At 71.6% G+C, this 41,842-nt stretch carries 42 protein-coding genes and 1 pseudogene; 35 read left to right on the top strand and 8 right to left on the bottom strand.

What is annotated here, in order from left to right; translation table 11 throughout:
- Window positions 1–221: 221 nt before the first annotated feature.
- Complete coding sequence (locus VF746_14815) at window positions 222–857, top strand: malonic semialdehyde reductase (protein ID HEX8693692.1); 636 nt, start codon at window positions 222–224, stop codon at window positions 855–857.
- 178 nt (window positions 858–1,035) lie between these two features.
- Here the strand turns inward: VF746_14815 and VF746_14820 are convergent, their stop codons facing one another.
- Genes VF746_14820 through VF746_14830 form a run of 3 tightly spaced genes read right to left on the bottom strand, consistent with a single transcriptional unit; the run spans window position 1,036 to window position 2,367 of the window.
- Window positions 1,036–1,533, bottom strand: coding sequence for a MaoC family dehydratase (locus tag VF746_14820; GenBank protein HEX8693693.1), 498 nt, complete (start codon window positions 1,531–1,533; stop codon window positions 1,036–1,038).
- Window positions 1,530–2,051 carry a YbaK/EbsC family protein gene (locus VF746_14825; GenBank protein HEX8693694.1) on the bottom strand — a complete coding sequence of 174 codons (522 nt, stop codon included), beginning with the start codon at window positions 2,049–2,051 and terminating at the stop codon, window positions 1,530–1,532. Before VF746_14825 ends, VF746_14820 begins: the two co-directional genes overlap by 4 nt.
- 13 nt (window positions 2,052–2,064) lie before the next feature.
- The gene (locus VF746_14830; protein ID HEX8693695.1) at window positions 2,065–2,367 is read right to left on the bottom strand and encodes a metalloregulator ArsR/SmtB family transcription factor; all 303 of its coding nucleotides are present in this window, start codon (window positions 2,365–2,367) and stop codon (window positions 2,065–2,067) included.
- A gap of 96 nt (window positions 2,368–2,463) precedes the next feature.
- Between VF746_14830 and VF746_14835 the strand changes: the two genes are divergently transcribed.
- On the top strand, window positions 2,464–2,961 hold the full coding sequence (locus tag VF746_14835) for a RidA family protein (protein HEX8693696.1): 498 nt from the start codon (window positions 2,464–2,466) through the stop codon (window positions 2,959–2,961).
- Entirely contained in the window at window positions 2,958–3,926 is a 969-nt protein-coding gene (locus tag VF746_14840; GenBank protein ID HEX8693697.1) for a quinone oxidoreductase, read from the top strand. Before VF746_14835 ends, VF746_14840 begins: the two co-directional genes overlap by 4 nt.
- 175 nt (window positions 3,927–4,101) lie before the next feature.
- On the opposite strand, the gene VF746_14845 is transcribed toward VF746_14840, so the two are convergent.
- Window positions 4,102–4,578: a DinB family protein gene (locus tag VF746_14845; GenBank protein ID HEX8693698.1), complete on the bottom strand. Its 477-nt coding sequence runs from the start codon at window positions 4,576–4,578 to the stop codon at window positions 4,102–4,104.
- Window positions 4,579–4,709: 131 nt separating this feature from the next.
- Window positions 4,710–5,321, bottom strand: coding sequence for a M23 family metallopeptidase (locus tag VF746_14850; GenBank protein HEX8693699.1), 612 nt, complete (start codon window positions 5,319–5,321; stop codon window positions 4,710–4,712).
- A 186-nt stretch (window positions 5,322–5,507) separates the two neighbouring features.
- On the opposite strand from VF746_14850, the gene VF746_14855 reads away from it, so the two are divergent.
- From VF746_14855 to VF746_14965, 23 genes are all read left to right on the top strand, one after another.
- Window positions 5,508–5,750 carry an Arc family DNA-binding protein gene (locus VF746_14855; protein ID HEX8693700.1) on the top strand — a complete coding sequence of 81 codons (243 nt, stop codon included), beginning with the start codon at window positions 5,508–5,510 and terminating at the stop codon, window positions 5,748–5,750.
- Window positions 5,747–6,148, top strand: coding sequence for a type II toxin-antitoxin system VapC family toxin (locus tag VF746_14860; protein HEX8693701.1), 402 nt, complete (start codon window positions 5,747–5,749; stop codon window positions 6,146–6,148). Before VF746_14855 ends, VF746_14860 begins: the two co-directional genes overlap by 4 nt.
- A 166-nt stretch (window positions 6,149–6,314) precedes the next feature.
- Window positions 6,315–6,809, top strand: a complete 495-nt coding sequence (locus VF746_14865) for a (2Fe-2S)-binding protein (protein ID HEX8693702.1) — start codon at window positions 6,315–6,317, stop codon at window positions 6,807–6,809.
- A 36-nt stretch (window positions 6,810–6,845) separates the two neighbouring features.
- Entirely contained in the window at window positions 6,846–9,248 is a 2,403-nt protein-coding gene (locus VF746_14870) for a xanthine dehydrogenase family protein molybdopterin-binding subunit (protein HEX8693703.1), read from the top strand.
- Window positions 9,249–9,414: 166 nt separating this feature from the next.
- Entirely contained in the window at window positions 9,415–10,296 is an 882-nt protein-coding gene (locus VF746_14875; GenBank protein ID HEX8693704.1) for a xanthine dehydrogenase family protein subunit M, read from the top strand.
- A gap of 309 nt (window positions 10,297–10,605) precedes the next feature.
- The gene (locus tag VF746_14880; protein HEX8693705.1) at window positions 10,606–12,108 is read left to right on the top strand and encodes an NCS1 family nucleobase:cation symporter-1; all 1,503 of its coding nucleotides are present in this window, start codon (window positions 10,606–10,608) and stop codon (window positions 12,106–12,108) included.
- Window positions 12,109–12,280: 172 nt separating this feature from the next.
- Window positions 12,281–13,132, top strand: coding sequence for a hypothetical protein (locus VF746_14885; GenBank protein ID HEX8693706.1), 852 nt, complete (start codon window positions 12,281–12,283; stop codon window positions 13,130–13,132).
- 13 nt (window positions 13,133–13,145) lie between these two features.
- Entirely contained in the window at window positions 13,146–13,844 is a 699-nt protein-coding gene (locus VF746_14890) for a methyltransferase domain-containing protein (GenBank protein HEX8693707.1), read from the top strand.
- 52 nt (window positions 13,845–13,896) lie between these two features.
- Entirely contained in the window at window positions 13,897–14,700 is an 804-nt protein-coding gene (locus tag VF746_14895; protein HEX8693708.1) for a cyclase family protein, read from the top strand.
- Window positions 14,701–14,787: 87 nt separating this feature from the next.
- On the top strand, window positions 14,788–16,440 hold the full coding sequence (locus VF746_14900) for a hypothetical protein (protein HEX8693709.1): 1,653 nt from the start codon (window positions 14,788–14,790) through the stop codon (window positions 16,438–16,440).
- 157 nt (window positions 16,441–16,597) lie between these two features.
- Window positions 16,598–17,482, top strand: coding sequence for a hypothetical protein (locus VF746_14905; protein HEX8693710.1), 885 nt, complete (start codon window positions 16,598–16,600; stop codon window positions 17,480–17,482).
- A 41-nt stretch (window positions 17,483–17,523) separates the two neighbouring features.
- The gene (locus VF746_14910; protein ID HEX8693711.1) at window positions 17,524–18,066 is read left to right on the top strand and encodes a GNAT family N-acetyltransferase; all 543 of its coding nucleotides are present in this window, start codon (window positions 17,524–17,526) and stop codon (window positions 18,064–18,066) included.
- 70 nt (window positions 18,067–18,136) lie between these two features.
- Window positions 18,137–18,526, top strand: coding sequence for a hypothetical protein (locus VF746_14915; GenBank protein ID HEX8693712.1), 390 nt, complete (start codon window positions 18,137–18,139; stop codon window positions 18,524–18,526).
- A 70-nt stretch (window positions 18,527–18,596) separates the two neighbouring features.
- Window positions 18,597–19,295, top strand: coding sequence for an alpha/beta fold hydrolase (locus VF746_14920; GenBank protein HEX8693713.1), 699 nt, complete (start codon window positions 18,597–18,599; stop codon window positions 19,293–19,295).
- A 50-nt stretch (window positions 19,296–19,345) separates the two neighbouring features.
- Window positions 19,346–20,086 carry a hypothetical protein gene (locus VF746_14925; protein HEX8693714.1) on the top strand — a complete coding sequence of 247 codons (741 nt, stop codon included), beginning with the start codon at window positions 19,346–19,348 and terminating at the stop codon, window positions 20,084–20,086.
- Between the two features lie 34 nt (window positions 20,087–20,120).
- Window positions 20,121–20,681 (top strand): DinB family protein, encoded by a 561-nt coding sequence (locus tag VF746_14930; GenBank protein HEX8693715.1) that lies wholly within the window; start codon window positions 20,121–20,123, stop codon window positions 20,679–20,681.
- Between the two features lie 29 nt (window positions 20,682–20,710).
- Window positions 20,711–21,340: a hypothetical protein gene (locus VF746_14935; GenBank protein HEX8693716.1), complete on the top strand. Its 630-nt coding sequence runs from the start codon at window positions 20,711–20,713 to the stop codon at window positions 21,338–21,340.
- A gap of 159 nt (window positions 21,341–21,499) precedes the next feature.
- On the top strand, window positions 21,500–21,961 hold the full coding sequence (locus tag VF746_14940; protein ID HEX8693717.1) for a DUF1499 domain-containing protein: 462 nt from the start codon (window positions 21,500–21,502) through the stop codon (window positions 21,959–21,961).
- Window position 21,962: 1 nt separating this feature from the next.
- Window positions 21,963–22,445, top strand: a complete 483-nt coding sequence (locus VF746_14945; GenBank protein HEX8693718.1) for a GNAT family N-acetyltransferase — start codon at window positions 21,963–21,965, stop codon at window positions 22,443–22,445.
- Window positions 22,446–22,767: 322 nt separating this feature from the next.
- The gene (locus VF746_14950) at window positions 22,768–23,358 is read left to right on the top strand and encodes a GNAT family N-acetyltransferase (GenBank protein HEX8693719.1); all 591 of its coding nucleotides are present in this window, start codon (window positions 22,768–22,770) and stop codon (window positions 23,356–23,358) included.
- Between the two features lie 124 nt (window positions 23,359–23,482).
- Window positions 23,483–24,043: a hypothetical protein gene (locus VF746_14955; GenBank protein ID HEX8693720.1), complete on the top strand. Its 561-nt coding sequence runs from the start codon at window positions 23,483–23,485 to the stop codon at window positions 24,041–24,043.
- Window positions 24,044–24,140: 97 nt separating this feature from the next.
- On the top strand, window positions 24,141–24,623 hold the full coding sequence (locus VF746_14960; protein ID HEX8693721.1) for a nuclear transport factor 2 family protein: 483 nt from the start codon (window positions 24,141–24,143) through the stop codon (window positions 24,621–24,623).
- Window positions 24,624–24,740: 117 nt separating this feature from the next.
- Window positions 24,741–26,924 (top strand): molybdopterin oxidoreductase family protein, encoded by a 2,184-nt coding sequence (locus VF746_14965; protein ID HEX8693722.1) that lies wholly within the window; start codon window positions 24,741–24,743, stop codon window positions 26,922–26,924.
- A 226-nt stretch (window positions 26,925–27,150) separates the two neighbouring features.
- Here VF746_14965 and VF746_14970 read toward each other — a convergent pair whose 3' ends face one another.
- Window positions 27,151–29,289, bottom strand: coding sequence for a carbamoyltransferase C-terminal domain-containing protein (locus VF746_14970; protein ID HEX8693723.1), 2,139 nt, complete (start codon window positions 29,287–29,289; stop codon window positions 27,151–27,153).
- A 311-nt stretch (window positions 29,290–29,600) separates the two neighbouring features.
- Complete coding sequence (locus VF746_14975) at window positions 29,601–30,560, bottom strand: c-type cytochrome (protein HEX8693724.1); 960 nt, start codon at window positions 30,558–30,560, stop codon at window positions 29,601–29,603.
- 141 nt (window positions 30,561–30,701) lie between these two features.
- Between VF746_14975 and mtgA the strand changes: the two genes are divergently transcribed.
- The 7 genes from mtgA (at window position 30,702) to VF746_15010 (ending at window position 38,532) form a co-directional block, all read left to right on the top strand.
- Window positions 30,702–31,478: a monofunctional biosynthetic peptidoglycan transglycosylase gene (gene mtgA, locus VF746_14980; GenBank protein ID HEX8693725.1), complete on the top strand. Its 777-nt coding sequence runs from the start codon at window positions 30,702–30,704 to the stop codon at window positions 31,476–31,478.
- Between the two features lie 331 nt (window positions 31,479–31,809).
- A complete protein-coding gene (locus tag VF746_14985) occupies window positions 31,810–32,481 on the top strand; it encodes a cupin domain-containing protein (GenBank protein ID HEX8693726.1) in 672 nt (223 codons plus the stop codon).
- A 150-nt stretch (window positions 32,482–32,631) separates the two neighbouring features.
- Window positions 32,632–34,014: a pitrilysin family protein gene (locus tag VF746_14990; protein ID HEX8693727.1), complete on the top strand. Its 1,383-nt coding sequence runs from the start codon at window positions 32,632–32,634 to the stop codon at window positions 34,012–34,014.
- 15 nt (window positions 34,015–34,029) lie between these two features.
- Window positions 34,030–35,415: a pitrilysin family protein gene (locus VF746_14995; protein ID HEX8693728.1), complete on the top strand. Its 1,386-nt coding sequence runs from the start codon at window positions 34,030–34,032 to the stop codon at window positions 35,413–35,415.
- Window positions 35,416–35,615: 200 nt separating this feature from the next.
- Window positions 35,616–36,059, top strand: a complete 444-nt coding sequence (locus tag VF746_15000) for an META domain-containing protein (GenBank protein ID HEX8693729.1) — start codon at window positions 35,616–35,618, stop codon at window positions 36,057–36,059.
- Window positions 36,060–36,390: 331 nt separating this feature from the next.
- Window positions 36,391–37,941, top strand: a complete 1,551-nt coding sequence (locus VF746_15005) for a hypothetical protein (protein HEX8693730.1) — start codon at window positions 36,391–36,393, stop codon at window positions 37,939–37,941.
- Window positions 37,942–37,989: 48 nt separating this feature from the next.
- The gene (locus VF746_15010; GenBank protein HEX8693731.1) at window positions 37,990–38,532 is read left to right on the top strand and encodes a hypothetical protein; all 543 of its coding nucleotides are present in this window, start codon (window positions 37,990–37,992) and stop codon (window positions 38,530–38,532) included.
- A gap of 104 nt (window positions 38,533–38,636) precedes the next feature.
- Here VF746_15010 and VF746_15015 read toward each other — a convergent pair.
- A pseudogene (locus tag VF746_15015) lies at window positions 38,637–38,780 on the bottom strand (tetratricopeptide repeat protein).
- A 653-nt stretch (window positions 38,781–39,433) separates the two neighbouring features.
- Here VF746_15015 and VF746_15020 point away from each other — a divergent pair.
- Together VF746_15020 and VF746_15025 are read left to right on the top strand one after the other, a co-directional pair.
- Window positions 39,434–40,123, top strand: coding sequence for a hypothetical protein (locus tag VF746_15020; protein HEX8693732.1), 690 nt, complete (start codon window positions 39,434–39,436; stop codon window positions 40,121–40,123).
- Window positions 40,124–40,272: 149 nt separating this feature from the next.
- A partial coding sequence (locus VF746_15025) for a hypothetical protein (protein HEX8693733.1) occupies window positions 40,273–41,842 on the top strand: 1,570 nt, incomplete at its 3' end.

The following is a 41,842-nucleotide window of genomic DNA, read 5'->3' on the forward strand; positions in this document are numbered from 1 at the left end:
CACAGGACCGGCATTCGCACGGATGACCGCAGGGCCGAAGAATCTTCTCACCCTGCCAGGTAGGTTGGGCGCGGTAGCGGCACGGATGCCTGCTCGCTTCATCCCCCGATAGCCAAGCTGTTTATCCGGATCTAGTATCACGCCTGGATCTTGCGCGCACGGACGCACTCCCGACGGCCGCTGCGAGAGGCCGTGGGGGGCGACGTGGATGCGGAGGGAAGATGAACACGCCTCTGGACGACCAGGCGCTCGACCAGCTGTTCCGCGAGGCGCGCACCTTCAGCGCGTGGCTGGACCGGCCGGTGGACGACGACACGCTCCGCCGGCTCTACGAGGTGGTGAAGTGGGGGCCGACCAGCGCCAACGCCGGCCCGGCGCGCTTCGTCTTCCTGCGCACGCGCGAGGCGAAGGAGAGGCTGCGCCCGGCGCTGTCGTCGGGGAACGTGGAGAAGACGATGACCGCGCCGGTCACGGTGATCGTCGCCTACGACCTGCTGTTCTACGAGAAGCTGCCGCGGCTCTTCCCGCACAACCCCGCCATGCGGAACCTGTACGCGGCCGCTCCGGAGCTGGTGGAGGTGACGGCGCGGCGCAACTCGTCGCTGCAGGGCGCCTACCTGGTCCTGGCCGCGCGCGCCCTGGGGCTCGACTGCGGGCCGATGTCGGGCTTCGACAACGCCAGGGTCGACGAGGAGTTCTTCGGCGCCGGGAGGGAGTGCGAGGGGTGCGACCAGGAGTTCTTCCCCGAGGGCCACGTCAAGTCGAACTTCCTCTGCAACCTGGGCTACGGCGACCGCGCGAAGCTCTTCCCCCGCCTCCCCCGTCTCTGGTTCGAGGAGGCGTGCACGCTGCTGTGAGGGGGATCGAATGAACGGCGTGGCCCTGGAGGGATGGAGCGGAGCCGGCATCCATGCCGCTACCGCGCCCAACCCACCTGCCAGGGTGAGAAGATTCTTCGGCCCTGCGACGATCCGTGCGGATGCCGGTCCCGTGCGGTCGGGCCTCAGAATGACGGCTAACGGCTAAACTCGCTGATCAACCGGATTCGGTATCGGCGGTGGAGGCGCCTTCATCGCGGCAGAGGAAGAAGTTCAGCGCCTCCGCGGTCATCACCGTCTCCCGGCGCTGGTTGAGCACCTCGACCCGCGAGCGCACGATGCCGCGGTCCGGCCGGGAGCGGGAGCGGCGGGCGGAGAGCACCCGCACCCGGATCCACAGCTGGTCGCCGGGGCGCACCGGGAGCGTCCAGCGCAGCTCGTCCACGCCGGGGGAGACCAGCGTGGCCACGCGCGAGAGGTAGTGGTCGGAGTACAGGCGCATCATCAGCGCGGCCGTGTGCCAGCCGCTGGCGATCAGCCCGCCGTACTCGCTGCGCGCGGCCGCCTCGGGGTCGGTGTGGAAGACCTGCGGGTCGAAGCGCCGCCCGAAGGCCAGCACCTCCGCCTCCTCCACCGCGATCGGGCCGAACTCGTGCTCGGCGCCCGGCCGGTAGTCCTCGAAGTACCGCTCCCCGGGCGGCACGGAGAAGCTCATCGGCCCCCCGCCTCCCTCGCGGCCGGCGGCGCCTCGCCGATGCGGGCCAGGCGGGGCGCCGCCAGCGCCCGGTAGTCGCGGGTGTCCAGGGCCAGCGAGCGGTCCAGCCGCGCGGCGTTGAAGTAGATCTCCCCCAGGTCGAAGAGCGCCGGGTCGGCGACGAGCTCCAGCTCCGGGTGGAAGGAGAAGGGGAGGATGGTGCCGCTGGCGCTCCCCGCCAGCCGCTCGGCGGTCTCGGCCCGGGCGAAGGAGGCGTAGGTGCCGCCGAGGAGCGCCCGGACGGCCTGCAGGTCCACCCGCGCGTCGCCGGGCACCACCGCCAGCACGTAGCGGGTCTCCTTCTTCCCCAGCTTCACCATCACCACCATGCACTTGGCGGCCTGCGACGGCGGGTGGCCGCGCAGCGCGCTGACGAGCTCGGTCCTTCCCTCGGGGGCGTGGTCGAGCGTCCGGTAGCGGGCCCCGTGCCGGTCCAGGAGCGCGATCAGCCGCGCGTAGGCGTCGTTCCCCGCTTCCATCCGCCCCCCTCCCTCAGATGCTCTCGACGATGGCGCGCTTCGCGTCGCGGATGCGGTCCTCGTCGCGCCGGTAGAAGGTCCACTGCTTGATGCGCTTCGGGCGGAGGAGCCCGGCCTGCACCAGGATGCGCAGGTGCTCGCTGGCGGTGGGCTGGCTCACGCCCAGCTTGTCGGCGATGAACACGCCGCAGACGCCGTCCTCCACCAGGTCGCCGTCGACCTGCGGGGGGAAGTGGGCCGTGGGGTCCTTGAGCCATTCCAGGATCTGCAGGCGTCGCTCGTTGTCGAGGGCCCGCAGCACGTCCATGATCGTCATATTGCCAATATGCTAATCGCCTATATATTCCGTCAAGCTCGCCGGGGGGCGGCTCTCGCCCCGGTCCGGGATCAACCCGAGGGAGGAGGTGGGGCCATGCCGGGGAGCGTGGAGGCGCGCCTGCGGGAGATGGGGATCGAACTGCCGGCCGCCGCGGCGCCGGTGGCCAACTTCGTGCCCTGCGTGCGGACGGGGAGCACCCTCTTCGTCTCCGGGCAGATCCCGTCGTGGAACGGGGAGATCCGGTACGTGGGCCGGGTGGGCGACGAGGTCGGGGTCGAGGAGGCGCGCCGGGCCGCCCGCCTCTGCGCGCTGAACGTGCTGGCGCAGGCGCAGGCGTTCCTGGGCGGGCTGGACGGCGTGACGAGGGTGTGCATGGTGCAGGGCTTCGTCAACGCCGTCCCCGGGTTCACCGACCACCCGGCGGTGGTCAACGGGGCGAGCGACCTCTTCGTGGAGGTGTTCGGCGAGGCCGGCCGGCACGCCCGCTTCGCGGTGGGCGCGGGGTCGCTCCCCTTCAACGTGGCCGTGGAGGTCGCCGCCGTGCTCGAGGTGGCCGGCGGGCCGATGGCGGAGGAAAGGCAGGGCTCATGAAGGCGATCCGGGTGCACGAGACCGGCGACGCCGGCGTGCTGCGGCTGGAGGAGGTGCCGGACCCCCGGCCCGGACCCGGCCAGGCGCTGGTCCGGGTGGAGGCGGCCGGCCTCAACTTCATCGAGGTCTACCAGCGCCGGGGCCTCTATCCGATGCCGCTGCCGTACACGCCGGGGAGCGAGGGGGCGGGGACGGTGGCCGCAGTGGGCGACGGGGTCACCGCGGTGCGCGTGGGCGAGCGCGTGGCGTCGGCGGGGCTGGAGGGCTCGTACGCGGAGCTCGCGCTGGCGCCGGCGGACCGCCTGGTGGCCCTCCCCGACGAGGTCGACACGCGCACCGGCGCCGCGGTGATGCTGCAGGGCCTCACCGCGCACTACCTGGCCGTGTCGACGTACCCCCTGGCGCCGGGCGACTGGTGCCTGGTGCACGCGGCCGCGGGGGGCGTGGGGCTCCTCCTCTGCCAGATCGCCGCCGCCCGGGGCGCGCGGGTGATCGCCACGGTGTCGACGCAGGAGAAGGCGGCGCTGGCCCGCGAGGCGGGGGCCCGGGAGGTGATCCTCTACACGGAGCAGGACTTCGTGGCCGAGGTGCGGCGGATCACCGCGGGGCGCGGCGTGCCGGTGGTGTACGACTCGGTGGGGAAGACGACGTTCGAGGGGAGCCTGGACTGCCTGGCGCCGCGCGGGATGCTGGTGCTCTTCGGCCAGTCGAGCGGCCCGGTGCCGCCGCTGGACCCGCAGGTGCTGGCCCGCAGGGGCTCGCTCTTCCTCACCCGGCCCGTGCTGGGCCACTACACCGCCAGCCGCGAGGAGCTGCTCTCCCGGGCCTCCGACCTGCTGGGCCGGGTCGGCGAAGGCGCCCTCCGGGTCCGCGTGGACCGCTCCTACCCCCTGGCCGAAGCGGCGGCCGCGCACCGCGCGCTCGAGGGCCGCGAGACGACGGGCAAGGTGCTCCTGATCCCGTGAGGGTCCGAGCCTCGCCGGGAGTTGGAATGCCCGCGTTCCAGGAGGAACGTCATTCTGAAGGCGCCGCTGCACCGAAACCGCGTCCGCGCCTGAAGAATCTACTTTGCCTTGCTGGTGGCCGGCTCTTTTTCCGGGATGCGGCCTCTCCCTCGCCGTGCAGAAGCGTAGCCGGGTTTCAGTCGCGGCGGGTGGCGGCGGGCGCGCCGCGCACGAAGGCGATGTAGTCGGTCGCCAGCGGCTCGGCGCCGGCGCGGCGGAGCAGGAGCGCCACCTGGCCGCGGTGGTAGGCGCCGTGCATGGCCGCGTGCAGCAGGATGTCGTCGATGCGCGAGCGGAACTCGTCGCCCGCGCTGTTGCGGTACGCCACCTCGCGCGCCAGGCCGCCCATGCCCGCCTCCTCCAGCAGCGCGTCGAAGCCGTCCGCGTTCTCGCGGGCGAGCGCCGCGCACTCGTCCAGGGTGAGCGTGGGCCAGATCGCCACCGTCGCGGGCCGCTCGCGGAGGCGAGACAGCCAGGTGTGCTCGGCGCCCAGCACGTGCGCGTAGATCCGCAGCGCGTCGTCCGGCGGCCCGGGCGCGCCGCGCAGCGCCTCCAGCACGCGCCTGTCCGCCCAGCGCAGGTGCGCGTAGAGGCGGCGCATCTCCTCGATCATCCCGGTCCTCCAGGGTCACGTCACGGGCGGCTGAAGCCGCGGCAACCACCGCGGGAAGCCTCGCAAACCGCGCGAGGCCGTGGGGTCGGCTCACGGCGTGGTGGGATGATGAGGCTCGGGATGCCGGTCCGTCAACGCCGCCGGTCGGGCGGTGGCGCGTCGCCGGCGCCGCGGAGGAGGGGGTAGGGGTTGAGGTCGCGGCCGCGCCACCAGCGGTTGGGGTCGTCGACGGTGAAGACGGCGAAGTGCAGGTGCGGGCTCCCCGACACGTTCCCCGTCTGGCCGACGTAGCCGATCACGTCGCCCTGGCGCACCAGGTCGCCCTCCCTGAGCCCCGCCCGGTAGCCGTTCAGGTGCGCGTAGTAGTAGATGGTGCGCCCGTCCAGGTCGCGCTCGTAGACGGCGATCCCGCCCGCCCCACCGGAGTCGCGCTTCACGACGATGCCCGCGGCGGCCGCGAGCACGGGCGTGCCGCGCGCCGCGAAGATGTCGACGCCCTTGTGCGCGCGCCCGCCGGAGCGCGCGGCGCCGTAGCTGTCCCGCAGCTCCGCCGCGCGCACCCCCGCCACCGGGATCACCAGCCGCGGCGACGGCTCCACGCGCCCCACGCTCTCCCGCGGCGGAAAGGCGATCACCAGCGCCCTCCCCGTCACGGCGAGGTACACGGCGAGCCCCAGCAGCAGGGCCGCCTCCCCCAGCGCGACCGAGATCGCCACCTGACGAAGCGACGGACGTCGAAGCAAGCCGTTCTCCCGATCGAAGGCGAATTCGACCATCGAACGCGCAGAAAGCGGACCGGTACGGGAGGAATCCCTTGGCCCGGAATTCACGGGCAGCTGGATCGACGGCGACCGCGCACACTGGTTGCGGAGCTTTTACCCCCAGCATAGATTCCATTCCGGTTCCACTATGCAACCAGGAGGTACGGAATGCCGAGCCTGACTATCAAGAGCATCCCTGAAGATCTGCTGAACCGGCTGAGGCAGAGCGCGGCGGCACACCGGCGCAGTCTCAACAGCGAAGTGCTGGTGCGCCTCGAAAGCTCCGTGGGCAGTACGCGGCTCGATCCCGACGCTTTTCTCGCCCGCATCGATGCCCTTCGGGAAAGCGTCAACATGAAGCCGATCTCCGACGAGTTCTTGGAGCAGGCGAAGCGCGAGGGCCGCCCGTGATCGTCGCCGACACGAACCTGATCGCGTACCTGCTGCTGCCCGGACCGCAAACTCTCCGTGCGCGCGCAGTCTTCCAGAAGGATCCGCTCTGGGCGGCTCCCCTCCTCTGGCGAAGCGAGTTCCGCAACGTGCTGGCGCTGGCGATGCGACTGCAGGGAATGGTGCTCTCGGATGCGCTCAGGTTCATGCAGGAAGCCGAAAAGCTTTTGGACAAACAGGAATTTACGGTGGCGTCCGCGCCCGTATTGAACCTGGCGCAACGGTCGGGCTGCGCGGCGTACGATTGCGAGTTCGTTCACCTCGCCCAGGAGCTTGGCGTGCCGCTGGTCACTGCCGATCAGAAGGTACTGCGGGCGTTTCCCGGTACGGCCGTGTCTCTCGAAGACTTCGTGAAGTAAGAGATCGCCCCTGCATCCGATCGCCCGCCGTCCCCTTGCCCCGCCGCGGGCCGTCACCTATCTGTTTGTAGCGATTTTCCAGCCCCCGCATCCATCGGCGGTCGCAAGCCTCCTCGCGACGGCTCCGGCGGGAGTTCTTCCGTTCCCCATCCCCGTGGAGCCGTCCTTGTCCGGACCCGTGGAGATCAGCGTCACCGTCAACGGCGCATCGTATCGGCGGGCCGTCGAGCCGCGCCTGCTGCTGAGCGACTTCCTGCGCCAGGACCTCGGCCTCACCGGCACGCACGTCGGCTGCGAGCACGGCGTCTGCGGCGCGTGCACGGTGCTGATGGACGGCGAGTCGGTGCGCTCGTGCCTGGTCCTGGCCGTGCAGGCCGACGGGCATGACCTCACCACCGTCGAGGGGCTGGCGCCCGACGGCGAGCGGATGCACCCGCTCCAGGAGGCGTTCCGCGACACGCACGCGCTGCAGTGCGGCTTCTGCACGCCGGGGTTCCTGATGAGCCTGGTCCCCTTCCTCCGCGACCACCCGCACCCCACGGAAGTCGAGATCCGCGAGGCGCTCTCCGGCAACCTCTGCCGCTGCACCGGCTACCAGAACATCGTCCGCGCGGTGCAGCTGGCCGCCGAGCGCGCCTCCGCCTCCGCCCCCGCCGCCTGAGCGATGTCCCATTCCCCAGAAGCCGATCCGCACGGCGTGAGCAGGGCCTACGTCGGCCAGGGCGTCCTGCGCAACGAGGACCGGCGCCTCCTCACCGGGCACGCGCTCTTCGTGGACGACGTGCAGCTGGAGGGGATGCTGCACGTGGCGTTCGTGCGCAGCGTGCACGCCCACGCCCGCCTGCGCGGGATCGACGTCTCGGCCGCGCTCGCCCGCCCGGGCGTGGCCGCCGTCTATACGGCCGCGGACCTGGGCGACTACTGGAAGCCGGGCCCGCTCCTGGTCCCCCCGCCGCCGGTGGAGGGCCTCGTCTTCAACCAGGCCTCGCAGGTGCCGCTGGCGAAGGAGAAGGTGCGCCACGCCGGCGAGCCCGTGGCGATGGTGGTCGCCGAGAGCCGCTACCTGGCCGAGGACGCGGCGGCCGAGATCTTCGTCGACTACGAGCCGCTGGACGTGGTGAGCGACCTGGAGGCCGCGCTGGCGCCGGGGGCGCCGCTCATCCACGAGCAGTTCGGGAGCAACCTGTCGGCGTTCGTACCCCAGACGCACGGCGACTACGAGGCGGCGAAGGCGAACGCCGACCTGGTGATCAGCCGCCGCTTCCACTACGACCGCGGCGCGGCGTGCGCGCTGGAGAACCGCGTGGTGGCGGCGCGCTGGGACCCGCGCGCCGAGGAGCTCACCGTCTGGGACACCACGCAGGCGCCGATCCCGATCCGCAACGGGCTGGCGCGGATGCTGGGCCTCGGCGAGAGCCAGGTGCGCGTGGTGGCGCCGTTCGTGGGCGGCGGCTTCGGGCCCAAGATCATGATGTTCTACCCCGAGGAGGTGCTGGTCCCCTGGGCGGCGATGCGGCTGGGCCGCCCGGTGAAGTGGACCGAGGACCGCCAGGAGAACTTCTACGCCACCACGCAGGAACGGGGGCAGGTGCACGACGCGGAGATGGCGCTCACGCGCGACGGGCGGATCGTGGGCGTGCGCGACCGCTTCCTGCACGACACCGGCGCGTACGACCCGTACGGGCTCACGGTGCCGATCAACTCGCAGTGCACGCTGCTGGGCCCGTACGACGTGCCCAACTACGACAGCGAGTTCCGCGCGGTGTTCACCAACCGCACCACGGTGACGCCGGTGCGCGGGGCGGGGCGCCAGCACGGCGTGTTCGTGATGGAGCGCCTGCTCGACATCGCCGCGCGCGAGCTGGGGATCGACCCCGCCGAGATCCGGCGGCGCAACTACATCCGCCACGACGACTTCCCCCACCAGTGGCGGATCCTCTTCCAGGACTTCGCCCCGCTCTACTACGACAGCGGCAACTACCTCCCCGCGCTGGAGACGGCGCTGGAGATGGTCGACTACGCGGCTTTTCGCGAGGAGCAGCGGCGCGCGCGCGAGGCCGGGCGGCGGCTGGGGCTGGGCGTGGTGAGCTACGTGGAGGGGACGGGGATCGGGCCGTACGAGGGCGCGCGGGTGACCATCGAGCCCAGCGGCCGGGTGCGCGTGGCCACGGGGCTGGGGACGCAGGGGCAGGGGCACTACACGGCGTTCGCGCAGATCGTGGCCGAGGTGCTGGACGTGGACGTGGCGCACGTGGGCGTGGTGACGGGCGACACGCGCGAGTTCGGCTGGGGGACGGGGACGTTCGCCAGCCGCGGGGCCGTGGTCGCCGGGAGCGCCTGCCACGCGGCGGCCACGGCGGTGCGCGCCAAGGTGGTGGGGGTGGCCAGCCGCGTCTTCCGGGTGGACGAGGAGGAGGTCGAGGTGGCGGGCGGGCGGGTGCGGCCGCGCGGCGACCCGGGGCGGGAGATGACGCTCGGCGAGCTGTCGGCGTACGCCAACCCGCTGCGCGGCGCGGTGGCGCCGGGGACGGAGCCGGGGCTGGAGGCCACGGCCTACTTCGGGCCCGACCACGGGAGCACGGCGAGCGGGGTGCACGCGATCGTGGTCGAGGTGGACCCCGAGACGGCGCTGGTGAAGGTGGTGCGCTACGTGGTGGTGCACGACTGCGGGCGGCTGATCAACCCGGTGATCGTGGAGGGGCAGGTGCAGGGGGGCGTGGCGCACGGGATCGGCAACGCCTTCTACGAAAAGCTGCACTACGACGAGAACGGGCAGCTGCTGAACGCCTCGTTCATGGACTACCTGCTGCCGACGGCGCTGGACGTGCCCGAGGTGCGGATGGCGCACCGCGAGACGCCGGCGCCGATGAACCCGCTGGGGCTCAAGGGGGTGGGCGAGGCGGGGTGCATCCCCACCGGCGCGGCGTTCGCGCAGGCGCTGGAGGACGCGCTGCCGGAGTACGCGCTGGAGATCCGCGAGATCCCGCTCTCCCCGGGGCGCCTCTTCGAGCTGCTGGAGGAGGCGCGCGGGCGGGGGCTGGCGGCGGAGACTCCGGTCCCGGCCGCGCAGGCGGCCCCGGCGCCGGAGGTGGGGCGATGAGACCGGCCCGAATTCGTAGGGTCGAGGCATGCCTCGACCGGCGGGGGCCAGCCCGGGCGCGGCAGGCGGCCTCCTGCGCCGATGCCGCCTGTGCTCGGACTCGCATGCTCGCCCCTACGAGACACAACGCGTTGAGAAGTCGTGACCCGATCCTCGGGTGGCGCCGATGAAGCCCGCGCCGTTCGAGTACCACCGGCCCGACAGCGTGGAGGAGGCGCTGGGGCTGCTGGCGAGCCACGGCTGGGACGCCAAGGTGCTGGCCGGCGGGCAGAGCCTGGTGCCGGCGATGAACTTCCGCCTGGCGCAGCCGGCGGTGCTGGTGGACCTGAACCGCATCCCGGGCCTCGACCACATCGCCGAGCGCGACGGGGCGCTGCGCATCGGGACCATGGCCCGGCAGCGCGCGGCGGAGCGGAGCGAGCTGGTGGCGCTCCGGGCGCCGCTCCTGGCCGAGGCGCTTCCGTTCGTGGCCCACCCGCAGGTGCGCAACCGGGGGACGGTGGGCGGGAGCATCGCGCACGCGGACCCGGCCGCCGAGCTCCCGGCGGTGATGCTGGCGCTGGGGGCGCGCTTCCACCTGGCGGGGCCGGGCGGCGCGCGCGCGGTGGAGGCGGACCGCTTCTTCACCGGGCTCTTCAGCACGGCGCTGGAGCCGGAGGAGATGCTGCTGGAGGTGGAGGTCCCCGCGCGCGGCCCGGCCCAGGGGTGGGCGTTCGACGAGATCTCGCGGCGCCACGGCGACTTCGCGCTGGCGGGGCTGGCGGCGTGGGTGGCGCTGGGCCAGGACGGGCGCTGCTCGGGGGCGCGCATCGCGCTGCTGGGGGTGGGGAGCGGGCCGGTGCTGGCGCGCGGCGCGGCGGAGGCGCTGGTGGCGCGCGACGCGACCGACGAGGGGATCCGCGCGGCCGCCGAGGCGGCCGCGGCGGAGATCGAGCCGCCGTCGGACATCCACGCGTCGGCGGCGTACCGGCGGCGGCTGGTGGAGGTGCTGGTGCGCCGCACGCTGCCCAGGGCGTTCGCGCGGGCGCGGATGGGGTCCCCCGGTTGAAGGTCCCCCGGTTGAAACCGGGGGCTACAACGGCACAAAGTCCGCCTGCGCGGACTGCTCGCCGGGGCTCGCTCGACCGGGAGATCCGGCTCCGCGCGCGACGAGACCCGCGTGAGGGATGCGCGCCCGGAGGGCCGGGACGACGCCGCCACAGGGGTATCGTGGCGGTGGCGGCCCGGCGCCGTTGGCCTGCGTTGTTTGCAGGCCTACGGCGCGCGCAGCCCGGCCCGGAGCGCAGCGGAGGGACACGCCCAAACCCGTTGTTGCCGTTCAGCAGTTCGATAACCGTCCTCACCGCCGAGCGTGCCGATGACGCGATCCGCCGATGCCGGGATGGTGGAGCTGGCGGGCGAGCTGCCGCCGGGGCCCCTGGTCAACGAGGACCTGGCGCCCACGCCGCTGCACGCGCGCACCTGGAACCTGTGGCACATCGCCTCGCTGTGGGTGGGGATGAGCGTCTGCATCCCCACCTACATGCTGGCCGCCAGCATGGTGCAGGCGGGGATGCGCTGGTGGCAGGCGCTCCTGGCCGTGCTGCTGGGCAACGCCGTGGTCTGGATCCCCCTGGTCATCAACGCGCACGCGGGGACGAAGTACGGCATCCCCTTCCCCGTGTACGCGCGCGCCTCCTTCGGCACGCGCGGCGCGCACATCCCCGCCCTGCTGCGCGCGGTGGTGGCGTGCGGCTGGTTCGGCATCCAGACCTGGGTGGGCGGGATGGCCATCGACGTGCTGCTGGGCATCCTCTGGCCGGGGTGGAGCGAGCTGGGCGGGGGCGCGCGCTTCATGGGGTACGGGCTGCCGCAGTACCTCTCGTTCCTGGCCTTCTGGCTGATCAACATCTGGTTCGTGTGGAAGGGCACCGAGAGCATCAAGTGGCTGGAGACGCTCTCGGCGCCGCTGCTGATCGCGGCGGGGCTGGCGCTGCTCTGGTGGGCGGCGGCGCGCGTGGGCGGCATCGGCACGATGCTGCGCGGGGCGGACGCATTGACGCAGGACCGGGCGGTGCCGGCGGGGGCGTTCCTGGCCGGCGTCTTCCTGCCGTGGGTGACGGCGATGGTGGGGTACTGGGCCACGCTCTCGCTCAACATCCCCGACTTCTCCCGCTACGCGAAGAGCCAGAAGGACCAGGCGGTGGGCCAGGCGCTGGGGCTGCTCACCACGATGCCGCTGTTCGCCTTCATCGGGGTGGCGGTCACCAGCGCCACGGTGATCCTCTACGGCCAGGCGATCTGGAACCCGGTGGACCTGGTGGCCCGCATCGCCCGCGAGCAGGACAGCCCGCTCCTGGGCCTGGTGGCGATGGTGGTGCTCGCGGTGGCGACGCTGACCACGAACATCGCGGCGAACGTGGTGGGCCCCGCCTTCACCCTGGCCAACCTGGCGCCGCGGCGGATCTCCTTCCGCACGGGCGGGCTGATCGCGGGGGTGGTCGGCATCCTGATCTTCCCCTGGAAGCTGCTGGACATGTACCAGGGGTGGCTGATCAGCTACTCGGGGCTGCTGGGCGCGGTGGGCGGGGTGATCCTCTGCGACTACCTGCTGGTGCGGCGCCGGCGCCTGGACCTGGCCGAGCTCTACCGCGAGGACGGCGCCTACGCGTACGCGAACGGGGTGAACCCGCGGGCGGTGGCCGCGCTCGCGGCGGGCGTGCTGGTGGCGCTGGCGGGGCGGCTGCACCCGTCGCTGCGCTTCCTCTTCGACGGCGCCTGGTTCTCGGCGACGCTGGTCTCCTTCGCCGTGTACGCCGCGCTGATGCGGGCGGCCCCGGCGGGCGAGGTGCGGCTCACCCCGGCCGCTCCCGAGGCGTGACGCGGGTCCGCGACGGTTCCGGCCGCTGGCGGGCGAGCGCCGTTCCGGCACGGTGATCCGTCTTTCCCGGTTCCGCCGGAAGTCCGCGGATCGCTCCAGCAGTCCGTTCGGTATGGATCTCGAAGCCGAGGGTGCGGCTCGACCACCTGTTCCGCAGCGCGGAGGAGGACGGATGGCGGAGACGGCCACCGCCGGGCCCCGGCGGCGAAAGCTCGCCGGCATCCTCGCCGGTGCCATGGCGATCGCCATCGCGGCGTACGTTGTCTACCCGAGACTCGTGAAGCGGGACTCCGCTCTCGTCGCCAGGATTTCCGGGATGCGCACGATCGAGGCGAACGGCGCGCTGCTCGGCTCGTTCGGGCGCCGGATCGATATTCCCCGGAACACTCCGCTCCGGGACCTGAAAAAGCACGAGCAGCACATCTACCGCAGGATGAGCTCGCCCTGGCCCTGGCAGAGCGTGAAGCCGTACAAGGTACAGGAGTACACGATCTCCAGGACCGATTCGGTGCGGCTCGAGCGGCTGGGGGTGCGCTTCGACTCCGCTTCCGGCGCGCAGGCAGCCGGCGGGGACCAGTCGGCTGCGGGCTACCGCATCGTCATTCTCGAGATCGACAACCCCGACGGCCTGGTCGACGAGATCAACGACAGCCTGGCCAGGGCTTCCAGGCTGGTGCGGCGCCTGAGCCGCGGCGATCCCGAATACCGGATCGTGACGGCCGTCGGCGTGCTGTTCGACCACAGGGCGGAGGTGGTCTCGCGCAGAGAGCTGGATGCGCGGCTGCTGGAGCTGGCGATCAAGGGCTCTTCCGCGGACCGGAGCACGGTCGGCATCGCGGACGGCGCGATCGTCGGCTACCGGTATGCACGGATCTGCTGGAACGCGGACGGCGAGGTGCAGGAGCTGGTGACCGACGAGCAGGGGACCGACACGTGTCCTCCCGGGTCGCTGCCGACGCGTGCGTCTCCCGGCGCGGCGAGCTCCGGCCGGCCGTCGGCGGCGGGAACAGGCAAGGGGCCTTGACCCCGCGATGAGCATGAGCCGACCCGACGCGCGCCGGGCGCTGCGATCGCTGCGGGAGGCCGCCCGCGGGCTCTACCTGCGGCTGCTGCCGCGCCCGGACCACCGGGAGGTCTTCTCGCGCATCTACCGGAGCAACGAGTGGGGCGACCCGGAGTCGGTGTCGGGGCCGGGCTCCACCCGCGCGCGCGGCGAGGACTTCCGCGACGACCTGGCGGAGCTGCTGGAGCGGATCGGCGCGCGCGTGCTGCTCGACGCGCCCTGCGGCGACTTCAACTGGATCGAGCCGGTCGCCGACCGCATGGAGCGCTACGTGGGCGTGGACGTGGTGCCGGAGCTGGTCGAGAAGAACCAGGAGCTCCACGGCGGCGGGCGCCGGAGCTTCGCCTGCGCGGACCTGACGCGCGACCCGCTCCCCAGGGCCGACGTCGTCCTCTGCCGCGACTGCCTGGTGCACTTCTCGTTCGCCGACATCCGGGCGGCGCTCGGCAACTTCCGGGAGAGCGGCAGCACGTACCTGCTCACCACCACCTTCCTGGACACCCGGCGCAACCTGGACATCCGCACGGGCGGGTGGCGCGAGCTGAACCTGGAGGAGGCCCCTTTTCGCTTCCCGCCGCCGCTGGCCCTGGTGGACGAGAAGTGCACGCACTCGGGCGGCCGCTACCGCTCCAAGCGCCTGGCCCTCTGGCGCATCGACTCGCTCCCGCTATAGTGTGGCCCGTCCGGCGCGAGACCGTGAATCACCCCAGCCCATCCGGAGACCGATGCGGATCTACGACCTGTCCCAGCCGCTGAACGAGCAGGCGCCGTTCTGGCCGTACTACCCGCCCTTCGAGGTGAAGTACATCAAGCGCAAGGCCGAGCACGGCGTGAACGCGCAGTACATCATGACCTCGAACCACATGGGCACGCACCTGGACGCGCCGCGGCACTTCCAGACCAGGGGGCTCACCATCGACCAGATCCCGCTGAACTGGCTGTGCGGCCCCGGGGTGATCGTGGACCTCACCGAGGAGATGGACGAGCTGGCGGTCTACACTCCGAAGATGATCGAGGACCGGGTGGAGGTGCGCAAAGGGGACATCGTGATCCTGCACACCGGCTGGCACCGCTACGCGCAGTGGGGCGACGAGGCCGACGAGGAGAAGTACATCCACCTGCACCCGGGGGCGCACCCCGACATGGTGCCGTGGCTGCTGGAGAAGGAGGTGCACATCTGGGGCGTGGACGCGGTGTCGACGGACCACCCGATGGACCTGCCGATCGGCCGCTTCCTGGGGAAGGGGATGCACGGCCACTGCGACCGGGTGCGGGCGAAGGCGGAGGCCAAGTTCGGCGGGCCCGAGGCGGTGGCGCGGCTCTTCCCCGACGAGGACTACCAGCTCACGCACAACAAGCTGTTCCCGCACAACTGCGTGCACATCGAGAACCTGGGCGGCGAGATCAGCGCCCCCGAGCTGCAGAACCGGCGGCTGATCATCGGCTGCTTCCCCTGGAAGTTCCAGGGCGGCGAGGCGGCCTTCGCGCGCACCGTGGCGTTCGACGGGGAGTGGCCGAAGGAGGTGTGAGGGAATGTGGGGAACAAACCGGTACTTCGGGATGCCAACGGAGGTGGGTAGGCGCTGCACCCAGTTGATCTCGACCCTCGAGGTCCAATGCTCGACCGGGACGCTCTGATCGAACTCGAAAGGAGTTCTGTTCGCCGACAAGCAGCCGCGCTCGGCCTCACCTATGAAGCTCTTGTTCAGCAACTAGCCGATGCCCGGCTGTCGGACATCGCTGAGTTGCGGCATCGGCTTATCGAGTTTGGAGGCGATGCGGAGATCGAAGCCCAACACTTCGGCGATGTAGCAACCCGTCTGGAAGCTGAGCCCGAGTATGTGATCGAAGAGCGACATGACGTCGCGCAGGGCTTGCTGGAACACGCACTCTCAGACCTCCGGGAGTGGCTGCCCCGTTGTCCTGATGCGATGGCCATGATCCGGCACGACCTATTGGAAGGTTGCATTGCCTCTGACAAGGCGGATGGTAGCCTCGAGTGGCTATCGGATTGTGTGCTGAGCCGCCTGCACAACATCCAGGTGTTCGTGCCGTACATGGGCGGGTATAATGCTGGCATTACCTCGGATGCCAACCTGAACGTGGTTGTAGTACACCACGGCATCCACGATCTGCTGTACGCATCTCTACATCAGGTTGTCGGGTTCGCCACAGAAACCACCGAACAACGAGCCATCGGCATCCGGCGGCTGCGCGGCGCTCCCGACGATCTTGCCGCCTGTCTCAAGGCTCTAAGAAGCATTCGAGACATGGCCTGCGGCAGGCAACTCAGGGCCCTGGCTCTCGACTTCACGTTATCAACGGAGCAGATGCACCTCCTGCACCTGCTCCTCAGAGGCGCGGTGGACTTCATTCTATTTCACGAGTTTGCTCATGTGATCGGCATGATGTTCGAGAATCCTCATTTTACTGAACTCGCCTGTGATGAATTTGCGGCCCGAGTCATCGTTGGAACGGGAGACGAGGCGCGCGTTTGCGGAATGGTGGCTGCTCTCCACCTCACGCAGGGTCTGCTGCATTTCGAAAGAAGAGGTCACCGCTCTACCACTCACCCAGCAATCTCCACACGGATAAAGCACATAGCTGTGATTTTGGACGAGAAAAACGCCAATCTCAGCAACGCGTTCGACGCCCTTCTTGATGCTCCCACCAGGCTTATGGAAGAGGAGGTGTTCCAAGTGGAGACGACGGAGATCGTCAGGCGCGAGTTGATCCGGGCCCTTGAAACTGCAACCGATCTGGGGCTCGACGCAGACGACGCTGTACGCATTGGTGCTGCCATCAGCGACGCCGCGATCACGCTACCCGATATTTTCGAAGACGCGCTCGTGTCGATCCAGGTTCGTGGAGAAGAGCGTTTCCGAGTGATTCGATTCGACATTGCCGCGGCGCTCAGCGCGGCTGCGAGTGCAGCCGGAGGTGTAATCAGCGGTGGCGGCGGCTGGGCCATCGGCGCGGCAGTGCTTGCGTGCATCACGGCGCTAAACGGTGTGGCGCGGCCCCTGAGCCCCACGGAGGGCGTGGTACTGCTCGTACTGCACGAGAGTCCGTCACGCTCGGCGACACGGGACGAAATCGCGGCCGCAGTTGCGCGACAGACCAGAGGAGTCCCGGGCAGTGATCCAGCTGCCCTCCCGGCCGCACTTCAGTCGCTGCAGGCGCTCGGATGTATCCGTGAGTCGAACGCAACCTTCACCTTGGCCGACCGTGTTCTGGTGTGGTATAGGAACAGAACACCGTCCCTATAGCGTGTCTGCGTTTGAGTTCGGAAGCGAGGTCGCTGAAGTTCCAGAACCCGTGGCTGATCAACGGCTTCCCCTACGAAGTTCCGGGGCGGCCGGGCGGCCTTCGCGCGCACCATGGCGTGCGACGGCGAGTGGCCGACGGGCCCATGACTCTCGTTCCATGCTGAACAGCCATCCCAACGCATCCGCGCCAGCGCGCCCGCTGAGCGCGGGCCGCATCCGCGAGCTGCTTGCCGCGCTCGAAGCGTTCGGCGGCGACCACCTGGCGTTCCTGACCACGGGACGCGGCCTTCAGCTGCTCGCGCGCGTACCAATGGCGGCGAACTCACCGAGGTTCCGCCAGCACCCTCGCGCGCACGTGTTCGGGGCCGAGCCGGGCGCGGTGGTGGAGGACTTCGAGCGCCTGACCTGGCTGTGGAAGCTCACGGACGACTGCTGGAGCGGCGGCGGCGGACAGGTCTGCGCGCGGGCCCGCATCGACCAGGAGCTGGCGGCCCTGCGGGACCCGGGCGCCCTCGGGGGATGGGGCGTCTTCCAGAACGCGCTGGCGGCGCAGGCGCGGCAGCTGGAATCGATCAGCGACGCCGAGCTGGCGGCGATCGAGGAGCTCGCGGGCGAGCTGCGGGCGGCGCTCGACCCCGGCCGGAGCCCGGCCCTCCAGGAGCTGCAGCAGCAAATCCGCGAGATCAGCGAGCAGGACCACGACGCCATCCGGCCGGAAGACCCGGAGGCGCGCGAATGGCTCGCCGCCAACGGCCACGACGCGCCCCTGGCCGGCAACCGCTTCGACGAGAAGGCGGAGGCGCTGGAGTTCGTCGAGGAGCTCTACGCGGCTGGCGCGGTGCGGGTGGTGGTCGCCTCGGAGTGCATCCGCGACGAGCTCGAGCACGGCGGGCCCTACGCCGACGGCCTGCGGGTGCAGCTCCCCGCCGAGCCGCGGCGCCGCGAGTCGGTGCTGGCGGTGGTGAACCGCGAGGTGGAAGAAGAGGGGTTCGACCCCTACGCCGACACCGGCCAGGAGGCGGTCTTCCTCTGGTGGGACTAGCGAACCCCGCGAGCTGGTTCTCCCGCGACCTGGAACAACGGATGAACGGGCCTGAGTCTCCGAAGCCACCGAGCCTCGCCATCCGCGAGGCGACCGCCGACGACATTCCCGCCCTGGCGCGGCTGCACGTCGTCACCTGGAACGACACGTATCCCGGGGTGCGCTCGCCGCCGACGTACGAGGTCCGGGAGCGGCAGTGGCGCGAGGCGTTCGCGGCGGACGACGGGAGCTGGTTCTGCTTCGTCGTGGAGCGGGACGACGGCGAGCTCGTCGGGTTCGCGAAGGGGAAGCGGTACGCCAGCCCCGACCAGCCGGACTACGCGGGCGAGCTGAACAAGATCTACCTGCTGCGCGAATACCAGCGCCGCGGGCTGGGGCGCCGGCTCGTGGGACACGTCGTGCGCCGCTTCCTCGGTCAGGGCGTCGACTCGATGCTGCTGTTCGCGGACGCGGGGAACCCCTCGTGCGGCTTCTACGAGGCGCTCGGGGGTGAGAAGCTGCGGGAGCCCGACGGCACGACCAGCTACGCCAACTACGGCTGGCGCGACCTGCGGCGGCTGGCGACCCTCTGCCCCGTCGAGTGAGCGCCGCCGCCTGGCGCCCGCCAGTTCCACGCGCGCAGGAGAGCCGGGAGGAGAGGTTTCAGGAGGCCTGATGGACGATCGACCGACCTGCGGGAAGGGACTCGCCGAGCGCTCGGCGCTGCACGCGGCGCTCGCTGGACTTCTCGCCTCCGTTGCCGAGAACCTCGAGATCCACATGACCGCGCTCGATTCGCGCGACGAGACCGCGCGGCTGGAGCTCGACGCATATCGCGACCTCTCGGAGCGGCATCGCGAGCTCGTCGCCGCCCTCCGCGCAACGGCCGAGCGGATGGCCGGGTACCGCGACCTTCCCATGGCCGCGCACGATTCGGAGGCCATGGCCTCTCCAGGCGTACTCCAGGCTTTCCAGGACCTCGTGCGGCGGGAGGAGGAGCTGCTGGCCCTGCTCCGGGACACCGTCGCGCAGGATCGGGCCATGCTCGAACAGGCCGGCGGGTGAGCCGCCGGGACGGAGCGCTCGCCGGCCGCGTCGCCTGACCAGCGCAACGCACTCCCACGGAATCGAGGCCATGCGCAAGTATCTCCTCCTGCTGGTCCTCTGCACCGCCTGCGCGCACTCCGTGCGGCCTTCCGCGCCCGCGGCGCCCTCCGACACGGGCCGGGTCGCCGTCGAGGGCGGCGAGCTCTACTACGAGAGCCGGGGCAGCGGCCCCGCCGTCGTGCTCCTCCACGGAGGCGGGCTGGACCACACGTCGTGGGACCCGCAGGTGGATCCGCTCTCGCGCGCGTTCCGCGTGATCCGCTACGATGCGCGCGGGCACGGCCGCTCCACCCCGCCCACGGGACCGTTCTCCATGGCCGACGACCTGGGCCGGGTGCTGGACCACCTGGGCGTGCGGCGGGCGCACCTGGTGGGGCTCTCGATGGGCGCGGGCGCGGCGTACGGCTTCGCGGCGCGGCATCCCGAGCGCGTGGAGACGCTGACGCTGGTCTCGATGAGCGGTCCTCCCCCCGGGGTGCCGAGGGAGCCCGGGGCGCCGCCGGACCTGACGGAGGCAGCCGGCCGGGAGCTGCTCCGTGGAATGCCGATGCCCCGCCTGCTCGTGCTCGGGGAGAGAGACTCGCCCGTGGTCCAGGCGGTCGCCGACAGCGTGCGGGCGCAGGCGCCGGGCGTGGAGGTGGTGAGGATTCCCGGGGCCCACCTCCCGAACCGCGACGCGCCGGAGGCGTTCAACCTCCTGCTCCTGCGCTTCCTGCGGCAGCGGTGAGCCCCCGGGCGCGACTCCGAGAACCCGTCCTCCCCATGGGAGGTGTCACGTTGAACCGCCGGCTGCCTCTCCGCCTCGCGCTCGCCGCCTGCGCCCTCGGCGCCGCCGTGCCCGCCACCGCGCAGCAGACTCCGCCGCGTCCGGAGCCGGGGCCCTACGCGCGCATCGTGGTCCTGCAGCCCAGGCCCGGACAGCAGGCGGCGTTCGAGGCCGGCTACCAGCGCCACCTGGAGTGGCACCGCGGGGCGAACGATCCGTGGACGTGGTACGGCTGGTCGTTCGTGCTGGGCGAGCGCATCGGGCTGTTCATGGACGGCACCTTCGGCCACGCCGCCGCGGACTTCGACGCCGCCGTGCAGCCGGCGGCCGACGCCGCGGACAACGCCGCCAACGTCTCTCCCTACGCGGACTTCCTCGGCCACGGCGTCTACGAGCGGCTGGACGCGCTCGGCAGAGGCGCGCCGCTCCCCGACACGTCGGCCTTCCTCGCCCTCACCACCTACCGCGTGGCGCCGGGCCGGGAGCGCGCGTTCGCGGCGGCGCTCGCCGCGCACCACGCCCGCCGGCAGGGCGACCCGGCCGCCCGCTACACGTGGTTCCGGCTCCGCATCGGGGGGCAGGCGCCCGAGTACCTGCTGATGCGCCCGGTGCGCACCTTCGCCGCGGCGGCGACGCTCCCGGACTTCTTCGAGGCCGCGCCCGAGGGAGGAGCGGCGGGCATCGCGGGCCTGGTCGAAAGCGTGCGGAGCGAGCTGCTGCGCTACCGGCCGACGCTCAGCTACCGGCCTTGATTACGGTCGGGGTCATCTTTCCAGGAGCTGTGCCGTGGACTTGCGAGAGCCCGCCGCCGAAAGCATCGACGCCGTCCAGGTGTTCCGCGCCGCGCTGAAGCAGCAGTACCACGCCGCGCTCGCGATGCTGCGGGAGGCGATCGAGCGCTGCCCCGGCGAGCTCTGGGCCGGCGGCGGCTACCTCAACCCGTTCTGGCGGATCGCCTACCACACGCTGTACTTCACGCACCTCTACCTCCAGTCGAACCAGGCCGACTTCCGCCCCTGGGAGCACCACCAGACGGGGCTCCAGGACATGGACGGCGTCCCGGGGCCGCCGGAGCTCGACGACGTGCTGGAGCTACCGCACCGGCCGCCGCAGACCGGCGTGCCGTACACGAAGGCGGAGCTGCTGACGTACTGGAGCCTCTGCGACGGAATGGTCGACGGCGCCGTGGACGCGCACGACCTCCTGGACCCGGAGTGCGGGTTCAGCTGGAAGAAGCGCTCGCGCGCGGAGCACCAGGTCTCCAGCATCCGCCACATCCAGCACCACACGGCGCAGCTCGGGGAGCGCCTGCGCACCACGGCCGGGATCGGCGTGGGGTGGAGATAGACCCACATCGTCTGCACCGAGTACGCGGCATGGAAAATCTCTCGAACGTGTTTGAAGATTTTGCAGCGGCTTTCGGAGAAAACCCGGAGTTGTGCTTCAACTTCGGCCTCATTGTTCTGCTTCGGCGGAATCCACCGCTTTTGAGAGCCTTTCTCCGTTGGATCGAAGACTCTTCGGGTCTCCATCTCGACCCCGAGATCACATGGTTGATCTATGGTGAACGGCAGGTCAACCGCCGACGCCGGATCTTTCCTGATATGGTGCTCGCCTCGCCGACGCTCGAGCTTTGGTTCGAGCACAAGCTCGGCTCCAAGCTGAAAAAGGATGAGCTCAGACGGTACGTCGAGGAATGTTACCTCCAGATGCACGAGGGCGAGGCCATCCCACTGATTGATCCTGCGGGCTTCTCTCCACTGCCTGATCGCCCCCGCATCGTCGTATTTGTAATCTCCGGCGTCAACCAAGTAATTCCCGAGGATCTTCGCGAGTGGCAGAAGCAGTTTGCGAAATTGGGGTGCGGCCTCGCTTGGTGTGGCTCGGCCGGTTATCTACGTTGTCGAGATTTCTTGCCGTATATCAGGTTGGCACTGACAGAGCTCACCGGGTTCGACGCCGTAATGGCGGAGCACTTCGTCGGGTGGGTGGCAACGCGATGTTAGATCGAGCAGTTCTCAAGCGCTCGGGTTGCCGGTCTGGCAAAACAGATGCAGGGTCCCGAGATTCCCGTACGCTCCGGACTTCCGTCCGCTCGAGCGAAAGACCGGGCAGCCACACCCATTCGGGCCCATGATCCTCCCATGCCGTGCCACCGGGGGAACGTGCGACGACCGCGCCCGCTCCTGCTTCTCCTGCTGCTGCTGCCGCTCGTCGGCTGCCACGCGCAGATGAGGCTCACCGAGCCGGGGCAGCCGCTGCGGCCCTGCCCGCGCACGCCCAACTGCGTCTCGACCGAGGCGACGGACGAGCGGCACGCCATACCCCCGCTCCCGTTCCGCGGCACGCCCGAAGAGGCGCAGGCGCGCGCGCGGGAGGCGCTGCTGCGGGAGCCCCGGACGCGCGTCGTGCTGGAGGCGCCCGGCTACCTGCGCGCGGAGGCGCGGAGCCGCGTCTTCCGCTTCGTGGACGACGTGGAGGTGGTGGTGGACGGCCCCGCGAAGCTGGTCCGCTTCCGCTCGGCCTCGCGCCTGGGCCGGCGCGACTTCGGGGTGAACCGCGAGCGGATGGAGCGGTTCAGCGAGCGCTTCCGCGCGCTGGACCAGGCTTCCGCCGGCCCCGGATGACGTGAGCGGCGCGGAGCCCGGCTCGACGCGCGTGCGCGTGCGGGCCTGCACCCCCGCCGACGCCGGAGCCGTCGGCGCGCTCAGCCGGGAGTTCGTCGCGTACCTGCGGGACCTCGGGGACCCGGCCCCGGGCGGCGTGACGGCCAAGGCGTACCTGCGCGACGGCTTCGGCGAGCGCCCCGCCTTCACGAGCCTGCTGGCGGAAGCCGACGGCCGGGCGGTCGGCTACCTGCTCTGTCACGAGGGCTACGACGTCGACCGCGGGGGCCGCGTCCTCCACGTGGCGGACCTGTTCGTCGCCGGGAGCGCCCGGCGCGCGGGCGTGGGCCGCGCCCTGATGGACGCCGCCGCGGAAGTCTGCCGGCGCGCGGGCGGCCACGCGCTCGTCTGGGCCGTGTATCCCCCGAACGCGGCGGCGAGGGCGTTCTACGAAAGCCTCGGCGGGCGGTACTCGGAAGACCTGCTCATGTCGCGGCGGGTCTGATGCCACCTTCCGAAACCGACCGTGCATTCCATGCCACACACGAAGTCATCCCGAGGGAGCGTCCGCGCGTAATTCGCTCCCGCGCCAATGGTCGGACGCGACCGAAGGATCTGCTCCGCGTGTCTGGCGGCCGGATGCGGTGCGCGGAAGCCGGCCTCGCTCCGGGGGGAGTAGATCCTTCGGCCGCCGCCAGGCATCGTTGCCGAGGCAGGTTCGGCGCAGCGGCTCCCTCAGGATGACACCTCGTTGCCCAATCGATCGCGGAATCTGGTATGACGGGCCCGATCCTCCCTGGCATCGACCGGCGGAAAGGTCCTTCTGGATGAGGATTGAGATCACCGAGGAGCCGGTCTCGGCGCTGGCGGAGTACGCGCGCATCCCCATCGCCTTCGAGGTCGGCGAGGTGCTGGACGTGTCGGCGCCGGACGACGGGCTCGGCGGGATCGTCCTGGCGCGGCGCGGGCTCGGCGTCCCGTACGTGAAGGACTACGACGCGATCGAGGGGTCGCACCCGGCGGACTGGGCGAGGAGCTTCGACCTCTCGCGCTGGGGGCTGTTCGGGGCGAGGATCGCGGGACGGCTCGCCGGCGGGGCCGCCGTGGCGTTCGACACGGCAGACGTCCAGATGCTGGAGGGGCGGCTGGACCTGGCCGTGCTGTGGGACATCCGCGTGGCGCCCGACGCACGGGGGCGTGGGGTCGGCACCGCCCTCTTCCGCGCGGCGGAGGCGTGGGCCGCGGCGCGGGGGTGCCGGTGGCTCAAGGTCGAGACGCAGAACGTCAACGTGCCGGCGTGCCGGTTCTACGCGCGGCGGGGATGCGTGCTGGGAGCGATCCACCGCTTCGCCTATCCCGGGCTGCCGGACGAGGTCCAGCTCCTCTGGTACCGGGACCTGTCCGGCGTGGCGCGCTGAAGGCGCCCCGGCGCTCCCGTCTTCAGAAGAATGTGTTCATCGGCGCGATCCATCATTATCCTGTCCAGCCGGCAAGACTCCTTCCCCCGCCAACACGGGCCCGTTTCCACCAAAGGAGGTGGGTATGACCGGGTTGACCGCGCTGTGGCTCCCGATCCTGCTGTCGGCCGTGCTCGTCTTCGTCGCCAGTGCGATCATCCACATGGCGCCCCTCTGGCACAGGAACGACTATCCCGGGGTGCCCGACCAAGACCGGGTGATGGACGCGCTGCGGCCGTTCGCCATCCCGCCGGGCGACTACATGGTGCCCCGCGCGACGAGCGGCGCGGAGATGAAGTCGCCGGAGTTCGCCGAGAAGATGCGGCAGGGTCCCGTCGTGATCATGACGGTGGTCCCGAACGGTCCCTGGTCGATGGGGAGGAATCTCGCGCTCTGGTTCCTGTACTGCCTGGTGGTCAGCATCTTCGCCGCGTACGTCGCCTCGCGCGCGCTGCCCCCGGGAGCGGAGTACCTGGACGTCTTCCGCTTCGCCGGCACCACCGCGTTCATCGGGTACGCGCTCGCCCTGTGGCAGGTGTCGATCTGGTACCGCCGCGCCTGGAGCTTCACGGTCAAGGAGACGTTCGACGGGCTGATCTACGCCCTCCTGGCGGCGGGCGTGTTCGGCTGGTTGTGGCCGGGATGAAACGCTTTCGATGACGGTGGCCAGGGCCACGGTAGCGACCATCCCGCGCTACCGGTTCGCCGGCTCCGCCGGTCGGTCCGCAATCGAGGAGGTGCCCATGAAGCAGGTGTCACTCGCCGAGGCGCCCGAGGAGCTCAGGACGGCGTTCGCCGAGGGCGATCCGGCCAGCGCGGGCAAGGAGCACGAGGGGACGAACGTCGAGCTGCTCGGCCGGATGGTCGCCGCCATCGCCGCGGGCCGCTTCGACGAGCTGCGCGGCTTCCTGGCGCCGGAGGCCACCTTCGAGCTCGCCATGCCCGCGCGCTTCCCCTGGGTCCGCCGGGCCGCGGGCGCCGAAGACGTGATCGCCGCCATCGCGGCGAACTTCGGCCAGGTGCGCGACCAGCGCTCCGAGCCGCTGGCGCTGGTGGCGCAGGGCGACGACGTGATGGTGATGGCGCGCGAGACCGGCCGGCTGGCGGAGACCGGCGAGCCGTACGAGGTCCTCCTCGCCCAGCACTACTCCTTCCGCGACGGCAGGCTCGCCGGCTTCCGCTCCGTGGTCGCCGAGGCGGGAGAGCCGGCGTACGCCGATACCTGACGGGCCGGCGCGCTTCCTCCGCCTCCCTTGCGGTACGGCGGCACCCGCCTGAGCTTCAGCGTCGGGGCGCGCACGCGCGGTGCGCGCCCGGCGCCAGGCACCCACCGGCGGTTGCCCATGAGCACCCACTACCGCACCTGCACGCTCTGCGAGGCGATGTGCGGCCTGGTCCTGGAGGCCGAGGCCGGCCGCGTCGTCTCCATCCGCGGGGACCGGGACGACCCGTTCAGCCGCGGCCACATCTGCCCCAAGGGCGTGGCGCTGGGCGACGTGCACGCCGACCCCGACCGCCTGCGCCAGCCGCTCCGGCGCACCCCCGGCGGCTGGCGGGCGGTCCCCTGGGACGAGGCGCTCGACGAGGCCGCCGAGCGCCTCTCCGCCGTGCAGCGCGAGCACGGGCGCGACGCGGTGGCCGTGTACCAGGGCAACCCCACGGTGCACAACTACGGCAGCCTCCTCTACGCCCCCGGCTTCGTCCGCGCGCTGGGAACGCGCAACCGGTTCTCGGCCACCTCGGTGGACCAGCTCCCGCACCACGTGGCCGCGTACTTCATGTTCGGCCACTACCTGCTGCTGCCGATCCCCGACCTGGACCGCACCGGCTTCTTCCTGGTGCTGGGCGCCAACCCGGCCGTCTCCAACGGCAGCCTGATGTCGGCGCCCGACGCGGCGGGCCGCATCCGCGCCGTCCGCGCGAGGGGCGGCCGCGTCGTCGTCGTCGACCCGCGGCGGAGCGAGACCGCCGCGCTCGCCGACCGGCACCACTTCATCCGCCCCGGCACCGACGCGCTGCTCCTGCTGGCCCTGCTGCACGTGGTCTTCGTCGAGGGTCTGGAGAAGCCGGGCCGGCTGGCGGACCGCACCCTGGGGCTGGACGCGGTGCGCGCGCTCGCGAGCGAGATGCCGCCCGAGCGCGCGGCGCCCGCCACCGGGATCGCGGCGGAGGAGATCCGGGCCCTGGCGCGCGAGTTCGCGGCGGCGCCCAGCGCGGTGGCGTACGGCCGCTGCGGCGTCAGCACCCAGGAGTTCGGCGCGCTGGCGCACTGGCTGATCAACACGCTGAACCTGGTCACCGGCAACCTCGACCGGCCGGGCGGGGCCATGTTCACTCACCCCGCGGTGGACGTGCTGAAGCGGAGCCGGCGCGGCAGCTACGGGCGCTGGAAGAGCCGGGTGCGCGGCCTGCCGGAGTTCAGCGGCGAGCTGCCGGTGGCCGCGCTGGCGGAGGAGATCCTGACGCCCGGACCCGGCCAGGTGCGCGCGCTGGTGACCTCGGCCGGCAACCCGGTGCTCTCCACGCCCAACGGCGCACAGCTCGACCGGGCCCTGGCGGGGCTGGACTTCATGGTCTCGGTGGACTTCTACCTGAACGAGACCACGCGCCACGCGCACCTGATCCTGCCGCCCACCTCGCCGCTGGAGCACGACCACTACGACCTGGCGTTCTACCTGCTCTCGGTGCGCGACGCGGCGAAGTACTCCCCCGCCGTCTTCCCCGCCCCGCCGGGCGCGCTGCACGACTGGCAGATTTTCCTGGGGCTCCAGCGGCGGCTGGAGCGCGGGGTGAAGGCGCGGCTCGCGCACGCGGCGCTCGGCCGGCTGAAGCCGCACGGCCTGCTGGACCTGGCGCTCCGCACCGGCCCCTACGGCGCCGGCTTCGTCCCCTTCGCGCGCGGCCTCTCGCTCCGCCGGCTCCGGAGGAACCCGCACGGCGTCGACCTGGGCCCGCTGCGCCCCTCGCTCCCCGAGCGCCTGGCCACGAAGGACGGGAAGATCCACGCGGCGCCGGGGCCGCTGCTGGAAGACGTGGCCCGCCTGCGCGCGCGGCTGCTGGACGGCGCGGCGGCGGCGGACGGCGGCTTCGACCTGCTGCTCATCGGCAGGCGGCAGCTGCGCAGCAACAACTCGTGGATGCACAACTACCCGCGGCTGATGAAGGGCCGCGACCGCTGCACCCTGCTGCTGCACCCCGCCGACGCGGCCGCGCGGGGGATCGCCGACGGCGCGCGGGTGCGCCTCGGCTCGAGCGCGGGGAGCGTGGAGGTGGCCGCCGAGCTGAGCGACGAGGTGATGCCCGGGGTGGTGAGCCTGCCGCACGGCTTCGGGCACGCGCGGCCCGGCGTCCGGCTGGGCGTGGCCGCCGCGCACCCCGGCGCCAGCGCCAACGACGTCACCGACGAGCTGCGCCTCGACGCGCTCGGCGGCAACGCGGCGCTGAACGGCGTCCCCGTCCGCGTGGAGGCCGTCTCCCCGGTCTCCGCCGTGCCGCTCGCGGAGGACGGCGCGCCGGCGCACGCGTGAGGCTCTTGTCGAGGCAGGGGCGGGGCAAGGGCGGGTAAACCCGCGGCAACAACGGCGAGAAGCCTGCCTTCGCAGGCTGGTTCGGCGCGGAGGCCGGCTTCGTCGCCGGCAGGCGGGCTTCAGGCGCGAAGCGCGCGGGCGCAGCCCGCCAGTCCGCGAAGGCGGACTTCGTGTGCTTGTAGCGGGCGAATTCATTCGCCCGCGGCGGCCCGGTATCGGCGGCCGGTCACGGAGCCCCGGGCGCCTCGTCCAGGTCGGATCCGCCCGCCGGACGGGATCGGAGGGTGATGATGGACAGCCTGCGAAGCTGGCCGAGCGCCCGAACGAGCTCGCGTGGCTCCGGCGCGCTCCCGGTGCTCGCGCCGATCCTCTCACGCAATCCCCATCCGTCCGCCACGCCGTCGATCGCGGAAACCAGCGGGTACATCGTACCTGGCAGCATCTCCTCGCGAACCCCCCACGGCGTCTCGACTCGCACGCCGACGACCGTGTCCGGACCGCTTTCCGCGAGTCCCCCGGGACGAAGGAGGAGCTCCAGGACGTATTGTTCCGCGAGCAGGACGGGCACCAGGTCCAGGAGGGAGCGGGTCGGCGCATCCCGCTCGACGAGGCGATCCTCCAGGACGACGAAGTCCAGGCCGTTTTCCAGCATGCACCACAGCGCGTCCTCGGGCGTCTCCACGATCGGCTCGCCGCGGCCGTTGAACGAGGTGTTGAGCAGGATCGGGACTCCCGTGGCGCGCGCGAACCGGTCCAGGAGGGGGTAGAAGGGATGGTCTCCGTCCCGGGGAACCGTCTCCACCCGCCCGGTGCCGTCCACGTGGACCACCGCCGGCACCCGGTCCCCGGCCGCCGGCTTGAACGGCCAGACGCGCAGCATGAAGGGACTGGACGTGCTGGTGCCCTCGACGTCGAACCATTCACCCGCCTGGTCTTCCAGGATGGCGGGGGCGAACGGCTGGAACGCCTCGCGTGCCTTCACCCGCCGGTTCAGAAGGTCCTTCGCCTCCGGGTTCCGCGGATCGGCCACGATGCTCCGCCCGCCGAGCGCACGCGGTCCGAGCTCCGACGCGCCCTGGAACCATCCCGCGAACTCGCCGTCGCAGAGACGGGAGACGGTCGCGTCGAGCACCTCCTCCGCTCCGCACTTCGTGACTTTCACGCCGGGCGTCGCCTGGACCGCGCGGTCGATCTCGTCACGGGAGTAGATGCGTCCGACCGCATCCTTCCGCAGGGCGCGGAGCGTGTTGCGGTTCGTCAGGCGCCAGAGCCCGAAGTATGCCGCACCGATCGCCACGCCGCTGTCTTCGGCGGCCGGGGGGATGTACACGTCGCGGAACAGGGACCCGCGAAAGAGCTTCTCGTTCGCGATGCAGTTCAGCGCCACGCCCCCGGAATAGCACAGGTTGCGGCTTTCCGAGAGCTTCGCCAGCCTGTCGAAGAGATGCTCCGCGGCCACCTCCAGGGCACCCTGGACGGAGCGGGCCAGGTTCCGGTACTCGAGCTCGCAGTCCGGCCACCGGCGGTCGTGATCGAAGCGCTCGGGAACCCCGTCGTGGAAGACGAACCGTCCGTCCGCCAGCGTGAAGAACTCCTCGGGTGCGAACACGGGCGCGCCGTACGGCGCCAGCCCCATGACTTTCCCGGCCTCCATGGGATTGTCGAAGAGCTGGGCCGCCACGGCGGAATACATCCCTCCGAGGCTGCGAAACAGGGGCATTCCCTCGGGCCGGAACTGCAGCCAGAGGTGATCGGCGGTCATGTGCTTCTCGAGCGGCGCCACGGTCGTGCCCGATGCCTGGTAGAGCGAGATCATCTCCCATCCACCCTTCGCGTCGGGCACCAGGGACTGCTCTTCGGGCGAGAGATCCTCGAACGGGGAGCCCAGCCCATCCACCACGAGGATCGCCGCGTCTTCGAACCCGGACGTCGCGAACGCGTGGTACGCGTGGCCGAGGTGGTGTGAGATGGTCAGCCACGGAACCTTTTCCCTGACCAGCCTGAGCTGGCGGTTGACGGCCAGATCGTACCAGGGCGCGATCAGCCTGTCCTGGCCGCAGAGGACCACGAGATCCAGGTCGCCCGGACGGATGCCGGCCGTTTGCAGGCAGTAGCCGACGGCGAGGCTTTCCTCGGATCCGAAGAGGCGGTCCCGCTTGGTGCGCGAGAGGCGCTCCTCCTGGACGGCCGCCACGATGCGGTCTCCGTGGAGGAGGCAGGCGGCACCGTTGTGAGACGCGCTGAGTCCGAGCACCCAGGGCTCGTCGCTCCGTGAATGTGCCCGAATCGTCACGCGGTCTCCTTGTGGCTCGTCATCCGGTTCCTTTGTCGGCGTGAAAAGAATCTTTACACCCCTCCCGGGCACCCGGCAAGGGGAGCCGGCGGCCTGGCGCAGAGTCCATTCTGCTCACTTCGAATTCGAAGTGGTTCATACGAAAGCGGATGATGCGCCGTGGCGCGCGCCGGCGGATTGCGGGCGCTCCTTTGTGATGCTCCGCGTCGCCTCTCCCGGGTCGCGGTGGTCGGAGCGATGACCTGGAATCGAGGGAGCCCGCCGGGAGGTCCGGCGGGCTCGACCAGGCAAGCTGCAGCGCGATCGAAGTTCCCGTAGGGGCGAGGCCGATTACCGGATCAGATTCTCAGCCGGCGTCAACCCGCCCGGGACGGTGTGGCCGCTCACCCTCCGGCCTGCGCAGGCCGCCGGCGGGGCACCGGGTTGTGGATCGGCCGCAGGGTGCGCAGGTAGCGGTAGATGGCGCGCAGGTCGTCGTCGCTCATCCGCTTCATCTCGCGCCAGGGCATGAAGGGGTGGAGCGTGTCGCCCCGCGGGTTGACGCCAGTGCGCATGGCGCGCAGGAAGTCCTCCTCGTCCCACTGCCCGATGCCGGTGTCCCGGTCGGGCGTGAGGTTGGACGGGTTGGCGGGGAAGCCCTGCGGCGGCGTGGCGTCGCCCGCGAAGAGCCGGTCGCGGTCCGGCGTGGACTGCAGCCCGCCGCGCGGCGTGTGGCAGTCGGCGCAGAGGGAGACGTGGTTGGCCAGGTAGGCGCCGTACTCGGCCGTCGGGCCGGGGCGCGGCACCGTCGTCGCGGTGGGGTCCTTCGGGCCCAGGACGAAGATCCGCGCGGCGCGGTAGACCAGGTTGGGGCTGTTCTTCACCTCGTTGCGCACCGGCGGCAGGCTCTTCAGGTAGCGGGCCACCGCCAGGGCGTCGCGCTCGGACATCCCGCGGAACCACTCGTACGGCATCACGGGGGCCAGCACGTGCCCCTCGCGGTCTTCGCCCGAGCGGATGGCGCGCACGATCTCGGCGTCGCTCCAGGCGCCCAGCCCCGTGGCCGGGTCCGGCGTCAGGTTCGACGCGCGGACGGTGCCCAGGCGCCAGTTGCGGAACGCGAAGCCGCCGCTGAGCGGCCCGTCGGAGTTGCGCGGGTCGGCCGAGTGGCAGTGGCCGCAGACGGCCACGCTGCGTACGATGTACTCCCCGCGCGCCACCAGCCCGGCGGTGTCGCCGATGGTGGAGGGGGAGAGCGCGGGGAGCGGCACGTGCCCCCCGCCGCACGCGGCCAGCGCCGCCGTCCAGGTGGCGAGCGAGCCGAGCGCGAGCGCGCGGCGGATGCGGGTGCGCGTGCGGGACATCCTCCCCTCCCCCGGTCGACGGTTCGGCGGCCTTCCCACAGGTCGAGAGAAATCGCTGGTCCGGTGGCATCTCTCGTGCCCAACCGCAGCGAAAGTCCCGGCGGACGATCCCGCCTCCCGCTTCGGGCCGAAAGAGGTACGATGAGCGACAGCCGCGCACCGTGGGCGAGCCCGGACGCCGACCCGACCCTGCCGCTGGACGTGGGGCAGCCGCGGCCCGCCGCTCCGCCCGCGCGCCCGCCGCGGAGGGCCCGCGGTGCGGCCGTCCGGGTGGGGAAGGCGGCGCTCAAGCTCTTCGCCGCGTACTACGTCTTCTGCCTGATTCTGCTGGCGGCCTACCGCTTCGTCCCGCCGCCCACGACCGGGGTCCAGGTCCAGCGCCGGGTCGAAGCCTGGCTCGGGCGGCGCGAATACGACAAGCGGCGGGAGGTCGTCCCGCTCGCCAGCCTGCCGCCGCACGTGGCGCGGGCGGTGGTGGCCGCGGAGGACGGGCGCTTCTGGACCCACCACGGCTTCGACTGGGAGGAGATGCGCAACGCGCGCCGCGACGCGGCGGAGCGCGGACGCGTGCGCGGCGCCTCCACCATCACGCAGCAGCTGATGAAGAACCTCTTCGGGTGCGCCTGCCGCAACCCGGTCCGCAAGCTGTACGACCTGGCGCTCACCCCGCCGGCCGAGCTGATCCTGGGCAAGGAGCGCATCCTGGAGCTCTACCTCAACCAGGTGGAGTGGGGCGACGGCGTCTACGGCGTCGAGGCGGCCGCGCGGCACCACTACGGGGTGTCCGCGAAGCGCCTTTCCCGCTCGCAGGCGGCGGGGCTGGCGGCGCTGCTCCCCAACCCGCGCCGGCGCACGCCCGACAACACGGGGTGGTACCGGCGGGAGATCCTGAGGCGGATGCGTCACCGGGGCTGGTGAAGCGTCCTACGGAATCTGGGCCGTATCAGCTCTCATACCGTTTTTCGAGATTCGCTGCGCATTGGGAAGCCGTCGTTCCGAGTGGAGCCCGATGCGCGTTCGCCACCGAAGTCGCCAGGCTCCCGAGGATCCACCCGCGGCCGGCAGGAGGCCGGACCGATGCATGGAGCCAGCGTCCGGGCGGGGTGAGTAGATTCCTCGGGCGCCGCCCAGCTGAGGTGTGGAATCCGGATCGGTGCTGCGGCGCCGCTCGGAATGACATGGTTCGCGAAAGGACCGGATTGCACACTGCTTCCTGGAATCCGGTATCACGGTTCAGCGTCGGAGGGGCATGATGCGCCGATGGGGCTGCACGCCGCTGTGCCTGCTGGTGCTCGCCTGCGGCCGCGAGGCGCCCGCGTGGAAGGGCGGAGGGGAGGAGCGCGGCGCGTTCGACGCCGCCTCGGGCGTGGCCCGGGCCGACACCAGCGCCTCGCGGCCCCGCGTGATCCCGCTGCGGCCGATGGCGGGGGACGTGGAGATCCTCTACGGCGACCCGGAGAAGCCCGGCGAGCCGTTCGTGATGCGCATCCGGGAGCTGCCGGGGACGATCATCCCCCTGCACTCGCACCCGGTGGACGAGCACGTCACCGTGGTGCAGGGGACGTGGTACTTCGCCGTGGGAGACCGCTGGGACCGGGCCGCGCTGCGGGAGATGAAGCCCGGCACCTACGCCTTCGCGCCGAAGGGGAGCACCATGTTCGGCGCCTCGCCGGACGGGGCGGTGGTGCAGGTGCACGGCGTCGGCCCCTTCCACATCCACTGGCGCGACGGGCTGAAGACGCTGGACGACGCCGGCGGGGCGGCCGCGTTCCGCTTCCGCAAGGGCGAGCGCGTGCAGGCCCCGCGCGGCCGGGGCACCATCCGCCAGGGCTACGCCTCCGGGGAGATCGTCCAGTATGAGGTCGAAGCCGAGGGCGGCGGCCGCTTCATGGCCGACGAGAAGGACCTGCGCCGCGCCTGAGCGCGGCCTCAGGCCGGCGCCGCGCGCTGCGGCCGCCCGGATCGTCCCACGGGTGTTGACGCGCGGGGGCGGGTGCGCGGAAATTGACGGCGGACGCGCGCCGGCTCTCCCGGGCGGCGCGCCGCTCTTCCCTCCTTCCCTGGAGACCGCATGAGAACCGTCTCACGCGCGCCGGCCCTCGTCCTCGCCGCCTGCCTGGCCGCGGGAGGCGCGGCGGCGCAGGCGGGGGGCGCGCCGCGCCCGACCGTACCCATCGAGTACCACAAGCTGGACAACGGCCTGAAGGTGGTGCTCTCGCGCGACACCACCAGCCCCACCGTGGTGGTGGGCGTCTACTACAACATCGGCTTCCGCATCGAGCCGCGGAACCGCACCGGGTTCGCGCACCTCTTCGAGCACATGATGTTCCAGGGGTCGCGGAACCTGGGGAAGATGGAGTTCATCCGGCTGGTGCAGTCCAACGGCGGCATCCTGAACGGCTCCACCCGGTTCGACTTCACCAACTACTTCGAGGTCGTCCCCGCCCACACGCTGGAGACGGTGCTCTGGGCCGAGGCCGACCGCATGCGCGGGCTCGACGTCACGCAGGAGAACCTCGCGAACCAGCAGGAGGTGGTGAAGAACGAGGTGCGCGTGAACGTGCTGAACACCCCGTACGGCGGCTTCCCCTGGCTGGACATGCCCCAGTACGCCAACACCAACTGGTACAACGCGCACAACTTCTACGGCGACCTGGCCGACCTCGACTCGGCCACGCTCGCCGACGTGCAGAGCTTCTTCAAGACGTACTACTCGCCCAACAACGCGGCGCTGGTGGTGGTGGGCGACTTCGACCCGGCGCAGGCCCTGCGCTGGATCCGCCAGTACTTCGGCGACATCCCGGCAGTGCCCCAGCCCGCGCAGCCCGACCTCTCCGAGCCGCGCCAGACCGAGGAGAAGCGCGCCGTCAAGCGGGACACGCTGGCGCAGCGGCCCGCGCTCGCCATCGGCTACCACGCGCCGCGGGTGTGGACGGCCGAGTACTTCGCGCTCGCGGTGCTGGACCAGATCCTGGCGCAGGGGCGCGACAGCCGGCTCTACCAGAAGCTGGTGCAGGAGAAGGGGTACACCAGCGGCGTCTCGGCGAGCTTCAACCCCCTGGGGAACCCGTTCAACATCAACGGGCCCACGCTGTGGACGGCGTGGCTCTTCCACGACCGCGGCGTCCCCGCCGACTCGATCGTGGCGGCCTTCGACCAGGTGGTGGAGCCGCTGCGCGCCGGGCCGGTGGACCGGGCCACGCTGGACCGCGCGCTGGTGAAGGTGCGCAGCGGGCTGTACGACGGGCAGGACGCGCTGTTCGGCTTCGGCCGGGCGGACCTGCTGGCCTCCTTCGCGCTGTTCCACGACGACCCGGGGATGATCAACCGGATCGAGGAGGAGTTCCGCAAGGTCACGCCCGAGCTGATCCAGCGCGCGGCGCAGGAGTACCTGCGCCCCGCCAACCGCACCATCCTGGTCGTCGAGCCGCGCCCCGCGGCCGCCGCCCGCTGACCGGAGGCCACCCCGATGCGAACGACAGGCAGGCTCCTCGCCCTGGGCCTCGCGCTGGCGGCGGCCGCCCCGGCCGCCGCGCAGCCGCGCCAGGCGCCCCCCGCGCCGGGCGCGCCCCGGCCCTTCCGCGTCCCCGCCGCGCGCGAGTTCACCCTCCCCAACGGGATGGAGGTGACGCTCGTCCCCTACGGCCAGACCCCCAAGGCCACCGTGCTGCTCAGCGTGCGAGTGGGCAGCGCGGACGAGGGCCCGGACCAGACGTGGCTGCTGGAGCTGGCCACGGACCTCATGGAGGAGGGGACCGCCACCCGCACGGCGGAGCAGCTCAACCGCGAGGCCGCGGGGATGGGCGGCTCCATCGGCGTGGGCGTGGGCGAGAACAGCACCAGCGTCACCGGCAGCGTGCTGGCCGAGTTCGCGCCGCGGATGGTGGAGCTGGTGGCCGACGTGGCCCGCAACCCGCGCTTCCCCGAGTCGGAGCTGGCGCGGCTCAAGGCGGCGCGGGTGCGGCAGCTCGCCATCTCGCGCAGCCAGCCGCAGCCGCTGGCCGCGGAGCGCTTCCGCCAGGTGCTCTACCCCGGCCACGCCTACGGGCGGATCTTCCCCACCGAGGCGCAGATCCAGGGGTACACGGTGCAGCAGGCGAAGGACTTCTACGCGGCGAACTTCGGCGCCGCGCGGAGCCACCTGTACGTGGCCGGGCGCTTCGACGCGCAGGCGGTGGAGCAGGCGGTCCGCCGCGCCTTCGGCGACTGGGCCCGCGGCCCGGCGCCGGCCCCGGTGCGGCCGAGCCCCGCGACGGGCCGGGTGGTGCATCTGATCGACCGCCCGGGAGCGGTGCAGTCCACCGTCTTCGTGGGGCTGCCGATCATCGACCCGTCGCACCCGGACTGGGTGCCGCTGCAGGTGACCAACGCGTTGCTGGGCGGCTCGTTCGGCTCGCGCATCACCAGCAACATCCGCGAGCAGAAGGGCTACACCTACTCGCCCGGCTCCACCGTCTCGCCGCGGCTGGGGACGGCGTTCTGGGCCGAGATCGCCGACGTCACCACGCCGGTGACCGGCGCGTCGCTCACCGAGATCTTCCGGGAGATCGAGCGGCTGCGCGGCGAGCCGCCCACGGCCGAGGAGCTGCGCGGCATCCAGAACTACCTGGCCGGCACCTTCGTCCTGCAGAACTCTTCGCGGGGCGGCATCATCAACCAGCTCGCCTTCGTGGACCTGTACGGCCTGCCGGAGAGCTTCCTGCAGACGTACGTGCAGAGGGTGTACGCCGTCACGCCGGCCGACGTGCAGCGGATCGCGCGCACGTACCTGGACCACGAGAAGATGGCGATCGTGGTGGTGGGCGACCGGGCCGCCGTCGAGCCGCAGCTCCGCCCGTTCGGCGAGATCCGGTAGGCCGCCGCCCTTTCCGCCTCCCGTGGGGGCACGAGCTTTCGTGCCCCCGCGCTGGCTTTGCGCGGACGGCGGCCCGGATCGCCGGCGCCGGCTCGCTCCGCCACACCCGGCGCGGGCAACGGCCCTGTCACACCCTCGCGTGGCGTGTCGTTCTCCAGACGCAGTGGAGTTCGACGAAACCCGTTCGAGGAGTGGCTCACATGAAAGCTGCCCTGTCCGTACTGCTCCTGGCCGGCCTGCTCTCCTGCAGCTCGGCCACCGCGCCCGAGCTCGCCGGCGGGACCCGCGATCCCGCCCTGCTGCCGGGCCCGGCCTGGACCCTGGTGGGGTTCGCCCCGGCCTCGGGCGACTTCTCCGCCGCCCGCGCGCGGTTCATCGTGAACTTCAGCGCCGACGGCCGCGTGGGCGGCGAGGCCGGCCCGAACGTCTACGGCGGCAGCTACGCGGCTTCCGCGGAGGGGGCGATCCAGGTGCGGGACCTGGTCGGCACGCTGATCGGCGGGCCGGAGGCCGAAGAGGCCGGGAAGTATCAGGAGGGGCTCCTGCGCGCCCGGTCGTTCGAGGTCACGCCCACGGAGCTCCTGCTGCGCTTCGAGCAGCGCGGCGTCCTCCACTTCCGGCGCCAGGTGCTCCAGGCGCAGTAGCCTCGCGGGATCGAGATCCATAACTGAATGTCTCACACGGAGGAAACGGAGTTAACGGAGAACTGCGGGGGTTCTCCGTTGACTCCGTTGACTCGTGTGAGGCTTCCGTTGGAAGGATCAGAATCCAGAACGATCCATGGAAAACGGTACGATGCGCGCGGCCTGCCGGAGCACGGAACGACGTGATCCTGCCGCCCTGAACGCGCGCGGGGACGCGGCCCGCCGCGGCCGCGCGCACGAACTCCTTGCCTCCCGCGCCCGGCGCCCGTACGGTGTGTCTCTCGTGCTCTCCTGAGTTGTCTTCCCAGCCACCCTCCGGCGAAAAGGCGACATGCGCATCGGGATCATCGACCTGCTCGGCAAGGAGCCGCCCACCAACGGCTACTCGCGCCTCATGCGCGCCAACAACACCAGCATCATGCCCCAGGTGGTGGGCGTCTGGTGCGAGGAAGAGGGGCACCAGGTCCACATCGCCTACTACTCGGGGACCGAGCTGCTGGCCGGCGGGCTCCCGGAAGAGCTGGACCTCCTCTTCATCAACGCCTTCTCGCAGTGCGCGCTCCTGGCGTACGCCTTCAGCGCCTACTACCGGCACCAGGGGGTGCCCACGGTGCTGGGCGGGCCGCACGCGCGCTCGTATCCCGAGGACGCCCGCAGGTACTTCGACTACGTGGTGGGCTTCTGCGACAAGGAGACGCTGCGCGAGATCCTGCTGGACGCCGAGCCGCACAGGCCGCTGGGGCTCTACCTCTCCGCCCGGCAGCAGCCCCACGAGCTGCCGGGCCTCAGGCAGCGGTGGAAGTTCCTGCAGCCGTCGATGGAGCGCGCCAAGGTGCTCCGGCTGGTGCCGCTGCTGGGGAGCCTGGGGTGCCCGTACAAGTGCAGCTTCTGCATCGACGCCGTGGTGCCATACCAGCCGCTCGCCTACGAGGGGCTCAAGGACGACCTGCGCTTCTTCATGGAGCTGCAGATGCCGCGCTCGGTGGCCGTCTGGCACGACCCCAACTTCGGCATCCGCTTCGACGACTACCTGGACGCCATCGAGGAGGTGGTCCCCCCCGGCGCCATCACGTTCGTGGCCGAGACCTCGCTGTCGCTGCTGAAGGAGGAGAACCTGCAGCGGCTGCAGCGCAACGGGTTCAAGGCCATCGCCCCGGGGATCGAGTCGTGGTACGACATGGGCAACAAGTCGAAGCTGCTCTCGGTGCGCGGGATGGAGAAGGTGGAGCGCGTGGCCGAGCAGGCCAACCTGGTGAACCGCTACGTCCCCTACACGCAGTGCAACCTGATCTTCGGGCTGGACTGCGACGAGGGGGCGGAGCCGTTCGAGCTCACGAAGCGCTTCATCGACCTGGCGCCGGGGATCTACCCGCACTTCGCCGTGCTGTCGGCGTTCGGGCGCAACGCCGTGCTGAACCTGGACTACCAGCGCGACGGGCGGGTGATCCCCGTGCCCTTCCACTTCCTGGACCTGGTGCAGGCGATGAACGTGGTGCCGAAGAACTACGAGTGGACGGAGTTCTACGACCACGTGATCGACACCTTCGAGTACTCCTTCTCGCCGAAGGCGCTGGGGCGCAGGCTGTGGAAGAACAAGCACTCCTACATCTGCTGGGAGCAGTTCTTCCGCGGCGTCTCGTCGGAGCGCAACAACCGGCTGGCGTACCACAAGAAGATGCGCCACTGGCTGGCGCACGAGCCGGGGTTCCGCGCCTTCTTCGAAGGCGAGACACGCGAGGTGCCGGCCGTGCTGGTGGACCAGGTCCGCCGGCACCTGGGGCCGCTCTGGGAGTGGCTCCCCGAGGGCGCCCTCAAGCACGACCCGAACGCGTACCTGGAGTCCGGCGCCGCGCACCCGCTCCCCGTGCTCGCCGCGAGCTGAGGATGCGTGCCCGTTCGTCGTCCGTGGAACGAGGATGGAGGTGAGGCCATGCCGACCGACGTGACCGCCGCGGGTGGATCCGGACCCGCGCTCGCCGCGCCCCAGGCCGCCGTCGCGGTGCCGGGGCTCGCCGCCTTCGACCTGCGCCGGTTCCTGGGCGAGCTCGCCGAGAGCGTGGAGGCCCGCGCCGCGGACCGGTCGCGGCGCTACCGCCGGGTCGCCACCATGGGGCTCGTGCTCGGCCTCTTCAGCAGCCTGCTGGCCGCCGGGGTGGCGGTGTTCGGGCCGTCGATGCTGGAGAGCCTGCGCGCCAGCGGGGCGAAGAACCCCTCGTTCGCGTGGCAGGTGCCCTGCTTCGTGATCGCCGTGCTGGGGGCGGTGAGCACCTTCGTGCTGGGCTTCCAGGAGCGCTTCCAGAGCGCGGAGGGCGTGGCGGCCGCGCGGGAGTGCCTGGGGAGGGTCCGGGCGCTCCAGGTGGCCGAGCGCCACCGCCCGGCGAAGGAGGTCCTGCGCGAGCTGGAGGAGCTGGCGGAAGGCCACCCCGACGCCCTCGACCAGGCCCTGCTCGCGAAGCTGCCCGCGGCCGGCTAGAAGCAAACGGCTTTTCTCACGCAGAGTCAGCAGAGAACGTCGCTGTTCTCTGCTGACTCTGCTGCTCTGCGTGAGACTTTTTGTTTTCCGTTCCGACGTGATGCTCAGCGGGGCGGGGCGGGCGAACCGAGGAGGCGCCGCGCCTCGGCATTCCGCGGGTCCAGCTCCAGGGCCCGGGTGAGCGCCTCGCGGGCGCGGGCGGCGTCGCCGGTGGCCAGGTGGGCGCGGGCGAGGCCCACCTGCACGCGGGCCGAGGCGGGGACGCATCCCCATCACCACCTCGTGGTCGGCCAGCCGCGGGATGCGCGCGTCCAGCGCCGCCACCGCGCTGTCGAACGCGGCGCGGCTGACGCGGGCGAACGGGTCGCGGTGGCGTTTGGGGAGCGTGTCGGCCAGGTAGCGCGGGTCCGCCCGCCACTGCTCTGCCGTCAGCGCGTGCTGGGCGGCGGCGGGGCGGACGGAGAGGAGGGCGGCGCAGCGGAGCGGGAGCCCCAGGAGCGGGAAGACGGGTCGCATGGCCGGGGCGGGCTCGGGGGGGACCGGAAACAGGTGACTCCGCATCCGATGCACGCGCCGGCCGCCGGGTTTATCTCCCTGTGATTTCGATCGGAAGATTCGTAGGGGCGAGGCCTGCCTCGACCGGCGGGGCCAGCCTGTGCGCGATCGGCGGGGACCTGTGAACGGGCTGCCTCAGTTCGGACTCGCAGGCTCGCCCCTGCGAGACACGTCGCGTTGAGAAGCTGGATCAGATCACCCTCCGCACCGCTCTTCCCGGCGCGCCGCGGAGCGCGTATCGTGGAAGCTCTCGGCTGCAGCCGGGGCCGCCTTCCCACCGCCCCGCGCGCGCCTCGATCCGGCGGTGTCAGAGCGTCTTTCCAGGCTCGTGTCCGACGGGGGGTCCATGCCTCCAGCCTTCTTCTCCATCGCTGAAGTTCAAGCCGCGGCTCCGGCAGCATGGTACAATCAGCCGGTCGTCAACACCGTGCTCACGCTGGTCCTGGGCGGGGTGATCCTCAACTGGCTGAAGGAGCGCTGGGCCAGGCAGGAGAAGAAGCGGGACAAAGCCCTGGAGTTCCTCGAGAATACGGGAGACAGGCTGAACCACCTGCTCTCCCTGGTCTTCGGCACGCTCAGGACCGGCGACCTGTCCGCGGAACGCCTCGAGGAGCTCCGCTCGCGCAGGAGACCCATCTTCGAAAAACGCTTCGCCGTCCGCCTGGGCGCCGAAAGCTATCTCGGGAATCCGTCCTTCTGGAGGAAGTACGACATCCTGGCCAACCAGATCTACGAGCTGGTGGAGGTTCTCGCGGTGGTCGCCCAGCGGCGTGGAGACCTCTCCGTCCTCGAGGACATCCGCAGGCAGGAGGCGATGCTCACCGCGAAGTGGCCGGCGGAGGGAACCCAGCCGGATGCCGCGGACGGGCAGCCCGCCGTCGCGCCGGGAGACCAGGTGCTCTCGGAGATGCTGCGCTGGACGACGATGATCTGGCGCCGCTCGATTCAGCTCATCTCCGTGCCCCTCCACGACATGCTGGCCACGTCCAGCCACGGCTTCCAGGTGCCGCGCCGGCTTCGCCGCCCGGCGCCGTAGCGCCCGGCGCGTGCCGGCGGGGACGGCGCTTCGCGGACCTGCCACGCTCCATCCAGCCCACGGCCCGAGGCTTCCCGGCGCGCCGCGAAGCGCGTATCGTGGAAGCCCCGCACTCGCAGGATCGACTTTCCCCGGACCAAGAGACCGCGATGTCCGCCCGCTCCCCTCTCCCGCTCCGCCTCGCCTCCGCCGCCCTCGCGCTCGCCGCCCTGGCCGCGGCGGCGGACGTCCGCGCGCAGGAGCACCAGCACGCCGGTGACGCCGCTCAGCTGGGGCGCGTGGTGTTCCCCACCTCGTGCAACGCCGCCGCGCAGCCGCTGGTGGAGCGCGGCGTGGCCATGCTGCACTCGTTCTGGTTCGACCAGGCGCAGCGCACCTTCGAGCAGGCGGCCGCCGCGGACCCGCGCTGCGCGATGGCGCCCTGGGGCGTGGCGATGACGCTGCTGGGCAACCCGTTCGCCGCGGTGAGCCCGCCCGCGCCCCGGCTGCAGGCCGCCCTGGCCGCCGCCCGCACGGCCGTGGACCTGGCCCGCGCCGCCACGCCGCGCGAGCAGGGCTACGCGGCGGCCGCGCTGGCGCTCTACGACAGCTACCAGACGGTGGACTACCGCGCGCGGATGCGGGCGCACGAGGAGGCGCTCCGCCGCCTGCGCGACGCCAACCCCGACGACCCCGAGGCGGCGATCTTCTACGCCCGCGCCGTGATCGCCAACGCGCCGCCCAGCGACCTCAAGTTCGAGCGCCAGCTGGCCGCGGCGGCGATCCTGGAGCCGCTCTTCATCCGGCAGCCGAACCACCCGGGGCTGGCGCACTACACCATCCACGCCTTCGACGCCCCGCCGATCGCCGGGCAGGGGCTCCAGGCCGCGCGCCGCTACGCCACGATCGCCCCGGCGGCGCCGCACGCGCTGCACATGCCGTCGCACATCTTCACGCGGCTGGGCTACTGGGACGACTCGATCGAGGCCAACCGGCGCTCCGCGGCCGCCGAGCCCGACTCGAACGCCGCGGTGCACGCCATGGACTACATGGTCTACGCGTACCTGCAGCAGGGGCGCGACGCCGAGGCGAAGCGGGTGGTGGACCGCGCGACGCAGAACCCCGACGCCTTCTACGCCAGCAGCGTCATCGGCTACAACTTCACCGCCATGCCGGCGCGCTACACGCTGGAGCGCGGGCGCTGGGACGAGGCCGCGGGGCTCCGGCTCCCCGTCGGCGCGGCGCCGCACGTGGAGGCGATCGCCCGCTTCGCCCGCGCGGTGGGCGCCGCGCGCTCCGGCCGGCCCGACGCGGCGCGGGCCGAGGTGGCCGCGCTGGCCGCGCTCCGCGACACCCTGGCCGCGCGCCGCGACGAGTACTGGGCCACCATCGTGGGCGCGCAGCGGCTGGCGGCCGAGGCGTGGCTGGCCCGCGCCGGGCGCGACGACGCGCGCGCCGTGCGCCTGGCGCGCGAGGCGGCCGAGCTGGAGGAGACGGTCGAGAAGCACCCGGTGACGCCGGGGCCGCTGCTCCCGGCGCGCGAGCTGATGGGCGACCTCCTCCTGGAGCTGGGCCGCCCGGCCGAGGCGAAGGCCGCGTACGAGCAGACGCTCCGGCGCGAGCCGAACCGCGCCCGCGCCCTCTTCGGCGCCGCGCGCGCGGCGGAGCTGGCCGGCGACCGCGCGGCGGCCCGCCGCCACTACGAGCACTTCCTGCAGCTGATGGCCAGGGCCGACGCCG

It is taken from the genome of Longimicrobium sp. (assembly GCA_036389795.1).
In the GTDB taxonomy this organism is placed as follows: domain Bacteria; phylum Gemmatimonadota; class Gemmatimonadetes; order Longimicrobiales; family Longimicrobiaceae; genus Longimicrobium.

Excerpts from the sequence above, each read along its gene's own strand:
- VF746_14975 (HEX8693724.1), bottom strand. The coding sequence starts at position 30,560 with ATGTCCCGCACGCGCACCCGCATCCGCCGCGCGCTCGCGCTCGGCTCG.
- VF746_14855 (HEX8693700.1), top strand. The coding sequence starts at position 5,508 with ATGCCGAGCCTGACTATCAAGAGCATCCCTGAAGATCTGCTGAACCGG.
- VF746_14830 (HEX8693695.1), bottom strand. The coding sequence starts at position 2,367 with ATGACGATCATGGACGTGCTGCGGGCCCTCGACAACGAGCGACGCCTG.
- VF746_14985 (HEX8693726.1), top strand. The coding sequence starts at position 31,810 with ATGATGCGCCGATGGGGCTGCACGCCGCTGTGCCTGCTGGTGCTCGCC.
- VF746_15020 (HEX8693732.1), top strand. The coding sequence starts at position 39,434 with ATGCCTCCAGCCTTCTTCTCCATCGCTGAAGTTCAAGCCGCGGCTCCG.
- VF746_14900 (HEX8693709.1), top strand. The coding sequence starts at position 14,788 with ATGCTCGACCGGGACGCTCTGATCGAACTCGAAAGGAGTTCTGTTCGC.
- VF746_14995 (HEX8693728.1), top strand. The coding sequence starts at position 34,030 with ATGCGAACGACAGGCAGGCTCCTCGCCCTGGGCCTCGCGCTGGCGGCG.
- VF746_14965 (HEX8693722.1), top strand. The coding sequence starts at position 24,741 with ATGAGCACCCACTACCGCACCTGCACGCTCTGCGAGGCGATGTGCGGC.
- VF746_14840 (HEX8693697.1), top strand. The coding sequence starts at position 2,958 with ATGAAGGCGATCCGGGTGCACGAGACCGGCGACGCCGGCGTGCTGCGG.
- VF746_14825 (HEX8693694.1), bottom strand. The coding sequence starts at position 2,051 with ATGGAAGCGGGGAACGACGCCTACGCGCGGCTGATCGCGCTCCTGGAC.
- VF746_14835 (HEX8693696.1), top strand. The coding sequence starts at position 2,464 with ATGCCGGGGAGCGTGGAGGCGCGCCTGCGGGAGATGGGGATCGAACTG.
- VF746_15010 (HEX8693731.1), top strand. The coding sequence starts at position 37,990 with ATGCCGACCGACGTGACCGCCGCGGGTGGATCCGGACCCGCGCTCGCC.
- VF746_14950 (HEX8693719.1), top strand. The coding sequence starts at position 22,768 with ATGAGGATTGAGATCACCGAGGAGCCGGTCTCGGCGCTGGCGGAGTAC.
- VF746_14845 (HEX8693698.1), bottom strand. The coding sequence starts at position 4,578 with ATGATCGAGGAGATGCGCCGCCTCTACGCGCACCTGCGCTGGGCGGAC.
- VF746_14815 (HEX8693692.1), top strand. The coding sequence starts at position 222 with ATGAACACGCCTCTGGACGACCAGGCGCTCGACCAGCTGTTCCGCGAG.
- VF746_14955 (HEX8693720.1), top strand. The coding sequence starts at position 23,483 with ATGACCGGGTTGACCGCGCTGTGGCTCCCGATCCTGCTGTCGGCCGTG.
- VF746_14915 (HEX8693712.1), top strand. The coding sequence starts at position 18,137 with ATGGACGATCGACCGACCTGCGGGAAGGGACTCGCCGAGCGCTCGGCG.
- VF746_14910 (HEX8693711.1), top strand. The coding sequence starts at position 17,524 with ATGAACGGGCCTGAGTCTCCGAAGCCACCGAGCCTCGCCATCCGCGAG.
- mtgA (HEX8693725.1), top strand. The coding sequence starts at position 30,702 with ATGAGCGACAGCCGCGCACCGTGGGCGAGCCCGGACGCCGACCCGACC.
- VF746_14895 (HEX8693708.1), top strand. The coding sequence starts at position 13,897 with ATGCGGATCTACGACCTGTCCCAGCCGCTGAACGAGCAGGCGCCGTTC.
- VF746_15005 (HEX8693730.1), top strand. The coding sequence starts at position 36,391 with ATGCGCATCGGGATCATCGACCTGCTCGGCAAGGAGCCGCCCACCAAC.
- VF746_14935 (HEX8693716.1), top strand. The coding sequence starts at position 20,711 with ATGGAAAATCTCTCGAACGTGTTTGAAGATTTTGCAGCGGCTTTCGGA.
- VF746_15000 (HEX8693729.1), top strand. The coding sequence starts at position 35,616 with ATGAAAGCTGCCCTGTCCGTACTGCTCCTGGCCGGCCTGCTCTCCTGC.
- VF746_14920 (HEX8693713.1), top strand. The coding sequence starts at position 18,597 with ATGCGCAAGTATCTCCTCCTGCTGGTCCTCTGCACCGCCTGCGCGCAC.
- VF746_14875 (HEX8693704.1), top strand. The coding sequence starts at position 9,415 with ATGAAGCCCGCGCCGTTCGAGTACCACCGGCCCGACAGCGTGGAGGAG.
- VF746_14890 (HEX8693707.1), top strand. The coding sequence starts at position 13,146 with ATGAGCCGACCCGACGCGCGCCGGGCGCTGCGATCGCTGCGGGAGGCC.
- VF746_14880 (HEX8693705.1), top strand. The coding sequence starts at position 10,606 with ATGACGCGATCCGCCGATGCCGGGATGGTGGAGCTGGCGGGCGAGCTG.
- VF746_14960 (HEX8693721.1), top strand. The coding sequence starts at position 24,141 with ATGAAGCAGGTGTCACTCGCCGAGGCGCCCGAGGAGCTCAGGACGGCG.
- VF746_14990 (HEX8693727.1), top strand. The coding sequence starts at position 32,632 with ATGAGAACCGTCTCACGCGCGCCGGCCCTCGTCCTCGCCGCCTGCCTG.
- VF746_14885 (HEX8693706.1), top strand. The coding sequence starts at position 12,281 with ATGGCGGAGACGGCCACCGCCGGGCCCCGGCGGCGAAAGCTCGCCGGC.
- VF746_14820 (HEX8693693.1), bottom strand. The coding sequence starts at position 1,533 with ATGAGCTTCTCCGTGCCGCCCGGGGAGCGGTACTTCGAGGACTACCGG.
- VF746_14905 (HEX8693710.1), top strand. The coding sequence starts at position 16,598 with ATGCTGAACAGCCATCCCAACGCATCCGCGCCAGCGCGCCCGCTGAGC.